This is a genomic window from Thermostilla marina (genome assembly GCF_054657455.1).
Window position 1 is genome coordinate 4,611,469 of sequence record NZ_BAAHYR010000001.1, and the last position, 57,671, is coordinate 4,669,139.

Annotated in this window: 41 protein-coding genes and 1 pseudogene (2 of these 42 only partly in view); 15 read left to right on the plus strand and 27 right to left on the minus strand. The window is 61.3% G+C overall.

From position 1 onward, the window contains the following. The 5 genes from ACYQ2I_RS16690 to ACYQ2I_RS16710 form a co-directional block, all read right to left on the minus strand. Nucleotides 1-964 carry the 5' portion of a PFL family protein gene (locus ACYQ2I_RS16690; RefSeq protein WP_460168168.1) on the minus strand. It extends 410 nt beyond the left edge of the window, so the window shows 964 of its 1,374 coding nt (coding positions 1-964); its start codon is at nt 962-964; its stop codon lies off the left edge, out of view. Nucleotides 965-1,031: 67 nt separating this feature from the next. Beyond that, nucleotides 1,032-1,619 carry a glycine cleavage system transcriptional repressor gene (locus tag ACYQ2I_RS16695; RefSeq protein WP_460168169.1) on the minus strand — a complete coding sequence of 196 codons (588 nt, stop codon included), beginning with the start codon at nt 1,617-1,619 and terminating at the stop codon, nt 1,032-1,034. 38 nt (nt 1,620-1,657) lie between these two features. Beyond that, complete coding sequence (locus tag ACYQ2I_RS16700) at nt 1,658-3,052, minus strand: efflux RND transporter periplasmic adaptor subunit (protein ID WP_460168170.1); 1,395 nt, start codon at nt 3,050-3,052, stop codon at nt 1,658-1,660. A 48-nt stretch (nt 3,053-3,100) separates the two neighbouring features. Further along, nucleotides 3,101-5,479 carry an ABC transporter permease gene (locus ACYQ2I_RS16705; protein ID WP_460168171.1) on the minus strand — a complete coding sequence of 793 codons (2,379 nt, stop codon included), beginning with the start codon at nt 5,477-5,479 and terminating at the stop codon, nt 3,101-3,103. Beyond that, nucleotides 5,476-6,279 carry an ABC transporter ATP-binding protein gene (locus ACYQ2I_RS16710; protein ID WP_460168172.1) on the minus strand — a complete coding sequence of 268 codons (804 nt, stop codon included), beginning with the start codon at nt 6,277-6,279 and terminating at the stop codon, nt 5,476-5,478. Before ACYQ2I_RS16710 ends, ACYQ2I_RS16705 begins: the two co-directional genes overlap by 4 nt. Nucleotides 6,280-6,734: 455 nt before the next feature. Here ACYQ2I_RS16710 and metG point away from each other — a divergent pair, with 455 nt between their 5' ends. After that, complete coding sequence (gene metG / locus ACYQ2I_RS16715; RefSeq protein ID WP_460168173.1) at nt 6,735-8,792, plus strand: methionine--tRNA ligase; 2,058 nt, start codon at nt 6,735-6,737, stop codon at nt 8,790-8,792. A gap of 23 nt (nt 8,793-8,815) precedes the next feature. On the opposite strand, the gene ACYQ2I_RS16720 is transcribed toward metG, so the two are convergent. The 5 genes from ACYQ2I_RS16720 to ACYQ2I_RS16740 all read right to left on the minus strand — a co-directional run bounded on the left by ACYQ2I_RS16720 (nt 8,816) and on the right by ACYQ2I_RS16740 (nt 17,497). Beyond that, a complete protein-coding gene (locus tag ACYQ2I_RS16720; RefSeq protein WP_460168174.1) occupies nt 8,816-11,167 on the minus strand; it encodes a glycosyl hydrolase family 28-related protein in 2,352 nt (783 codons plus the stop codon). A 42-nt stretch (nt 11,168-11,209) separates the two neighbouring features. Further along, on the minus strand, nt 11,210-12,823 hold the full coding sequence (locus ACYQ2I_RS16725; RefSeq protein ID WP_460168175.1) for a glycosyl hydrolase family 28-related protein: 1,614 nt from the start codon (nt 12,821-12,823) through the stop codon (nt 11,210-11,212). A 49-nt stretch (nt 12,824-12,872) separates the two neighbouring features. Next, entirely contained in the window at nt 12,873-14,675 is a 1,803-nt protein-coding gene (locus ACYQ2I_RS16730; protein ID WP_460168176.1) for a glycosyl hydrolase, read from the minus strand. A gap of 170 nt (nt 14,676-14,845) precedes the next feature. After that, nucleotides 14,846-15,922 (minus strand): hypothetical protein, encoded by a 1,077-nt coding sequence (locus tag ACYQ2I_RS16735; protein WP_460168177.1) that lies wholly within the window; start codon nt 15,920-15,922, stop codon nt 14,846-14,848. Between the two features lie 159 nt (nt 15,923-16,081). Next, nucleotides 16,082-17,497, minus strand: a complete 1,416-nt coding sequence (locus ACYQ2I_RS16740) for a hypothetical protein (protein ID WP_460168178.1) — start codon at nt 17,495-17,497, stop codon at nt 16,082-16,084. 247 nt (nt 17,498-17,744) lie between these two features. Here ACYQ2I_RS16740 and ACYQ2I_RS16745 point away from each other — a divergent pair, with 247 nt between their 5' ends. Beyond that, nucleotides 17,745-18,533, plus strand: a complete 789-nt coding sequence (locus ACYQ2I_RS16745) for a biotin--[acetyl-CoA-carboxylase] ligase (RefSeq protein WP_460168179.1) — start codon at nt 17,745-17,747, stop codon at nt 18,531-18,533. A gap of 78 nt (nt 18,534-18,611) precedes the next feature. On the opposite strand, the gene ACYQ2I_RS16750 is transcribed toward ACYQ2I_RS16745, so the two are convergent. The 5 genes and pseudogenes from ACYQ2I_RS16750 to ACYQ2I_RS16770 all read right to left on the minus strand — a co-directional run bounded on the left by ACYQ2I_RS16750 (nt 18,612) and on the right by ACYQ2I_RS16770 (nt 24,835). Next, nucleotides 18,612-20,585, minus strand: coding sequence for a hypothetical protein (locus tag ACYQ2I_RS16750; protein ID WP_460168423.1), 1,974 nt, complete (start codon nt 20,583-20,585; stop codon nt 18,612-18,614). Between the two features lie 20 nt (nt 20,586-20,605). Further along, nucleotides 20,606-20,773, minus strand: a pseudogene (locus tag ACYQ2I_RS16755) (hypothetical protein); the annotation flags it as partial. A gap of 696 nt (nt 20,774-21,469) precedes the next feature. Continuing rightward, complete coding sequence (locus ACYQ2I_RS16760) at nt 21,470-22,633, minus strand: SAM-dependent methyltransferase (protein ID WP_460168180.1); 1,164 nt, start codon at nt 22,631-22,633, stop codon at nt 21,470-21,472. A gap of 223 nt (nt 22,634-22,856) precedes the next feature. After that, entirely contained in the window at nt 22,857-24,314 is a 1,458-nt protein-coding gene (locus ACYQ2I_RS16765; protein ID WP_460168181.1) for a hypothetical protein, read from the minus strand. A gap of 137 nt (nt 24,315-24,451) precedes the next feature. Further along, nucleotides 24,452-24,835, minus strand: a complete 384-nt coding sequence (locus ACYQ2I_RS16770) for a two-CW domain-containing protein (protein WP_460168182.1) — start codon at nt 24,833-24,835, stop codon at nt 24,452-24,454. A gap of 453 nt (nt 24,836-25,288) precedes the next feature. On the opposite strand from ACYQ2I_RS16770, the gene ACYQ2I_RS16775 reads away from it, so the two are divergent. Together ACYQ2I_RS16775 and ACYQ2I_RS16780 are read left to right on the plus strand one after the other, a co-directional pair. Further along, nucleotides 25,289-25,702, plus strand: a complete 414-nt coding sequence (locus tag ACYQ2I_RS16775; protein WP_460168183.1) for a 4Fe-4S binding protein — start codon at nt 25,289-25,291, stop codon at nt 25,700-25,702. After that, nucleotides 25,689-27,467, plus strand: coding sequence for an aldehyde ferredoxin oxidoreductase family protein (locus ACYQ2I_RS16780; RefSeq protein WP_460168184.1), 1,779 nt, complete (start codon nt 25,689-25,691; stop codon nt 27,465-27,467). Before ACYQ2I_RS16775 ends, ACYQ2I_RS16780 begins: the two co-directional genes overlap by 14 nt. A 15-nt stretch (nt 27,468-27,482) precedes the next feature. Here ACYQ2I_RS16780 and ACYQ2I_RS16785 read toward each other — a convergent pair whose 3' ends face one another. After that, nucleotides 27,483-28,328, minus strand: a complete 846-nt coding sequence (locus ACYQ2I_RS16785) for a hypothetical protein (protein ID WP_460168185.1) — start codon at nt 28,326-28,328, stop codon at nt 27,483-27,485. 627 nt (nt 28,329-28,955) lie between these two features. Here ACYQ2I_RS16785 and ACYQ2I_RS16790 point away from each other — a divergent pair. Further along, nucleotides 28,956-30,290, plus strand: coding sequence for an AGE family epimerase/isomerase (locus tag ACYQ2I_RS16790; protein ID WP_460168186.1), 1,335 nt, complete (start codon nt 28,956-28,958; stop codon nt 30,288-30,290). A 209-nt stretch (nt 30,291-30,499) separates the two neighbouring features. After that, nucleotides 30,500-31,684, plus strand: a complete 1,185-nt coding sequence (locus ACYQ2I_RS16795) for a hypothetical protein (protein ID WP_460168187.1) — start codon at nt 30,500-30,502, stop codon at nt 31,682-31,684. Between the two features lie 49 nt (nt 31,685-31,733). Here ACYQ2I_RS16795 and ACYQ2I_RS16800 read toward each other — a convergent pair whose 3' ends face one another. The 3 genes from ACYQ2I_RS16800 to ACYQ2I_RS16810 all read right to left on the minus strand — a co-directional run bounded on the left by ACYQ2I_RS16800 (nt 31,734) and on the right by ACYQ2I_RS16810 (nt 33,477). Continuing rightward, entirely contained in the window at nt 31,734-32,234 is a 501-nt protein-coding gene (locus ACYQ2I_RS16800) for a hypothetical protein (RefSeq protein WP_460168188.1), read from the minus strand. Nucleotides 32,235-32,469: 235 nt separating this feature from the next. Beyond that, nucleotides 32,470-32,748 carry a ferredoxin family protein gene (locus tag ACYQ2I_RS16805; RefSeq protein WP_460168189.1) on the minus strand — a complete coding sequence of 93 codons (279 nt, stop codon included), beginning with the start codon at nt 32,746-32,748 and terminating at the stop codon, nt 32,470-32,472. Between the two features lie 309 nt (nt 32,749-33,057). Continuing rightward, nucleotides 33,058-33,477, minus strand: coding sequence for a type II secretion system protein (locus tag ACYQ2I_RS16810; protein WP_460168190.1), 420 nt, complete (start codon nt 33,475-33,477; stop codon nt 33,058-33,060). 925 nt (nt 33,478-34,402) lie between these two features. On the opposite strand from ACYQ2I_RS16810, the gene ACYQ2I_RS16815 reads away from it, so the two are divergent. After that, nucleotides 34,403-36,499 carry a hypothetical protein gene (locus ACYQ2I_RS16815; RefSeq protein WP_460168191.1) on the plus strand — a complete coding sequence of 699 codons (2,097 nt, stop codon included), beginning with the start codon at nt 34,403-34,405 and terminating at the stop codon, nt 36,497-36,499. 164 nt (nt 36,500-36,663) lie between these two features. Here ACYQ2I_RS16815 and ACYQ2I_RS16820 read toward each other — a convergent pair whose 3' ends face one another. Next, a complete protein-coding gene (locus ACYQ2I_RS16820; protein ID WP_460168192.1) occupies nt 36,664-39,000 on the minus strand; it encodes a sulfatase-like hydrolase/transferase in 2,337 nt (778 codons plus the stop codon). Between the two features lie 67 nt (nt 39,001-39,067). Further along, nucleotides 39,068-39,757 carry a 3-keto-disaccharide hydrolase gene (locus tag ACYQ2I_RS16825; RefSeq protein WP_460168193.1) on the minus strand — a complete coding sequence of 230 codons (690 nt, stop codon included), beginning with the start codon at nt 39,755-39,757 and terminating at the stop codon, nt 39,068-39,070. 447 nt (nt 39,758-40,204) lie between these two features. Between ACYQ2I_RS16825 and galE the strand changes: the two genes are divergently transcribed. Together galE and ACYQ2I_RS16835 are read left to right on the plus strand one after the other, a co-directional pair. After that, a complete protein-coding gene (gene galE, locus ACYQ2I_RS16830; protein ID WP_460168194.1) occupies nt 40,205-41,194 on the plus strand; it encodes a UDP-glucose 4-epimerase GalE in 990 nt (329 codons plus the stop codon). Between the two features lie 31 nt (nt 41,195-41,225). After that, nucleotides 41,226-42,140 carry a hypothetical protein gene (locus ACYQ2I_RS16835; protein ID WP_460168195.1) on the plus strand — a complete coding sequence of 305 codons (915 nt, stop codon included), beginning with the start codon at nt 41,226-41,228 and terminating at the stop codon, nt 42,138-42,140. Between the two features lie 20 nt (nt 42,141-42,160). Here the strand turns inward: ACYQ2I_RS16835 and ACYQ2I_RS16840 are convergent, their stop codons facing one another. Next, nucleotides 42,161-46,150 carry a PKD domain-containing protein gene (locus ACYQ2I_RS16840; RefSeq protein WP_460168196.1) on the minus strand — a complete coding sequence of 1,330 codons (3,990 nt, stop codon included), beginning with the start codon at nt 46,148-46,150 and terminating at the stop codon, nt 42,161-42,163. Nucleotides 46,151-46,531: 381 nt separating this feature from the next. After that, nucleotides 46,532-47,464 carry a lysophospholipid acyltransferase family protein gene (locus ACYQ2I_RS16845; RefSeq protein WP_460168197.1) on the minus strand — a complete coding sequence of 311 codons (933 nt, stop codon included), beginning with the start codon at nt 47,462-47,464 and terminating at the stop codon, nt 46,532-46,534. Nucleotides 47,465-47,812: 348 nt separating this feature from the next. Here ACYQ2I_RS16845 and ACYQ2I_RS16850 point away from each other — a divergent pair, with 348 nt between their 5' ends. From ACYQ2I_RS16850 to ACYQ2I_RS16860, 3 genes are read left to right on the plus strand one after another with little or no spacing between them, the layout of a single operon-like run. Beyond that, nucleotides 47,813-49,585, plus strand: a complete 1,773-nt coding sequence (locus ACYQ2I_RS16850) for an alpha/beta hydrolase family protein (protein WP_460168198.1) — start codon at nt 47,813-47,815, stop codon at nt 49,583-49,585. A gap of 31 nt (nt 49,586-49,616) precedes the next feature. Next, the gene (locus ACYQ2I_RS16855; RefSeq protein WP_460168199.1) at nt 49,617-50,903 is read left to right on the plus strand and encodes a C45 family autoproteolytic acyltransferase/hydrolase; all 1,287 of its coding nucleotides are present in this window, start codon (nt 49,617-49,619) and stop codon (nt 50,901-50,903) included. Nucleotides 50,904-50,963: 60 nt separating this feature from the next. After that, nucleotides 50,964-51,734 (plus strand): 3-keto-disaccharide hydrolase, encoded by a 771-nt coding sequence (locus ACYQ2I_RS16860; protein WP_460168200.1) that lies wholly within the window; start codon nt 50,964-50,966, stop codon nt 51,732-51,734. 21 nt (nt 51,735-51,755) lie between these two features. On the opposite strand, the gene ACYQ2I_RS16865 is transcribed toward ACYQ2I_RS16860, so the two are convergent. The 4 genes from ACYQ2I_RS16865 to ACYQ2I_RS16880 form a co-directional block, all read right to left on the minus strand. Further along, complete coding sequence (locus ACYQ2I_RS16865) at nt 51,756-52,526, minus strand: type III pantothenate kinase (RefSeq protein WP_460168201.1); 771 nt, start codon at nt 52,524-52,526, stop codon at nt 51,756-51,758. A 195-nt stretch (nt 52,527-52,721) separates the two neighbouring features. Further along, a complete protein-coding gene (gene obgE / locus ACYQ2I_RS16870; protein ID WP_460168202.1) occupies nt 52,722-53,774 on the minus strand; it encodes a GTPase ObgE in 1,053 nt (350 codons plus the stop codon). A 108-nt stretch (nt 53,775-53,882) separates the two neighbouring features. Further along, complete coding sequence (gene rpmA / locus ACYQ2I_RS16875) at nt 53,883-54,131, minus strand: 50S ribosomal protein L27 (protein WP_460168203.1); 249 nt, start codon at nt 54,129-54,131, stop codon at nt 53,883-53,885. A gap of 127 nt (nt 54,132-54,258) precedes the next feature. Further along, nucleotides 54,259-55,161: a hypothetical protein gene (locus ACYQ2I_RS16880; protein ID WP_460168204.1), complete on the minus strand. Its 903-nt coding sequence runs from the start codon at nt 55,159-55,161 to the stop codon at nt 54,259-54,261. 729 nt (nt 55,162-55,890) lie between these two features. Here ACYQ2I_RS16880 and ACYQ2I_RS16885 point away from each other — a divergent pair. From ACYQ2I_RS16885 to ACYQ2I_RS16895, 3 genes are all read left to right on the plus strand, one after another. Beyond that, nucleotides 55,891-56,700, plus strand: a complete 810-nt coding sequence (locus ACYQ2I_RS16885) for a tetratricopeptide repeat protein (RefSeq protein WP_460168205.1) — start codon at nt 55,891-55,893, stop codon at nt 56,698-56,700. 360 nt (nt 56,701-57,060) lie between these two features. Beyond that, entirely contained in the window at nt 57,061-57,270 is a 210-nt protein-coding gene (locus tag ACYQ2I_RS16890; protein WP_460168206.1) for a small basic protein, read from the plus strand. Between the two features lie 242 nt (nt 57,271-57,512). After that, nucleotides 57,513-57,671, plus strand: the start of a protein-coding gene (locus ACYQ2I_RS16895; protein WP_460168207.1) for a nickel-dependent lactate racemase family protein. The gene runs 1,116 nt beyond the window's last position; only the first 159 of its 1,275 coding nucleotides appear in the window; its start codon is at nt 57,513-57,515; the stop codon falls past the right edge of the window.

A 57,671-nucleotide genomic window follows, 5' to 3' on the forward strand; every position in this document is an offset into this window, starting at 1 on the left:
CGCCCTTTTTCACAGCATCGTTGAGCATGGCGACGGCGGCCGTCGATCCCGGTGCACCGATGTTCTGGATGCCGAGCGTCTTGAGGATTTCGCCCACGCTGTCCCCGATCTGCGGCGTGGGGGCCAACGACAAATCGACGATGCCGAAAGCCAAGCCCAGTTCCGCGGCGACTTCGCGGCCGATCAACTCACCCACGCGGGTCACACGAAAACTCGTAATCTTGATTTCCTCGGCCAAATCTCCCAGCGTCACCGGCTCGCCGCGTTCAAGACGTCGGCGCAATGCGCTGCACACGACTCCCGGACCCGAAACACCGATATTGACGGTTGCCTCGGGTTCCCCGGCCCCCATGTAGGCCCCGGCCATGAAGGGGTTGTCTTCGGGGATGTTTGCAAAAACGACCAGCTTGGCGCAACCGAACCCTTTTTGATCGGCGGTGGCCGCGGCGGTTTCGATGATGACTTCGCCCATGCGGCGGACGGCGTCCATATTGATGCCCGCGCGACGTGTCGCCACGTTCACCGAGGCGCACACCTTTTTCGTTTGCGCCAGAACTTGCGGCAGGCTGTCGATGACGACCTGATCGCCCTGTGAAATGCCTTTTTGCACCAAGGCGGTGAATCCGCCGACGAAATCGACACCGCACTTTGCAGCCGCCTCGTCGAGCGTTTGCGCAACTTGCAGCGCCGCCGCCTGGCCGTGTCCGGCCAAGATGGTCGAGGCGGGCGAGATCGCCAGCCGCTTGTTGATGACGGGAATCCCGTACTTCGCCCCCACCTGGTCGCACACTTCGACGAGCCGACTGGCCCGGCTGGTGATTTTCGAGTAAAGCTTGCGACACATGTGGTCGGCATTGGGCGCGGCACAATCCTCGATGTTCAAGGCCAACGTCACCGCTCGCACGTCGAGATGTTCGGCGTGCAGCATTTCGATCGTCGATAGAATCTGGTCGGTTCGCAACATGGCTGTTTCGCTGGTGGATAGGCTGATTCGTCAGGAAGCCCCGAAGACGTAATCCCCGAAAATGGGATCACCGCGGTTCGATATTGCTGTGGCTCAATCGTAATTCGTTCGTGGCGACGAACACGTTTTCATGTTGAAGTTTCACGGTGAAGCCGAGTTCCCGCCCCATTTCTTCCAAGTCGGCTTGAAGCAGTCGGATGTCCCATTGACGGGGCACCTCGACCTGACCGATGAGCACGAACTCGTCACCCGACCGATCGCCGTACAGGTCGAGGATATTGATGTCCTTGCCTGCCAGATACTGACTGAACCGCCGGACGATCCCCGACTGGTCTTTTCCGAACGCCGTGATGACGAAGCGATCGACCGGCTTTTTCCCGGCATCGGGCGACTCGGCGTCGGCTTTGCGGACGAGGACCTGGTACTCCGAGCTTCCTCCGGCTTTCCTGACCTGGTCGCCGAGCTCCTCCGGATCGACCGGTTGGGGCAGGCTGGCGATCATAATCAGCGTGAAATACCCGCCCAAAACCGTCTGGCTGCACGAGTCGATGTTCCCTCCCATCGACTCGATGGCTCTGCTGACCGCCGCCACGATCCCGGGCCGGTCATTCGACATGACATCGACGACGTAGACGTGTTCGTAACGTGTCATCATGGGCGTTTCGGCCCTCCCTACGGGAACGAGTCTTCGTTTCAGTATTCCAATTCGACGGCCCGGACTTTCGTGCCGGCCTCGGCCGTCAAATCGGGCGAGCGAAGCACGAGGTCGCCCGCACCGACTCCCTCGACGATCTCGACCAACTCATCGTTGCGAAGCCCCAACTCTACCGGACGCCGAACGAGTCGGCCGTTTTCGACCGCGAACACGTAGGCATCACCGGCCGCATTGCGGATGACGCTCGACCGCGGCAATACGATCGCATCCTGCTTTTCGTCGGTGACGATCCGCACCCGCACTCTGAACCCGACGCCTAGTTGATATTCGGCGCGCAATCGCCGGATTTCTTCCGGTTCCAGGGATACGATCACCTTGACGCGCTGTTCTTCGACCCCCAATGAACTGATCTTGGTAAACGCGGCCGGGTAGATACGCTCTACTTTACCGCGTGCGGCAGGTCGTCGGTAAGTGGACCCCAAGAAAATCTCGACCGGATCCCCGGGCTGGATGCGGGTCACCTCCAACGAGAGAATGTCTGCTTCGATTTCGAGTTCGTCCAGGTTTCCGATTTCCAACAGCGGTGTACCGGCGGCCAAGAATTGCTCGTCGTCGACGTACCGCTTCAAGACGACACCGTCGACCGGACTGGTCATCACGGCCCGCCGCTGGTTTTCGCGTGCAGCGAGCAATTGGACGGTCGCTTCGGCCCGCTGTTTCTCCAACTCGGCCTGGGTGAGCAGCTTGCGGTCGATATATTGGCGAATGAGCTGCGGCATCAAGTCGGTGGCCGCCTGCAAGGCAACCAACGAGGCATACACGAGCCGATCCTGCCGATAGCTGACCGCCGCCTGCACCTTTTGCAGGTATGCGCGGTCGAGGTCGTCCTGCGTTTGCACGTTCGACTGATAGAGCTTCTGAACGCGTCCGAAGTTCGCTTCGGCATAATTGAATTGGGCCTCACCGGCTTCGACGCGCGCCTTTGCCGCGTCGACGGTCGCCTGCATGGACTCGACGAATTTCTGGGCTTGCGCCAACGCCGTCGTCTCGACGGTCGTATCGGCGTTCCGTTTGATGGCGGCTTCCAATCGATCGACCGCGGCCTGCGCCTGCTGGACGGGTAACTGGATGTCGAGATCGACCAGCTTGGCGACGACCTGCCCCTTTTCGACGGGCGTTCCCTCGCGGAGGGCGATTCGCTCCACCCGCCCGCTGATCGGCATCGTGATCTCGTGCGTTTCGGGCAAACGGGTCATCCCGCGCTCTTCGACCACCTCGCGGATCGGACCGCGTCGCGTGCGGACGACTTCGACCTCCGCACCTCCCGTGCCGCCGAAGACCATCCACACGACGACCACGATTGCCGCCACTCCGGCAACGCCCCAAATCAACCGGCGCGACGTCGTTCGCTTGACCTTGATTTCCCCGATCATCGGTGTCTTGCTCCCGCGTGCGTTTTGCCCGAGCTTCCCCGTTTGTGTCTATTCTCTCGTTTTCACCGCTTCAAACCAGTCGAATCGATGAACCGATCGCTGGACGATCGCGTGGGCGGCGAGGGTGAATACAACGGCCCACAGGATCGTTTGCAAAGCCGTCCAGGCCGAAAACACCAACGGCATGCGAAACATTTCGGTTTGATACGAATGGACGGCGTAGATCGTCAACACGTAACCTAAAGGCAAGCCGATCACGGTTCCCGCCAAGGTGACGATCATGCTTTCCCGCAGCAACAACGAGCCGATTTCCCACGGCCCGTAGCCCAGTACCCGCAAAGTCGCCAATTCGCGTTGCCGCTCGGCCAGGCTGACCATCGACGAATTGAGGATATTGCCGAAGAACAACATTCCCCCGAACAGAATCTCGACCGACAAAAACGCCCAAAGGTTCTTGAGAACCGTGGAATACAGGTTGTCGATCATATCGGCCCGGGCCGATATGCCTTCGACTGCGGCCGTTTGCTTCAGTTGCCGATAGACGGCCTCGCGTGAGGCATCGTCGCCGCTGAGCCCGAGTTGGATGCGGCTGACGGCGTCTTCCTCGCCCAGCAAGCGGTTCAAATAGCGCAGATCGGCGTAGACGACGGTTCCCAGGTAGCCGTCGACCAAAGCCTCGATCCGTGCCGTCCGCGTCACCCGATCGCCCTTGACGGGCCGAAACGCAATTTCGTCTCCCGGCTTCACGTGCAAGATGCGGGCGAGCGTTCGACTCATCAGCAACCCCGACTCGGGCAGCGGCACGCGCCGTCCTTGTTTGTCGCGCGGAACGGTCAATTGGGCATCAGGCAGAATCCCGGTAATCGCCCCCTTCTTTTCGATCGGGCCGGAGTAAAACGTGCACGGCACGTCGAGGATCGGCTCGGCCGCACGAACACCGGGCAAACGCCGTGCTTCCAAGAGCACGTCCCAGCCGTGCTCGTCCCGCAGCGTGATATCCAGGTCGCTGCGATACGTCCAACGGAATTGAAAATCGACCAGGCGCTCCACCGAAAGCGCCATCGTGAAGATCATCATCAAGATGGAAGCCCCCAGCGTCGAGACGAAAACGCCGGCCGACGTGCGCAGGCGATTCCGCAACAACTGGCGAAGAACCATCCGCCATGAAGTCGACACACGACTCCACAACCGGGGAAAACGTTCCAGCCACACGCTTCCACCTTTGGCGGGAGGCTTCGGCCGCATCGCTTCGGCCGGTTGCAGCCGCAAGGCCATTCGACTGCCGCGGATTCCGCCGACCACCGCAAACAACAAAGCGACGCCCAACGCCTCAAAATGAATGTCGGGATAGAATCGCGTGATCAATTCGGGAAACTCGAACACCTCGCGGTACATGATCGTCATCAGGTCGGCCAATCGATAGCCCAGAGCACAACCGACGATGCCGCCCGCCAACCCGACCATCACCGAATACTTCAGAAAGTGCAGAAAGATCGCCGCGTCGGAATAACCGAGCGCCTTCAGGGTGCCGGTGACCGCCCGCTGATGATCGACCATCCGCCGCATGAGTACGTTCAATACGACGGCCACCACGACGAGAAAGATCCCCGGAATGACGAAGCCGAAGGTTCGCAGTCCTTCGATCTCTTGACTGACGTAGCGGTTCGACGGTTGTTCGTCCAACGGGGTCGTGCTGAACACGCCGTAATCGTCGAGCATGGCTTCGGCACGGCGGAGTATCTCCCGCACGCGAGGGTGGGCGTCGGGCGAAAGCCGTCCCAACACCTGGTTCGCCGCACCGGCATACTGATAGACGTCTTCGGCATACGAGCGTTTGACGTACAGCACCCCGAAATACTTGCGATCGGGCACAAAACTTCCCGGCCCGACCAGGTAGATGAACTCGCAACTCAGCGCCGTCCCCACTACGTACAATCGCTCGCGACGATCGTTCATGACCACGGTGATCCAATCACCGGGCCCCAAGTCGTGCTCGCGGGCGAAGGCGTCGTTCAAAATGACTTCGTTCCGCCGCCGGTCGGTAAAGTATCCGCCGGTAAGGATGTGAATATCGTTGATCGCCTGTCGTCGCCGATCGGGCAACGACAAAACCATCCCATTCACCGACCGCGACAAATGCGGCAGGTCGATCGTCGTATAGAACCGGATCCGCGAGCGTATCTCAGTAACGCCGGGAATCTCCAACAGGCGTCGAATCTCGGTCTCGGGCGCCTTCTTCAGAGAAATACTGAAGTCGGCCATACGACCTTCGACGTAATAGCGCCGCTTCGTCTCCGACAAGTTCCGGTGCGCCGAGCCCATAGCCACGTACAACGACACCCCCAAGGCCGTGATCCCGATGATCGAAGCCAAAAGGATTCCCGACGATCGCATGTCGCGAAGCAATTTGCGATCGAGCACGCTCACCACTGGATCTCCTCGGGCGGCACCTTGCGTTCGTTCTCGTGGAGTTCGATCACGCGGCCGCTGCGCAGCCGTGCCACGCGGTCGGCCATTTGCGCGATGGCCGTGTTGTGCGTGATGAGGACGATGGTTTTACCCAAGTTCGTTTGTACGTCGGCCAGCAACCGCAATACCCGCTTGCCCGTCTCGAAGTCGAGCGCACCGGTCGGCTCGTCACATAAAACCAGGTCGGGATTCTTGGCCAATGCGCGGGCAATCGCCACGCGCTGCTGCTCTCCTCCTGAAAGCTGCGAAGGAAAATGGTCCTTGCGGTCATCCAAGCCCACCAAACGCAGGGCTTCGACCGGGTCGAGCGGCTCGTCGACGATCTCGGTCGCCACCATCACGTTTTCCAACGCCGTCAGGTTCGCCACCAAGTTGTAGAACTGAAATACGAATCCGACCTTGTCGCGGCGGTACTGCGTCAGTTCGCGGGCGGAAAAGTGGGTGATCGATCGTCCCCGATAGCGGATATCACCGGAAGTCGGCGTGTCGATGCCCCCGATCAAATTCAACAGCGTCGACTTTCCCGATCCGCTGGGCCCCACGATCACCAAAAATTCGCCTTCGAAGACGTTCATCGTCACCTCGGCAAGCGCGGTGACGACGACCTCGCCCATTTGAAACGTACGGGCAACGTCGACCAATTCCAGAATCGTCGGCCGCGGCGCATCATCGTCCTGCGCAACGACCGGCTCGGACGCCTCTGCGCGGACAAGGGCCGAGGTATCGGACACCAACGCGTCGTTCTGATCTTGCGGCATCGGTTTCGTCGATTCCGTGTCTATATCTCTTCCGATATTACCCATTCACCCCAAAACACACCGGGCAATGGAGGAATGAGCCTTGCTTTCGTTGCCGGGTTCGCGCCGCGGACGGGGTTCCCATCCAGCGAGTGCGCGACCGCGAAGCATCGCGCGGCCCCGGCGATCTTTTCGTTGGGGGCTTTGCCGAAGGAAAACGCTGCTTTCGTTTTTTCCACGCTGCGGCGCGTAAAGCGCTATGATGGCACAAATGGGGGACGGATGCCACCACAATCGCGCTCGCGCCATCCGTCCGATGGATGCCGCTTTCGGCGTCACGACATGCCCGGCGCCGCTACCGCACTCCCGCGGACGGGGGCTTCTCGGTAGAATGGGCCTTTTCGGCCGACGGCGCAGCGATGTCTCCGCCGCCTGATCGTCGTTCTTACGGCCCTGAGAAAACTGAGGATGATTTCATGACCGCTCGTCGCATCCTGGTGACCAGTGCCCTACCGTACGCCAACGGTCCGATCCACATCGGCCACCTGGTGGAATACATCCAGACCGACATTTGGGTGCGTTTCCAAAAATTGATGGGCAATCGCTGCATCTACATCTGTGCCGACGACACCCACGGCACGGCGATCATGATCTCGGCGCGGCGCGAAGGCATCTCCGAAGAAGAATTGATCGACCGGATGCACAAGGCCCATCTGGCCGACTTCACCGGGTTCGACATTGTCTTCGACAACTACGGCAGTACGCACAGCGACGAGAGCCGCGAGATCTGTCATCGCGTGTGGGAGGCGCTCCGCAAGGCCGACATGGTCATCGAACGCGACGTGACGCAGCTCTACGACCCGGTCGAGGGAACGTTTCTGGCCGATCGCTTCGTCAAAGGTACGTGTCCGAATCCGAACTGCCGCGCGCCCGACCAGTACGGCGACAGTTGCGATCGTTGCGGCCATACGCACAGCCCCACCGAGCTGATCGACCCGGTCAGCACGCTGTCGGGTGCCAAGCCCGAGTTGCGCACGGCCAAGCACCTGTTCGTGAACATCGAAAAACTGCACGATTTCTTGACTGAATGGACGCAAACGGGCGATCATCTTCAGCCCGAAATCGCCAATTACTTGAAAGGCCACTTCCTCGGCGAACCGCTGCGCGACTGGGACGTCTCGCGGCCGGAGCCCTATTTCGGCTTCCCGATTCCCGACAGTCCCGGCAATTATTGGTACGTGTGGTTCGATGCACCGATCGGATACATCGGTTCGACGTTGCAATGGTGCCGCCGACACGGTGAGAACCTGGCCGACTGGTGGGAAAGCGACGACACCGAAATCCATCACTTCATCGGAAAAGACATCACTTACTTCCATACGCTCTTCTGGCCTGCGATGCTCAAGACGGCCGGCTTCTCGCTGCCCCGCAAGATCCACATTCACGGCTTCTTGACGGTCAACGGCGAGAAGATGTCGAAGTCGAAAGGTACGTTCGTGCGGGCGGCGGTGTATCTGAAACACCTCGATCCCTCGTATTTGCGTTACTATTACGCGTCGAAGCTCACGCCGCGAGTGGAAGACATCGACCTGAACCTTGAGGAGTTTCGCACGCGGGTGAATGCCGACCTGGTCGGCAACGTCGTCAATCTTGCCAGTCGGGCCGCGCGTCTGCTGAGCGGCGGAAAACTGGCCGACACCTATCCCGACGACGGCGGCTTGTTCCGGCAGGCGGCCGAAGACGGCAAAGCCATCGCCGAGGCCTACGAAATCGGTGACTACAACAAGGCCATGCGGCTGATCATGGCCGCGGGAGACCGTGCCAACCGGTACGTCGAACAAATGGCCCCGTGGCAGCTCAAGAAGGATCCGGCCAAGGCCGACGAACTGCGCAACGTTTGTACGGTGGCGTTGAATCTGTTCCGGCAACTGGCCGTCTACTTGGCGCCCGTCTTGCCGCAATTGGCCGAGAAGACCGGAAAACTACTCAACGATCCGATCACGTCGTGGAGCCAATCGCAAACACCGCTGACGGGCACGCCGCTCGCCCCCTTCGAACATATGATGCAACGCGTGAAAAAGGAGGACGTCGAAGCCATGATCGAAGAAAGCCGCGAAGAAGACGCCCAGCGTCAAGCCCAAGCCGCCGGTGCCGATCCGTGGAACGATCCGGCAGAACCGCTCGAACAAGAGCCGTTGGTTCCCGAGACGATCTCGATCGACGACTTCGTCAAGGTGGACCTGCGGGTAGCGCGCATCGTGGCGGCCGAGGACGTCCCCGAAGCGAACAAGCTGCTGAAATTGACACTCAGTCTCGGCGGCGACGTGCGCAAAACCGTCTTCGCCGGGATCAAAAAGGTCTACAAACCGGAAGACCTCGTGGGACGGCTGGTCATTTGTGTTGCGAACCTTGCCCCGCGCAAGATGAAATTCGGTACCAGCGAGGGGATGATCCTCGCGGCAGGCGCCGGCGGAAAAGACATCTTTCTCTTGTCGCCCGACGAAGGCGCTCTGCCCGGCCACCGCGTCCACTGAGCCGCGCGGCACCGCGTCCGGCCTCACAGGTTTCCGCGTCGATACAGAACCGGTCGTTCCAACGGCGGCAGCCGGACGGTCGTGCCGTCGCTGAGTGTTTCTTCGACCATGAACCATTGCTCGGGATCGACGCCGTCGCCGGCAAAAAAGGTGTCCGGTTCGCCCCGCGGAAACCGCACGGAATCGGCCAGGTTCGCCAGCACGTAATCGTGCGAGCGGCGGACGACGAACAAGGCATGTCCCGGCTCGGCGGCCGCATTGCCCCCGTAGCCGAACACACCGACCTTGCGACTGTCGGTGATCATCACGATCGGCCGGTAGTATTCGCCTTTTACACCGTAGAGAAAGACATTCTGCGCGTTGCGGATTTCGAAGTTCGCCTCGCTGCGGGCATGCTCGGGATTGCACTGATAGAAATGCAGCGGCTCCGTGGTGCCCTCGACCAGTAAATGCCGGTAATTCGGCCCGTGTCCGCGAGAGCTCTCTTGGTGGAAGTCGTACCACTTGCCGCCGCCGTGTCCGGTAACGAGCACCAACGGATGATCGAACAGACTTGTCCGATCTTCAGGGTACGCCAACCCCTGCGCCGGGGCCCGCAGATCGAACCGGATGTTCACCTCGCGGAAGATCGAGTTCCTTCCCGCCCGCCAGCGCAGGCAGTAGGCGGCTCGTGAATCTTCGAGCGTGCCGATCCCCAGGAACGCCAGCGTCGTTCGCGCCGAGGCGTCATCGGGCGTATCGACGACCGGTTGCGGATTCGCCGGATCCATGAAATCGCCGCCTTCGACGGCTTTGGGAACCAGCCAACTGAAACACCGATGGGCACCGAGCAAGACGGTGTCTTTCCGCAGGTGGAGCGTACGGCCCAGAGCGTATGTCCCCTTCGGCAGGAACACGACCTGCGCTTCGTCGACGGCCTTTTGGATCGCCGCCCAATCATCGGTGGTACCGTCGCCGGCCGCATTGTACGGCGGCATCCGTACATCGACCACGTCTTCCTGCTGCCAATGCGGAAACTCGTCGGACCACAGGTGTCGCGATTGCAGGTCGCCGGGAGGCACAACGTCCATCGCGATCTCGGCAACGAACGGCCGGTCGACCCGTTTTCCGTCGATGTACACAACCGAAGGATACTCGTATCGCTTGCCGTTCCACGATCGAGCGACCGTATCTTGCGGCATCCCTCCCGCATACTCGCGAATGCAACACCAGTGTTCCGCTGCCTTGCGCTCGCCGGGGGGCGTGAGAGGAGGTTTTCCCGGTTGTTTTACGAGGTTTTCCGCGCCGCGCACGTACACATTGCGCAGGTACACCCCGGCCTCGGCGTGAACGGCCGTGGGTGCGATCGTGCCGCGGTACTCGATACTCGAATCGATCATGCATAGTTGGCCGTTGTGCGCCCCCCAGGGACGAAACGTTGCTACGGCGGGGCCCGGCGTGCGTTTGACGATCTTCGTTCCGACCAACACCGCCGACTGCCGACTGCTCACGACAACGGCGGCCTCTTCCTGGTCGATCAGAGTGAAGCCGGTGACGGTCGGGGCGGGTTGCGTTTCCCGCAGGTCCAGCCCGATGCGCCCCCCGATGATCGTAACGTTCGCATGACTTCCTCCCGATCCGGCCCCGCCTTCCAGCCCGCAGAAAGCACCGCGGGCATCGATCGTGCAATCTTGCACGCCCGACCCTTGGGCCGCGCGATGCCGAATCCCCACCGCGCCGGGATTTCCCGGTTCGATGACGATGTCGATCCCGATCAGCATCTGGTTCATCGAAATATTGGGCTGCCGTTGATCGACGGGGGCTTCGCGTCCTGCGCCGGGGGCCCAAAAATGAATCACGTACTTGCGATGCGTCGGATCGTCAAACCCGGGGCTCCGGCCGGCCAATACGATCTGCGGTCGCGGCCCCGACCGCGAACCGACCAGCACGCACGGAAAGTTGCGATCGCCGTAACGCGAGCGGCCGTCGGGTTTCAGCTTGCGATACTGCTCGCAAACGATGGTATCGCTCACGCGGTAACGCCCCGGGGGGAAGAAACACACAAGCCTGTTTTCGCGGGCGAAGTCGACCGCCTGTTGAATCGCCTGCGTCGAATCGCGTTGCCCCGTCGCATCGGCGGAAAACGGCGGTGCCGTCACGTCCAGGAATCCCTTTTCCGCCCACGGCTTGTTCCCCAACTCGTCGAGTGAATGCGCGGACGGCGGTCGCAGCGCGGGCACCGGCAAGTCGCCGGGATTGCCGAAGCTCAACGGCGACAAGCCCGGCGGCACCTCGACGGCGAATATCGCCCCGCCGACAAGCCCCGCCGCAAAGATCGCCAATCCGCCGATCGTCTCAACGATTCCGATTCTCAAACGCGCGTATCGCTCGATCATGATTGCCTCGTTATCGAATGGCACATCGGCCGCACGACGTGCTCAGTGCGTCTCGGCGGCCGCCGAGGTGGACCGTCGCGCCCTCATCGCCTCGTACAGGTTGCGCGGAACGATTTGATCCGCGGGACACGATTCCAGCCAACGGCCGAACAGGTCGGTAGGTTTCGGATTTTCGGGAACGGCGCGTTCGGCATCGGCCACCTCGATCCCCACGATGTTGATAGCGTCGATTCCCAGATTCGTCGGCCAACGGACGGGCTTCGCCGTGCGGATCCCCCAAAACGTTTCACCTCCGGCGGTGTGATTGCCGCGCATGCCCCCGCCGCTCGACGCGAACAGTCGATTCCCCTTGCCGGCGTCGATGTCGGTGTACAGGTTTTCGTACGGTGCCCAGCGATGATGATCCATCGAAAGATCGACCGCCTTTCCGTGAGCGTAGACGCAGCCGATCGCACTTTGCACGGTCAAGTCGTGAATGAACGGGGCTTCGACGGCGAAGTCGGTACACAGCAAGTCGTGACCGTACAGCGAAATACCGTGATGTCCCACGACACCCTGCGACGAGTACCGCTCGGGATCGGCCTGCAAGATGATTTTTTCGAGCGTACAGAACGCGCCTTTCACGTACGGGCCGCTGTCGGCGTTGCGGATGAGCAGGTCGCGCAGCACGCAGTGTGCCGCGTTGCGACCGATCTCCACGGGGTTGTAGCCCTTCTCTTTGAAATGGCCCTTGTACGGCTCGGGTGGAAACTCGAATCGAAAGCCTTCGACGGCGACGTCGGTCACCGCCGGAACGAAGCGTGTAATCGTGGGTCGCCATTCCGAGCGAACATCGAATCGCAACGGGCGATCCAAGACGATCCGTTCGCCCTCGACCTTTCGCACGCGAAAGATCTGCTTGACTCGCCAATCGTTGAGTCCCGAGATATTTCCCGGCTGTCCGCGATACAGGTATTCGAGCAACGACTTCTCCGCGTCGTCGAACAACGTCAACTCGATTTCATCGCCTGCGACGAAGGAAGACCGTTGCAAGACGAGTTCGGTATCGCCGCGTTTTGCCTCCTCGGCAACGCGGACGGTCACGTCCGACGTGCGCACAGGGGCGTCGATCTCGATCAATCCCAACGCCCAAGACCAACCGGTGGTGGGTGAGTTGCCGTCCGTTTTCGACGGGCGCGGTTCGATCGCGTCACCCGGCCGCAGCCAGACAAGCGTCGTCCTATCGGAACCCGCCCCGCGCAACACCGTATTCGAATGCGTAATCCGCAGAATGTCGTTCAGCACGAAGCGACCCGGCGGCACGAGAACCACCTTGTTCTCACCGGCGGCGATCGCCTTTTGAAAGGCGGCGGTGTCGTCTTTTCCGTCGTTCGGTACGGCACCGAAATCGACGACCGAAATCGACTCGGCAGGCTCGCGGAAAGGTTCTTCTCCCCGGCGATATCCCGCCATCGAGAAGTCGGGCAGGCGACTTTGCGGCGTCCACAACTCACCGTGTTCGCCCCACAAGGCGGAATGGATCGCTCCGTCGGCGAATGCCGGCTTGCGTCCCGCGCCCACAGCGAGCATTCCGATCACCGTAGCGATCAAGACGAAACGGACAGAGAAAACGGTCTGCGAAACGATGGAATTCGGCGCACAAGGGGGGCGATGCATGGGCGGGTTCTCCGATATGCAGGGAGGAAAAACCGACCGGGCCGGTCGATCATTCGGGGAGCTTTTCAAACACCGAAAGGTTATACAAGGTGTAGCCGCCCCAACTGGTTCCCGGCTCGCGGCACACCAGCCGCACGTAGCGGGCGGTCTGCGGCTCGAAACGGAAAATATCGCTATCGCCTTCGTATCCGCGTTTGTCGGCGACTTCGGCGACGGGCGTCCACGTATTACCGTCGGTCGATAGTTCGACGCGATACGCTTTCGCATACGCCTTCCACCAGGTGGCGACGACGGCCCCCACCTGCTGCGGTTGTTGCAGATCGACGGCGATCCACTGTTCGCCTTCTTTGGCCCCGGACCACGGCGTGTACATGTTGCCGTCGACTGCGGCGGCGGCCGTTTCCGGGCGCGAAGATGCCTCGGCCGGTTTCCCGCGCGCAAGGTCTTGTAGCCCCACGATCACCCGCACGACATTCGATTGACCGACCATGCCCGCACTATCGCGGGCCATTACCATCAGGTCGTACAGTCCCGGTTCGAGCTGGGCCGACATTCCGATCCATTCGCGGCTGGTCGCCCGTTCCGAAAGCAAACGTGATTGGGGAACGAGATCGAGGATGTCTTGTTCCGACCGCATCGCCCAATCCTTCCAGGTTCCGGGTAAGGCGTACAACGAAGCCGAGATCAAGTTGCCGTCGCGATCCTTCAAGTTGACGGCCAAGGTGAACTCGGTGGGAACTTGGGCGCCGTCGGCAGGCGAGGCAATTCGGGCCGTCGGTGAAATGTTGTGCGGCACGAACTGCGGCATCTCGTCGAGCGTGATGATCTGCTCGTGCGAATACGTCTTCGCGATCCATTCCGGCGGATTCTGACCGCCCACGAACCAGGGCAGCGCGTACAACCAGCCCGGTCCTTTTTCGGCGAGCAGGTCGGGATTGGGAATCGCCGCACATTCACACAAGGCGATCATTTTGCCCGGCGCGACCTTCTCCATGATTTCGAATGCCTTGCGGTAGGTGTCTTCAGTCGGTTTTCCCCATCCATAGTAGTCGTTGGGGTAGATGTCGATTCCGATGAAGTCGACGTATTCGTCGCCGGGATAGTAACGTTTGCGGAAGGCGATTTCGTCTTCGAGACTCGCATCCTTGGGCAAGCCGCCGGGCCGCAAGGCCGAACTATACACCCAAATCAAGTTGTGCAGCTTGCGTTCCTTGACCAGATAGTCGTACATCATCCGCCACAAGGCGGCGGTATTCTCGGGCGTTTCCTTGTCGGTCCACCAGAACCATCCGCCTTCGATCTCGTGGAAGGGACGCCACAAGATGGGCACCTGGGCCTCGTGCAAACGTTGGAGGTAATCGGCCGTGCGCCGCAGATCTTCCATTGCGGCCTCGTGCTCGGGCGTGCCCGGCGTGATCGTGGCTTTGATATCGACGGGGCCGGTCCCTTTGTTGCCGCTTACCCAGGCCGATCCGTTGGGATCCCCCGGCTTTCCCCAGTGAAACTGCATTTGCGGGATACCGCCGTGGATGTGCCACCAGTCATGGATGTCTTGGAAGTTGCGTTCCATGACGCTGGTGTAGCTGTCGCCCCATTTCGGCTTGTTCCAGCCGAACGCATCTTCGCCGTAGACGGCGGGCAAGCGACCGCAGATCTCTTGCACCGGCCGTCTTCCGCCGTAGCTGGCGATTCCGGCGAGCGTCTTTTGCCCGTAGATTTCGTGAAGATACTCAAGCACCTTCCTTCCTTCGGGAATCAATTCGGGATCGACCGGCTCGACCGCCGAGACGATTCCGCTCGCACTCGCCAAGAGCACCATCCACACGACCGGTGCATATCTTCCGCAACGCATGCCCAACCCTCTCTCTGCTCGGATCGTTTCGACAGTACCAGCTTGCGCGCAGCCGCACCGCCGGCGCGACCGCATCCATTACGCTAGTTCGCCGTCGAAACGAGTGCAATCGGCGCAAGGATTTTGCGAACGACGGAATCAACAGCGATCGGCGGCGCAACGACGGCCGCTCAGTAGTGGACGATCGCCCTCAGCATGACGGTGTCGTCCAGCTCGCGTTCGATGTCGTCCGCGCGATAGTGCAAGCGGCGAGAGAAGACGTACCCCAGTTCGAGCTTGTAATCGATACCGGGGATGTTCCGGCGTTCCAAGCCGACGATGAGCATGACGTCGCGGTAGGTGAGTTCGTCGGCGAATCCGCCCACACGTTCGACCGCCCACACGTGCGGATTGTAATCTCCGGCCACGTAAAACCAATCTTGCTTGTCGTCCGACAGCGCCCCGTGCCAGAGAATCCGCCGGGCGATCTTCGGCTTGGGAAACAGCAGGTTGAACTCCCACAGGTCGTTCGGTTTCCAGATGATTCCGCCGACCGGCAAGACGTCGATGTCGTACCGATCCAGGTAGGCGACACCGCCGACCAGTTTCACACCGGGCCTCCAATCCCAAATACCCAAGCCGCGGCCGGTGATGCGGAAAGCCTCGTCGCTGGATTGCTCGAAATCGCTGAAAGCCCCGATCTGCAAGGCCGTCTCGATACGAAAATTCGGCCCCAATCGCGGCAACCAACGAAACTCGGTGTAGGCATCGTACAGTCGCGGAGGCACGTCGATCGACTTGGGACCGGTCAGGTAGTACACCGTGAAATCGGGGGTGATCAAAAGCGGCCAATCACGCGACGGCGCCGGAACGGCGAAGGTCGCCGAGCCGTCCAGCGCCGTGACGCCCAGTCCGTCTCGCTTGCCCGAAGCCAACCAAACGGCTTTGAAATCGATCCCCTGGAAGAAGCCCGTGCGGGCATCGGCGGGACGGTCGTCGGCTGCCAACGGCCTTCCCCGCTCGAACAAAGGCGACCCGGCTTCGGGATATCGGCGCGAGACGATCGAACCGGCCTCGGGTGTTCCTTCGATCAACCAGTCGTTTTGGGCAGGCGGAATCGTCCCGATCGTGCCGCCGGGCGTCAGCGGAGTCGACTCCGAGAAAAACGACACGGCCGGTGAATCACCGTCGGCACTTCCGTACGTCATCGGGCGAGAAGGCGGCAACGCCTGCGGCAAACTCCAGCCCTGCGCGAAGACGCCGGACATTGCCGACAATACCAAGAATGCACTGCAAACCGTCGCGACTGCCCGCCCCCTTCGCCGTGTGGACGTGCGTTCGTTTCGTTCCTTGACCCGGTCCATACGAGATTCCGTCACTGTTGGGTTCGATCTTTTTGTGCACCGGCGCGTTCGGCGGGGCGATCGTCAAAACGCCAAGGTGGCGCCCACCAATAACTGCGTGTTGGGTTTCACGTTGTCGGTCAATCCGCGTTCATAGACCAGTTCGCGGGCAGTGGCCACGCCGATCTCCATACTCCCTTGCAGGCCCCGCCATCCCTCGAATTCGAAACCGGTGGCGATGCGGATATCGTTGTAATCGACGCGCTCATGTTCTCCGGCAAGAATGCCCGTCGTCCGCTCGATGTACCACGATCCGCCGCCGTAATCGCCCCGGACATACCACCACCAATGCGTGTTTCCGCGATCGGCCAGGCGGATCGTCAACCGCGGATTCGGAAACAAAAGGTCGAGCTGAATTTTCGGGTCGATCGCCGAGCTGACCCACGTGGCACCACCCGCCGGCAGCAACGACACGCGCACGCGATCCAAGTAGATGATGCCGCCTTTGACCCGCCAATTCGGCGAGAGAGCCAACGTCAAATACCCGTGACCGGTGTAGCGAAAGCTGTCGGCGGTGAGCTTCTTGAAGTCGGAATGCACGCCCACGGCGAAGGCCAGTTCACCGCCCACGATCTGATTCAACTGCGGATTCCATGCGGCTTGAATGTAACCGTCGAAGGTCGTCGGCGGCATGTCGGGCGAATCGTCGGCGGCCGTCGAGATCGGCCCCGACCAAAGCTGCAATCCGAACCCCGGCGTCACCAGCAGCGGTGTTTCGGGATTGTACAAAAACGGGAACGCAAACGTGCCGTAGAACTGGAAATCGTTGATTCCCAGCTCGTCACCGCCGTTCCCGGCGATGAAGGTGTAGTCGACACCTACCGCCTGACGGAACTTGACGATTTTCGAGGCCCAACTGTCGTCGCCGGGCGTAGGAAACACGGGATTCTGTGGAAACAACGTCGACTGCTCGCCCGGCGTCGCGTACGGATCCCACGAGTTCGGCGGCGGCCCCATCCCCTGGTATACGGCCCCCGGCGCCGGAGGCGTCGTCGGCCCGGCCGGTCCGTAGTAGGGCGTCGATCCCGGCGGATAATTCATCGCAGGAACACCCGGTGAAGGCGAACTCGGTGCAATCGCCGGATTCGGCGGCAACCAGGGGCTCGGTGTCGTCGAAGCCGAAGGAGTCGCAGCTGCGGGCGCGCCCGGCACCGCCGGGGCGCTCACCCCGGTTCCCACGCCCGCCGAAGGTGCCCCCGGCGAGCTCGGCGTACTCGGCAACGTGCCCGCGGGCGCCCACGGTGACGTCGTCGATGCGGCCGCGCCGCCGGTCGTGCCCGGTTGCTGGTAGACGCTTTGCGCCGTCTGCGAGGCGGTCAGCGGCTTTGCCTGCACGCCGCCGGGAAACCGCACACGCTGCCCCGATGCCTCGCTGGTCGCGAAGATCCAGCCGGCCAACGCCAGGCCGAGCCACACCCCTCGCCCGTATCGGTCGATCATGGTACGATCCGTTCACACGATGATTTTCGGTTCGAAACCGCCTTGTTTCGGCCCGCAACGCGGCACCCCGCGTCCTTGAAGGCTGCAAAGATAGACCGCCTGTCGGCCGAAATGCCGGGAACCGATACCAGTCCGACACGGTCTCGTCAAGACAAACCCGCCAGCTTGCACAACAGGGGCAATATTCGCAACCTGGAAAAGCAAGTCAAAGAAAGACTCTCCCGACTTTGTCCGCACGTGATTGAAGATGTCCGACCGCCTCGACCTCGACCGACTCGCCGAATCATGCCCCGGTGTGCATGTCGAGTTTCACCACGAAATCGGCTCGACAAACGACCGGGCGAAAGAACCCGACGTTCGTCTGTCGGACGATCGCCCGTGGTTGATCACGGCCGAACGCCAGACCGCGGGTCGAGGACGCGGCTCGAACCGCTGGTGGACCGGTGAGGGAAGTCTTGCGTTCACGATCGTGCTGCCGTCTCCCCGGCAATGGCCTACGCAGCAATTCGGGCTGTTTGCCCTGGCAACCGGTGCGGCCGTTTGCGAAGTCGTCACGGGTGTGTTGCAAGCCGAGAACGCTTTGCATTCGGTCGACGTCGGCATGCGGTGGCCGAACGACATCTACCTGGTCGAACGCAAGGTGAGCGGGATACTCGTCGAGGTTGCCGACGGCAAATTGATCGTCGGCATCGGCGTGAACGTCAACAACTCGGTGAACGAGGCGCCTGCCGAACTACAATCCCGCGTCGTCTCGCTCCGCGACGTCGTCGGCCGCCCCCTCGATCGCACCGAGCTATTGGCGAGACTGACGCAGAACGTCGTCTCGCATCTTTCCTTTGAGCGCCTGCACGCGACGGACATCGCCCGCCGAGCCAACCGCTGGTGCTGCGACAAAGGACGCGTTCTGACCGCCTCGACGGCGAATCGCGTCGTGCGCGGCGTGTGTCGCGGGATTTCCTCCGACGGCGGTTTGCTGCTGGAGGTGGACGGCCACCTGGAAGAGATCATCTCGGGCACGGTTCTCGACGCTTCCTGAGCGATACGAAGCGAACCGGCCGGCGTATGCCGACCGGTTCCCGCAGATGTTCCGTCGCGCATATCGGCGAAGATTGCGTTATTTTTCTGCGGCAGTGGTGGTGGCTTCGAGTTCGCCCGGGGCGGGCCGATCAACGATGAACCCGCCCGACGTTCCGCGCCGGCTGATCCGGTTGTTTGCCGCGCGACAACCGTAGGTATCGGTGTTGCCGTAGTCGATCACGAAACTAAAGTTTCCGCCGCAGGCCGACGGATTGTGATACGTGATGTTCGACGAGGCATAACCTTGCCCGTAGCCTTTGTAGATATCGGCGCCGCGGTAGTCGAACAAGATGCCGAGGCTTCCCTGAGCCCCGCTGCCTTGCGAACCGCTGCCGGTCGCCAGGTATTGGTCGTCGCCGGCGAACTCCATCAACACGCCGATCGAAGCATCCCAGGCAAACCCGATGTTCATGATCGTGCCGCCGTAGGCATCGTTGCCGGCATCGTCGATCAAAAATCCGAGGGCGTAGTGACAGCCGAATCCATTGGCAAAGCGTTGGAACCGGCGTTCCGTCCGAGACGATCCCGTGTAGGCTTTCAAGGTCGCCCCGAGTCGGTTGTCGTTCCCCTCGAAGTCGCGGGCGAATCCCATGCCGAGCCAATATCCGCCGCCTTGAGCGAAGTAGTCGTACTCGTAGGTGTCGTCACCGGAACCTTCCAGGAGCACGCCCAATCCGCCGTCGGCGACGCCGCGCAGCCCCGAGCCGACGCCTTGCCCCCAACCTTCGTAACCGGGCGTTTCGGGATATGAGTCGTAATAGCGACCACCCGTGTAGTAGTGATCGTTCCCGGAGATGTCTTCAAGGACGCCGAAACCGAGCGGGCCGGCAAATCCCTGGTCCCACATCGCGGCGTGGTAGTCGTCGGTTCCGGCCCCTTCGATCAACAGGCCGACGCCGCCGAGCGCCTGGCCTTGGACACGTCGCAGACCGACGTATCGGTCATTACCGTTCAGATCGGCCAAGATTCCGACACCGGCCAATGTCGAACCTTGGGCCACGCTTTGCGCCTGGTAGACATCGTCGCCCGACGCATCGATGAGGATCGATCCGGCCAAGAGCGATCCGCCCTGGATACCGGGCTGTTTACCTTGATAGCGGTCGTCGCCCGCCAGGTCGATCACGATGAGTACGGGTCGCGAGACATTTGCGGTACCTTCGAGATAGACGTCGTTCCCGCCCAGATCGATCACGGCGCGAACCTGCTTCGCCGTCTCGAGATCGTATTGATTCGACGCCGAGCCGCCGATGACGATCGTGCCGGTTTCGGTTTCGATGACGCGAACGATCGGCCCGGTGATCCCTTCCACGCTCAACGAGGCATCGCCGGTGCCGTCGAGCTTCGCCAATTCGGTCAACAAATCGGTCGCGAGCAACTGGGCCAGGGTTTCGGCCAAATCGAATTGGGCCGACCGGTTCATCTTCAACATCAGCTTGCATAAACGCCGTGCGTAACTGCGACTGTTCACCGTGTGCCCCACGCTGGCGTTGGTCGTAAGGGTCGAATAGAGGTTCCGCGCCATGTCGGCGACTTCTTTTTCTTCCAGCGGCTCGATCATCGCCGCGTAGTTCCGGTGCGCCTGAAGCAACACCGACTGGACCGAAAGGACGGCTTCCTCCGGCGAAGCGGGTTTCGGCAAGACGAACCGCTCGGTCGCCGCGGGCACGTCCATCTTCGGCCGTGCTACCGCCAGCGCCGCGGTCGTGCCGACGGCATCGGCCCGTTTCAATCCGGCATGGAGCTTGCGGGTAAATTCTTCGGCGGCCGCCGGTGCCGAAAGCGGATCGAGATACAACTGCTCGTACCACGAAAGACGGCACAATCCGTTGACCTCCGAGCCGGTATACTCGCGATCCGTCGCCCGCAACCGACCGGCCAAGTACGATCGAAACGTGCGGAACCGCGAATCGATACGCCGACTTTCAAGCTGCGTTTCGATTTCGGGGCGAAGCAACGCCGCAATCCCGGCCGCCTCGGGGTGGCCGACTTTCGCATCCAACGCATCGGCCATTGCTTGCCCGAATTCGCGAAGCACTTTCTCTCGCTGCTTTTCCCGATCGGCTCCGACCGGTTCCGGTTTTTCTTCGTTCGGCGTTTCTTCTTTTGCTTCTTGCGATTGCGAATCGGGTTCGGTCGCTTCGCGTTGATCCGCCGCCGGGGCCCCGCCTTCGGGGGCGTCCGATTTCGAGTGATCGACAGATTCTTCGGCCTTTTCGTCCGTCATCGGAACGCCCAGTTCCGGTCCGTCGGAAGCGGCATCTTCGCCGGCCGCCTCATCGACAACGTCTTCATCGAAGCGCACAGCGAAGTCGTCGAGCGGTTCTCCGTAGGGCATGACATCGACCAAGGCGGGAAAGAGATCGACCGACTCGAACCATTCACCGACACGGGTTTCGGGCTCCGCTTCGTCGAGAGGCAGCGGATCGAACGTATCGTCGCCCGGCACGACTTCCACATGAAATCGAACCGCTCCGCTTTCGGTGGAGGCAACCTCCGTTTCGGCCGGCGAGATTCCGCCTGCCGAGAATCCGATGCCCAAGGCAACCAAGACCACTGCGCCGTGAATGTGAGTCCTCATAGTCGTTTATCACCCAAAAATTGCTGCGGGCAGCTCACCGAGTCGTGCGACCGCACCCGACCGGTCCCCACGGCCCCTCTGCCTGAGCAGCCCAGGTGCTACATTTTGCGCCGCTTAAACCGGCAACTCAGATTGACCAGATAACGCACACGATATCAATCGGTCCCTGTCGCCGTTTTCATAGCAGTATCGTGCAACTTACTTGTGACACCGAACATATGCAACGCGCGTGTCCCCCGACTTCGTCAGGATGTGCCTAACGAACGAATAAATCCGTCTACATCGATTGCAGTGACTGTGCGCCCTTGAAATTGATTTCAGTCACGACGATGCACACCCGATCGGTAGGCCGCGACACATATTTCTTGTCGATTGTGCCAAAGTTGTCGCAAACGGATCGTCTCATACCCCCAAGAGGCAATCCGATCGACGGCGGCGGGCAACGCGTCGACGAGCTTCCAATCCGTCAGTTTCAGCGTGAGGATCAAGCCCCGAACGCGGCATTCCGGATAGGTCACGATGCCTTCCACGGCGTTGAGGGTGTAGCCGGGCGCGACGTTCATGTCGGCCGCCAACCATCGAACTTTGCGGAATTCGCGTCGCCGCGCTTGCGGAACGCGCCGCCGCAGATGTCGAAACCGTGGGTGAGACGCAACCGCAGGATGCATTTCGGCGGGATCGACACCGAGGACCTCATACCCTCGATCGAGCAGCGCCTGGGAAGCACCGCCGGGGGCACTTCCCAACTCGGCCCAGCGGGCACCCGGCGGGATCGGAAACGCCGACCACCGCAAGGCCTCTTCCATCTTCAAATAGGCCCTGGAGACGGCATGTTTCGGTAGGGCGATCGGCGGCCGCCCCCCGATCCAGTGGGATTGAATGTCGTCCGTCACCAGATGACAGCCGAACCAATATTCTCCCGGATCGACGACGACACAATCAAGCACCCAATCCCCCGCGGCAAGGGATGTCTTGTGGGCATCCAAATGCCAAAAGGCGTCCTGGTCGTTCGATTGCGTATCATCGACCGAACCCTGCGGCAATTCCGGCAATTGCGAGCTCACTTCCGTCAGTCGTGGGCGGAGGTCGGCCGGTGCCGCTTCCAAGAGTCTGCGTTCAACGGCGCGCACTTCTTCCGGCCAAGGCGCACTCGTCTCATCCGGATCGCCTCCGCTTGGATCGCGCGGCCAAACGTGCACCGCCCGAACCCGTGCTCCTTCGACGGCAGCCCAAATCCGCTGCGGCCAATCGGGCTCGTCGATCGGTACTTTGCCCAGCGACAAGCCCCAGCGACGTGCGAAAGGGCATTCCAACCGATATCCCTCGGCCACGTGCGAATCGTCGGCCGTCTTGAACGTCAAGAACCCCGGCCGTGAAAACGCGAACCGCAAATTCGGGTATTCGCGCGCGACGAGCGTCTTGACCACCCGTTCGGCGCCAATCCGACAGGTGAGAAACACGAATCGCGAAGCCAATTCCATGGTTGCCTACCGTACCGGTGTACCGGGGCGACGATGCGCCGTCTCGACCACACGACCGCGCCCGACATTTCGGCGTCGAGCATCGAATCGTCCTGAAGCCCGCTCGCAAGAGGAAGGGAAGGCCTATCTTCGCCCGCGATCGCCGGGCGTGCAAGTCGGGAAATATCCGAAACACGTCCGGTGCGGCAAAGCCGCATGCGTCCCGAACCGCGTCGCCGGAACTTCAACGAGGCGTACTCGGCTCGCCGGTCTTCAACAGCGTCAGAAGGGAATCGAAACGGCTCTTGATTTCGGGCGAGTCGTACCGATCGCGTTCCGATTCGAGAAGTTCGATCAAGAGATCCTTCGGATAGTACGCCTTCCCTTGTGTCCGCAAGATACTGATCACGTAATTCGAAAACGGCTGATCTTCGTCGCCGACCAGTTTCACGGTGCGTTCGAGAACACTGCGATCACGATACGAGAAAAGCGTGCGAACCGCCGCCTGCCGCGTCGCATTGTTGTCGACGGCCAGCAGCTCATCGACGATCGCGGCGATCTTCTCCGGGGGCGGACCTTCGCCGTAAGTGGGCGGCCGATTCAGCCCGTACATCAGCGAAGCCGGCGGATTGCCCTGATACGACTCGATACGTTCGATCAGGTAGTCGACGGCCTCTTCGTCGCGAAACAACTTCCACAATCCGCTCGCGGCACACTCCGCAATCGAGGCATCTTCCGAGCGAAACTGTTTCTTCAAGATTCCCTTGATCTTCTCTTCCCGGTCGGGAGGGACGGCCGACAGCATCGCCAACGCCATGTTCAGCACTTGGGGATCATCCGACGCCAACACGGCCTCGGCCAACGGCGTCGATACTCCCCGCATCATGGCGTAGCGGGCGACGTTCGTGCGAATCTGCACACTGGGCGCCGTGACCAGCGGAATCAACTCCGTCGAATACTTTTGCGGATCGACCGCCATCGCACGATCGATCGCCATGGCGACGAACTGTTGCCGATATTGATCGGGGGCGGGCTGGACTCCGATCTCCTTTGCCCGTCGAATCAGCTCTTCAACCTCGGCCGGGGCATGCAACATGCGAATGTACCCGAACAGTTGATGGTAGAACTGGCCTTTGTTGATCTCGTCGTTGGTTTCCCACTGCTCGATGATCAAACTCGCCCGGTAGGCGATTTCGGGATCGCCTGATGTAAGTTCTCGCCGCAGCCGTCCGATGACGACCGGCCCTCGTTCGAGCAGTTGCCGAAACGCCCGCTCGCGCACGACGGAACGGGCATCGCCCATCTGGGCAATCAACCGATCGATTTCGGGATCGTCGATCTCTAACGGTCCGGCGATCGCCGTCTCGGGAAAGGCCTTGTCCAACAGGTAGACCAAGCCCGCAAGCCCCTCGGCCTGCAAGCGAGGAAACACTGCCGCGGCATTCCCTTGCCGAAACGCCGACAAGACCGGCGTCATCTTTTGCTGAAAATCGACCGAGCGCAGTTTGTCGAAAACGTCGGCCGGCAACGCCGGTGTCGCATCGTCGCCGCTCTCCGCGGCTCCAGGGAGATCGTTCGTCTCCTCCGCGAAACTCCATTTCGAACCAGGCGAGCCAAGGAAGACGGTAGCGGCCAACAGCATCGCTCCGACTATCCTTGCGGCCGATTCGATGTGCCGCCGGTATCCTCGACTTGCCGCCATGATGTTCCTCGACTCCAAATTCCGCTCGCCGCCGGGCGATCAGGAAACTTCTAAAGAAAGGCGTCTGCCATACCACTCCTCTCAATGGTAGCAGGCCGAAAGCGAAAAGTTCCAGAAATTCGGCGGTTTACGGCGGATCACCGCGAGCGGCGCACAAACGATACGACCGGCGGCGGTAGCGACAAATCGTCGTGACAACCGAATTCATGCGAATTGCGGCGCTTGTCGATCACTTCGGGCATTTCTTCGCATGCAACGAGCTGATAGAACGGACACACGGCACACTCGGCAGATCGCAACGCAGGCCCCGCGATGTTGCCTGCGCGTGCCTTCGGCACCGCCCAGCAAGCCCGGCCGCCGTTTGTCCCACCGTTGATCCCGTCAAATTCGACGGCATCGCGTACGGGACACGCATCGCACTTTCGGGAGTCCGACTCCTGCGTGAAGAATTCCCAGCAGTTCAGTTTATGGGCCGGTCGACGGGCCGGCGTCGGATCCTTAGGGTACTCGGAATTCGACATCAATGGGGCACCTTGAGAAGATACTTGGGTCAAAGAAGCACAACCTGGTGGGCGAAGTTTCGCTCTCGATACGTAAACCTACCCCACGATTTGCGACGGTACGGTCCCCAAGGGGGGCAAAGCGTGTGGAACGCAGCCGCGATCATCCTTCGAAACTGCGTTTTCGGTACACCCCTCACCCCCGTCGAGGGAGACATTTTGTTTCCCGACAAATGCCGGCTTTCATCACTTTCGAGGGTCTCCCTGCCGTGGGGAAAAGGCGATGCCGCCCAAACGCTCCGTCCATTTGCTTGTGGTTGCCGCCGGGATGTGTGACGATGGGATCGATTACGCAAGGGCTCGACTATTTCGTACCGGCAAAAGGTTTTCCACCCGAGAACGAAGAAATAAGGTCGCGGCTGCGTCGGCGCTACCGACGTACCGGCTTGCCGATTCGCCTGCTGGAGGTCCCTCATGCGACTATCCGTCGTCGATACGGAACGCTGCGTCGGTTGTCAGCTTTGCATGTTCGCCTGTGCCCGTCGCCACGGGACCGGGCTGGCCGAAACGTGTATCGGCATTCGATCGACCGGCGGCATGGAGCGAGGTTTTTCGGTCATCGTATGTCGGGCATGTGTCGATCCGCCCTGTGCCCGCGTTTGCCCCACCGAAGCCCTCGAACTGCGCGAGGGGGGCGGAGTCAAGTTCGTCGCCGAACGTTGCATCGGCTGCGGGCATTGCCGCACCGCTTGCATCCTGGACGCGGTCTTTTGGGACGACGAGGCCGAGAAACCGATGATCTGCATCCATTGCGGCTACTGCGCCAAGTTCTGTCCGCACGGGGTACTCTTGCTCGAAAAACGCGAGGTCGCCCATGCTTCCGAATGATCCGGTTGCGAATGTCCTGCATATCGACCTGACGCGCAAGACATCCTATGTCGAACGGCGGGAAGATCTCGTCGACGAGGTGCTCGGCGGGGCGGGAACGGCCGTCCGATTGTTGACCGAACTCGCGCCGGAAGGATGCGATCCGCTCGGGCCCGACAATCCGATCGTCCTGGCCGTCGGTCCGCTGACGGGCCACTTTCCCCTGGCTTCGAAGACGGTCGCCGCGTTCAAGTCGCCGCACACCGGCAATCTGGGTGAAAGCCATTGCGGCGGGCGCAGCGCCGTCGCCATCCGCATGGCCGGTTACGGGGCGATCGTCATCCGCGGAGCGAGCGACCTGCCGGTGTACGTCTCCGTCCACGGCGACAAGGTTCGCTTTCGCGACGCAACCACGCTGTGGGGCATGGGCTCGGCCTTCACGGCAGGAAAAATCATCCGCGAAAACGAAACCGGCGCCGGATTGCGCACGATCATGCGGATCGGCAAAGCGGGCGAGAACCTGGTCACCTATTCGGCCGTTACCTGCGAAACCTACCGCCACTTCGGACGGCTCGGCCTAGGGGCCGTGTTCGGCTCCAAGAAGCTCAAGGCCTTGGTCGTCGCCGGAAAACGATCGTTACCCGTCGCCGACCGCAAGCTGTATCGGCGGCTCTATGACCGCATTTACGACGAGGCGACCGAGTCGGCCGTGATGAAGAAATATCACGATCTGGGCACGGCCGAAAACGTCGCCCCGCTCAACGCGATGAGCGGCCTTCCCACGCGAAACCTCACGGCTTCACGGTTCGAACACGCCGAGGCGATCTCGGGAGAAGCGATGGCCGAAAACTACCTTGGGCGGCGCATCGCCTGTTCGCATTGCCCGGTCGCCTGCATTCACATCGCGGCACTGCGTGAACCCTGCGAGGACGAGCCGTACTTCTACAAGACGTCGATGATCTCGTACGACTACGAAACGTTGTACGCCCTCGGCTCGATGCTGGGGATCGGTGATCCTGCCGGCTACTTGCGACTGGTCGACACCATCGAGCATTCGGCGCTCGACGCCATGACGGCGGGCGTCGCCTTGGCGTGGACCACCGAGGCGTTCGAGAAGAAATTGATCTCGACCGCCGAGACGGACGGTCTTACGCCGGCCTGGGGCGATGCCGATACCTATTGCGAGATCGCTCGGCGAATCGTATCGCAGCCGACCGAGTTCTATCGTCTGCTCGCCCGCGGGGTCGATGCCGTTGCCGAAAAGTACGGCGGCACCGATTTCGCCTTGACGTACGGGCGCAACGAGATGCCCGGCTATCACACCGGTCCGGCCTCCCATTTGGGTTTTCTGGTCGGCGCGCGGCACAGCCATCTCGACAACGCCGGGTACAGCCTGGACCAAAAGGTCTTGGTCAAGGAACTGTTGTCGCCGTCCGAAACCGCCCGGCGCATCGTCGACGAAGAAGTACGTCGGCAGATTCTGTCCAGCCTGGTGATGTGCTTTTTCGCTCGCGGCATCTATGACGACGATCTCGTTCAACAATGTTTGGCGAGCGTGGGCATCGACCTCGACGCCCATGCACTGGAATCGATCGGACGCCGCATCTACGCCGAAAAATACGCCTACAAGTTCCGCGAAGGCTTTTCACTCGACCGCTTGCACATTCCCAAGCGCATCCTCGAAACGGTTTCGCCCGTCAAGAACTGGGACGAAGCCTACCTGCGTTCGACCATCGCCGAGGTCGGCAAGCTGATCGACGAGGCCCTTGCCGCCGCGGGAACGTAGCCGCTCCTCGGGTGCTTACAGGCCGAACCGCCGCAGTCGCTTCCAACGACGGTTCTCTTCGAGCGTTCCTTCGTCGCGGAGAAAGGACGTCATCGCTTCGTCGAGGATCATCTGGGCATCGTGGGTCAGCGTGAGCAATCGGGCCAACCAGTACGGGCGGGGAACTCCCGACTCGCTGAAGATCTCGGCCTTGAAACACGACACCACCGCCGCGGCTACACGATCGTTCAATTCGGTGTGCGGTTGGAGAGGACACAACGATCGCCGATATCCCGCCCGCAACGACGACAACAGCAACGGCCAAATCAGTCGGCTGCCCGGATCTTCCTTTCGGCGCGACAGATCGTCGCAGAAGTCGCGGGCGCGGCCTGCGTCGAACGCGAAGACGGAAACGTCGGCCAGTGTCATGATGCGGCCTACGAGCAGATCGGTCCAGCGCTCCGTCTTTTCGACCAGGCGGTTGAGCCGAACCGCGTCGTACAGCGGCACTTTTCCATCAACCAGGTGCCGGAGCGCCCGATTTCGGATCTCCACGTGCCCCAACATGATCGTTTTGCCGATCGGTCCGGCCAGGGCGTCTTCCCGCAATTCGTCGTGGGCGGTCAACACGGCCCCCCAAACGCGCGTAAGCATCTCGCTGACGATGATTTCTTCGATCGTGCCCGCCAGATGATTTCGCAGCTTCTTGTACGAGTCGTCGCCGACACGTTTGAGAAACGACGCCCAGGCATCCAATCGCGTCTTCGAAGCAATCCAATAATCTTCGAGACCGTCGCGCGGAATTTCACCGGGCAATCGGACAAGCGACGGGCCGTGGGTGGCGACAAGGGTGGCAAGTTCAGCAAATTCGTGAGCCTGCATGAGATGCCGACAGTCTCCAGATGCAGTTCCTTGGTGCCGATCGTCGGAAGCCGGCGTTGCCTTTTCGCGTACAGCGCCGGCGTTTCCGGTTGTCCGGAAGCGTTTGCCCCGTTGAGCCCCCACACGCAAGCCGGAAGGGATGCGGCCATGTGTGTCTCCTCTGGAGAGGGAGCAACCCGCATGCCGTTTCTCACCCTAATGCCCACGTAGACCGCGAGAATCGGTCGCCGCCTCATGCCAGAACGCTGTTTTGCCTCGAAATACGACGTTTACAGGTTGCCGCATCGACATTCAACGTGGACAATTTCCCCCGCTGCCGCGACCGGCCACACGGTCGAAAGGGATAGTTTGTTGCCGAAAAGCAACACCGCCGAGTATCCTGTGTTGCCGGACGGCGCTCCGACGTTGTGCGAAAACCGGTTCTTCCCGCAGCCGATGCCGGAGCCACCGTGCACAGCTCGCCGCGGCACGGCGCAGCGGCTTCCCCACCAAATTGCCGTCCCATACTCGCGGAGGAATCGTACCATGACCCGACGATCGGCATTCCTGCATTCGCGATACTCGCGTTTTTCGATGACAACGACGCTACCGTGCCTTGCCGGGCTTGTTCTAACATTCACGACATGCGTGGAAAGGCCGTCCGCATCCGCCGCCGAAGCCCCCATTCCGCAACCCACCGCCCGGGAATATGCCGAACTTGCCGACCATCTCGAAACGTATTGCTTCGAGCGTCTGCTGCCGTTCTGGTATCCGCGGTGCGTCGATCGGGAGTACGGCGGTTTTCTGCCGCACGTTCGGCACGACAACACGCCGGGAGAAAACAACGACAAGACGATCGTCTTTCAGGCCCGCATGACCTGGACGGCGGCGGCCGTCATGCTCCACTCGTCCGAGCGAGCGGACGAATTTCGTCCGTTCGTCGAGCACGGCATTCGGTTCTTGCAACAAACGATGTGGGACGATCGCGACGGCGGATTCTATTGGGGACTCGACCGCCGGGGAAATCCGATCCCGCGTTACGGCACCGAGAAGCATCTCTACGGAACGTCGTTCGGCATGTATGCCGCCGCGACAGCCTATCGCGCCGCCCAATCGCCCGAGGCGTTGCAACTGGCCCAAGACACCTTCCGCTGGCTCGAGGCGCACGCACACGATCCGTCGTACGGCGGCTACTTCGAGGCCTTCCATCGCTCCGGACGGCCGATCCTCGAAAGCCCCAAGCCCGGCACGAACGGCAGGCAGAACACCGAACGCGACTTGCTCGGAACGCCCTACGGTTACAAGTCGATGAACAGCCACATTCATTTGCTCGAAGCTTTGACCGAACTCTATCGCGTATGGCCCGATCCGGGCGTGCGGCGACGACTCGACGAAGTCTTCCGCATCGTGCGGGACAAGATCGTCGTCGAACCGGGATGCATGAATTTGTATTTCACGCGAGACTGGCGCGCCGTGCCCGACCATGACTCGTTCGGTCACGATGTCGAGACGGCTTATCTGCTCCTCGAGGCCGCCGAAGTCATGGGGCTGGCCCACGATCCCAAAACGCTTACCGTCGCCCGCAGCCTCGTCGATCACGCGCTGCAATACGGCTGGGACGAAAAACAAGGCGGTTTCTACGATCGCGGATTCGCTTTTCAACCGGCCTACGCCCTCGACAAAGTTTGGTGGACGCAGGCCGAAGGTTTGAACGCCCTGCTATTGATGCACGAGCGATTCCCCGCCCCCGACGCCGTGTACTGGAATGCCTTCTACCGTCAATGGCGTTTCATCGAAGCCCACCAAATTCATCCGCTGTACGGCGAATGGTACGCCACTGTCACCGAAGACGGACCGGACGAATCGGCCGACTTGGCCCAAGTGTGGAAAGGCCCTTACCACAACACGCGGGCGATCCTGAACACGATCGAACGTCTCCGCCGACTGGCCGCCGCAAACGAGACCTCGGACGATTCGCATTAACGCTGCCGACTGCCCGCCCGTACAACACACCTTCTCTATTTCACGCATCTTGCGCGATCTCTCTTGCGTTACTGCGTGCGGGATCGGTAAAGAGTCGCGTTCGCCGGACTGTCGGCCGTTCTCTCGGTGTGATGCGTCGGAACGACCGTCGACCGGACGATGCGTCTCGATACGAAACCTTGCCGCGCGTTTGCAGGAACCTCCCTCCCATGAGATCGACTTGGTGGATCGTGTGCGTCGCGATTGTGCTCGGCACGGCGGGGTGCCGCGCGCGTCCCGAGATCACGGCGTTGGAACAAGAAAACTTCGCCCTGGAAAACCGCATCTACCAATTGGCCGATCACCTCGAGCAGGCCCACGCCGCTCTGGAGGCCTGCAAGGCCGAAAACGCGAAGCTGCGGGCACAGCAGGGGCTACCCGTCGGCGATGCGCCTGCCGTCGAGGTTCCTTCGATGCCCGATGCCCCGACCGTGCCGGATGTCTCGCTGCCGAAGGTCGAGCTTCCCGATCACGAAACACCGCCGGAAGAAGCGTTGAAGAGTCTGGGCGCCGCGCCCGATTCGGACGACGGAGCCTCCGTCGCGCGTCCGAGCGAGGTCGCACGCACCGAGTACCGAACTCCCGTCACCCCCGGCAGCACAAAGGTCACTGCGGTGGCGATCGACCCTCGCAAGACCTCCGGTTTCGAAGAGGATGGACGCCCCGGCGACGACGGTATCACGTTCGTGTTGCGTCCGTTCGACGCGGACGGCAATCTGCTTTTTGCGCCCGCCGAGATTTCCGTGGTGGTGCTTGATCCCGCCTTACCGGGACTATCGTCGCGAATCGCTCGCTGGGACTTGAGCCGAGACGAAGTTCGCCGCCTGTTGGTCGATGCCTCGAAGTCCGGCGGTATCCCGTTGCGGTTGCATTGGCCTGCCGAGCCGCCGGTCCATCGGAACCTTCGGTTGTATGTCCGATATACGACCGACGACGGCCGTCGTCTTCAAGCCGAAAGCCCGCTGGAATTGGACGTCGTGGAATACGTGGACCCGCCGGGCATGCCGCCCGCACCGTTGGCGGCCGGTCCGGCAAAACCGCTCCCGCAAGAGCCGCGTCGCTTGCCGGAAGAAAAGACGACCGGAACGACCTCATCACCCGGCGAATCGGCGGTTATCCCGAGCGAGGGTTCCGCGGCGGCCTCCGAATCGAGCGTGCCTCCGGCTCCCCTCTTGTTCGATCCGCAAGCGGCAGTTCCCAACGCGGCTGGCCGGTCGACCGAACAGCCTACCTTGCCGACGACGCGAGCCGCGGCCCCTGCCGACACGGCCGTGCCGACCGCCTTTCACGAAGCGCCCGCCGCTCCGCATATACCGAACGACACGGCGACAGGTTGGCATCGCGCAGTCCGCTGAACGCCTTTTCGTCGTTCGTCGCAGCAACAAGATTTTATCCAACGGCCGATCATTCTCCGGACTCATGATCCGGCGACTCGGCGGCGTCGGCTTCGGCATCGGCCGATTCGGCACGCGACGGGCCGCTTTCCTCTTGCGCTCGCTTCTCGGCAAGCCGGGCCTGGTAACGCAACTTGAGTTCTTCCAGTTGCACGCGGTCACGTTGTTTACCGTAGAAATGCCAGGCGGCAAGCATGTCGGCGGCAGCCAACAGCCCCAACCACAAACAAGCCAAGCCGGCTAAAAACCAGTAGCCGATGAGCCACCACGCCGAGATGGCCAAGAGTTCCAGATACGCGCCGGCAAAGAACATCACGCCGAGCCCGGCGACGATCATGCCGACCACGTTGCGACGGCGAAGCTTGCGACGGAGAAAATCACGTTCGGCCGCGCTGATGCGGGCTTTTCGCTCGGCCCGTTCCCAGGCCGCCTTTTGTACCCACATCATCCCACCGCCGATCAGCAGCAAACTCAAACCGATGATTTGTCCGATCGCATCCACCGCAGGCATGACACTTTCGCTTCGTTGGCTTGGCTTCCGATTCCGTCACGGCCCCATTATGGTCATCGGCTGCGAGCCTGACGAGCCCGAAACGTCCCGTGCCCGATCGAAAGACGGGCCGCCTTGCGGTGTTTCAATTCGTTAGCGCATGAAGACGGGGATCACCTGCGCTGTTTCCTGCGGCGATCCCCGATTCGATCCGCGGCACCGTCGGCCTAAGCGATTCCGCCGGTAGGCCGTGTGATCACTGCTCGCAAAGGGGCGTTTTCTTTTCGGTGATCACAGGACACTGCGGCGCCATTTCGGCGTTGATTTGGATGTATTCCTGCCACTCTTCAGGGACGTTTTCGTCCAAGAAAATGGCATCTACCGGGCATTCCGGCACGCAGGCCTCGCAGTCGATGCACTCGTCGGGGTGGATGTAGACCATCTTTTCCCCTTCGTAGAAGCATTCGACCGGGCAGACCACCACACAATCGGTGTACTTGCACTCGTAGCAGGGCTTGCAAACCACATGAGCCATGGCCGTGGAATCCTCCAATCGTGCTTAGGGGACCACCGGTCCCGATCGGTCGACACGCAAAAAATCACCGTGTTGATCATCGATTTCCCATCGGTAGGAAATCGTTCGTCATCTTATGGAGTTGCCTGCCGAGGGTCAAGAAACGGCCTCGCACGGCGGGTTACGCCGAGTTTTCCCTCGATCGGGCAGTGAGCCTGCCGGACAAGAAACGACCGCGGAGGACACCTCGAATCGACGTGTCCCCCGCGGGCCTCTTCTGCCGGAATTCGCTTGGGACGGTCGGCCGGTCAGTCGGCCGAACCGATCACCTCATTGAAGGCCTTCAACCGTATTCGGGTAGATCTCACCGGTCGTCGGAACGTACACCCAACCGGCACCACCCGCCACCGGAGCCGCAGGCTTGGAAGGCTGCGTGGCGACGGTGTTGCTGCCGGTACTCGGTTCGACGGGAATCTGGTCGATGTACGGGCCGTAATCGCCGCCCGGGTTTCCGTCCTTGTCGGTGGCAATCGTGAGCAGGTTGAGATCGGCCGGATACGAACCGTGGTTGATCTTGTACAGCTCCAACTGCGACCGCAACACGTGGGTGTTGAAAGCAGTGGAGCTTTCCTTGGCATCATCGGTGGAGGCCGTGAACTGCGGGATGATGACCGCCGCAAGAATGGCCATGATGACGACGACGATCAGAACCTCGATCAGTGTAAAGGCGTTGCGATGTTTCTTGGTCATGTGTGACGACCCCTCATTCTGTGTTGTCGATGCTTGCACGCTTCGCAGCCGTGGGGCACTTCATAAAAGCGGCACCGAACGGCGTGCAGAACCGATTTGTTCGCCCCGAATACCGATCCGTCCCCAGCCGGCCCGCCGCCGAAATCGATCACGGCTTGATGTGACCTCGGCGAGCCTCTTTTGGTGATACAACTCACCCGCGACGCGCTTCCGACCAACGTCACCGTCTGCCCCCGCGACCCTGCGGCGGCAACCTTCTCTGTTCCGCCTCCGCAGATGGCCGTTTGTAAATTACCTAGGTCACGCGATCGAGAGGGTCAAATTATTTTCGGGGGGTCCGTTATCCGCCCACAGCGAAGGGCATACACCTTCAGCACAACCCGCACGTCCCGACCCTGAAAACCCGTCAAGCGGATCGATCGGGGTCGCCGTCGGCCTCGGTACTCCCCGAATTGGAGGGGCCACGGAACCTTCAGAATCGACGCTCCTTCCGCGAGTCGCACGACCCACACCGATCGCTTTCGCGAGGCCCGAATTCCGAGCATCGAGGGCCCCCCTTGGGCCTTACCGTGTGGCATGATTCACGGCGAGAGCGTATCTCCCGCACGGGCACAACACTCTCTCGCGGCGCACGCCCGTCAACCCATATTTTCCGTGCTACGCAAACAATGCATTACACCGACTCTTTCCAGCCTGATTACCAGTTTTAATTTAGCCGCACACCCCAAATCGCCGATGTCAACATATGTAGTGCCGTGTGCTTGCAGCGCAGGCAAGCCACAAAACGACTCGCGATCCCGCAATGTTTGCGAGTTCAACAGTATTGTTAACGTGGGCAATCCGGGGTAGTCGAATAAGCTACTGATGGAACCCGCCCATCGGACCAGGCCCTACTCGTACCAGGTGATTCGAAGGAGGCATTCAGATGAGAGCACTGTTGGGGGTGTCGATGGTCGCTGTCCTGCTGACGGCGATCACGGCAGGGACCGCCGACGCCGGCTATTGCGGCGCGGCACGCATCGCACGTGCTTGCGACCCGTGTACCACCGTGCACACGGTCATGAAGCCGGTTCGCAAGGTCGTGTATGAGAAACAAGAGATCACTTGCTACAAGACGTGCTACCAACGCGTCGTCGAACCGCGGCAGGTGACCTACACGAAGTACGTACCCGAGACCCGCTATAAAGACGTGACCTACACGGTCTGCAAGCCGGTCTGGGAAACCCGCACCAAGGAAATCCCCTACACTGTCTGCAAGCCGGTTTGGGAAACCCGCCAGCGGACTTACACCGTCTGCAAGCCGGTCTGGGAAACCCGCCAGCGAACCTACACCGTTTGCAAGCCGGTTTGGGAAACCCGCACCAAGGAAATCCCCTACACTGTCTGCAAGCCGGTCTGGGAAACCCGCCAGCGGACCTACACCGTCTGCAAGCCCGTGTGGGAAACCCGCACCAAGGAAATCCCCTACACTGTCTGCAAGCCGGTCTGGGAAACCCGCCAGCGGACCTACACCGTCTGCAAGCCCGTGTGGGAAACCCGCACCAAGGAAATCCCCTACACCGTCTACAAGCCGGTTTGGGAAACCCGCGAACGCACCTACACGGTCTGCAAGCCGGTCTGGGAAACCCGCCAGCGAACCTACACCGTCTGCAAGCCCGTGTGGGAAACCCGCACCAAGGAAATCCCCTACACGGTCTGCAAGCCGGTCTGGGAAACGCGTCAGCGGACGTACACCGTCTGCAAGCCGGTCTGGGAAACCCGCACCAAGGAAGTGTGCTACACGACGTATCGTCGCGTCGTCGAGACCTGCTACCGTGAGGTGTGCTATACGGTCTGCAAGCCGGTCAAGTACACGAAGACGGTCAAAGTGTGCTCGGGCCATTGGGAAACGCAGGTTTGCGAGAAGCCCGGCCCGGTCGTGACGAAGTGCATCCAAGAGCCCGGCAAGTGGGTCTGGGATCCCTGCACCTGCCGCTGCGTCTACTGCCCCGGCGAGGTGAAGAAGGTCCAGGTCCAGTGCCCGCCGGTCAAGGTCTGCAAGCGGGTTTGGGTGCCCGAAGTCAAGGAATGCGAGGTCGAGTGCGTCAAGTACGTCCGCGAGACCTGCGTCAAGAAGGTGCCGTACAAGGTCTGCAAGCTGGTGCCTGAAAAGTGCGTCCGCACCTGCACCTACAAGGTGTGCAAGTGGGTGCCCGAGCAACGGACCTGCACCTACAAGGTCTGCAAGATGGTGCCCGAGCAACGCGTCCGTACCTGCACCTACAAGGTGTGCAAGATGGTGCCCGAAGAACGCACCTGCACCTACAAGGTGTGCAAGTGGGTGCCCGAACAACGGACCTGCACCTACAAGGTCTGCAAGATGGTGCCCGAGCAACGCGTCCGCACCTGCACCTACAAGGTGTGCAAGTGGGTGCCCGAACAACGGACCTGCACCTACAAGGTCTGCAAGATGGTGCCCGAGCAACGTGTTCGCACCTGCACCTACAAAGTGTGCAAGATGGTGCCCGAAGAACGGACCTGCACCTACAAGGTCTGCAAGTGGGTGCCCGAGCAACGCGTCCGCACCTGCACCTACAAAGTGTGCAAGATGGTGCCCGAAGAACGGACCTGCACCTACAAGGTCTGCAAGTGGGTGCCCGAACAACGGACCTGCACCTACAAGGTCTGCAAGATGGTGCCCGAGCAACGTGTCCGCACCTGCACCTACAAAGTGTGCAAGATGGTGCCGACGACCTGCACGAAGCGTGTGTGCTACACGGTCTGCAAGCCGGTTCAATGCACGAAGACGGTCAACTGCGTCCGCTGGGAATGCAAGAAGGTCCCCTACACGGTGACCCGCTGCGTGCCCAAGGTGGTCTGCGAGATGGTGCCCGTCCAAGTGCGGTGCCGCGTCCCGCGTTGCTGCAAGTGCTGCGAACCCTGTGAAACCGGTTGCAGCGCCTGCGATGCTCCGGTCGAAGAGGCGGTTCCCGCCGAACCGACGGAAGCGGCTCCGGCCCCGGCCGAAGGCACGACCACGTGATCGCAATCGGCTGATGCCCGGCGATTCGTCGCCGGGCGAAGTGCCGACCCCGATAATCACCTCCCTCACTTCTGTCCCACAGAAGTAAGGTCTGGTCAACCGTGACGAGCGGCTCGATCGAACCCCCGGTCGAGCCGCTTTTCCTTTGGGTTCGAGGCGAACCGCTATTTTGTCGTCTTCACGGTACGAAGCGGAAAATTGGGATTCTCACTTCGCGCGCCGTCCATGAAGGCGGCCAACTTCTCGGCGATCTGCGGGAAATCTTCCGCCAGATCGTGTTCTTCGCCGACATCGTCGATCAGGTCGTAGACGGCGGTCGGGCCGCCGGCCGTCCACACGCCCTTCCACTGTCCCCATCGGGCCGCCTGCTTCGAGGCCTTCCCTTCGTGGAACTCCCAGTAGAACGGCGGATGCTCCGGTTGCGCACCGCGTCCCAGAATTGTCGGCAGCACGCTGATTCCGTCGATCCCTTCAGGCGGCTCGACACCGGCCAGTTCGGCCGCCGTCGGCAAAAAGTCCCAGAATGCCCACGGATACGTGTTTACGCTTCCGGCCTGCACGTATTGCGGCCACCAAACGATCATCGGCACGCGAATTCCGCCGTCGTGCAGCGAACGTTTGTAACCGTTGAGCGGTCCCATGCTGCGGAAGAAATACGGATCGGAACCGCCCTCTTTGTGCGGACCGTTATCCGAGGTGAAAAACACGATCGTATTTCGGTCGAGCCCGAGATCGCGTAACTTTTCGATCAGTCGCCCGACGTCGGCATCCAATCGCGCGATCATCGCGGCGCGGCCTTTTTCGGGCTCGGGCCAATCTTTGTCGGCGTACGGACCGTAATCGGGCACCTCCATTCCCTTGTTCCCGGCCTCGTTGTTCGCGTGCGGAATCGTGTAGGCCAGGTATAGGAAGAACGGCCCTTCCTTGTTCTTTTCAACGAACTGCAACGCTTCTTCGGTGAACAGGTCGTGGCTGTACACCTTCTTTTCGACGGCCACGCCGCCGGGCGTTCGATCCTGTCCGTTGATCACGTGCTCGACGACGTTCGGAAGCGAGACCTTCTCCTCGTTTCGCCACAAGTATTCGGGATAGTAATTGTGGGCGTGCCGCTGATTCAGATATCCGAACCAGTAATCGAACCCCTGGCGGTTGGGAATCCCGGTCGTGTCCGGTTCACCCAGTCCCCACTTTCCGATGATGCCGGTACGATACCCGGCCTGCTTGAGGATCTCGGCGACGGTGACATCTTCGGGCAACAACGGAACGCGGGCATTTCCCCGCACGCGCGCATGTCCGGTGTGCAGTCCGGTCATCAAGCAACAGCGCGACGGTGCGCACACCGTCGAGCCGGCGTAAGCGTCGGTGAACCGCATTCCTTCGGCAGCCAGCCGATCCACGTTCGGCGTGGTAAACTGTCGTTGCCCGTAGCAGCCCAAGTCACCGTAACCCAAATCGTCGGCCAAAATGAAGATGATGTTCGGCCTCGCGGGCAACCGCCGAGCGGTTCGTTCGGCCTCTTCGGCTTTTGCCTGCGCGACTTCGTCCTTCCACTGTTGCAACTTTGTTTCGATCGCCTGCCGATCGAAATTCGCGGGAACCGGGTTGTCCTGATTCTCCAACAATTCGTCCAAAGTCGGCGTCGGCGTCTCGATTCCCCCTTCGGGGATGTCGATTTTCGCGATCCAGGCGATCCCGTTGAGGACCGTCTTGCGGAACATGTCGTGGCCCCAGTTCCAATGGAAGTGGCCGCCCGTAAAGCCGAATCCGCGTCCGCCGTCGGGACGCTCGTACACCCAACACACGTGTTCGGGCATGTCGCGTCGCGCCCGCACGACCGGGTTATTACTGTGCGGTCCGTCGGGTCGCGACCGGGCCGAGTCGGGAGGAACCGCCGTCAAGATCGGCGTGACGCCCTCGAGACCGGGACGAAACCGCATGTGGTAGTACCACTCGTCGGCGATTGTGAACGGCACCAGCCCTTTCGCAACAGGATGATCGGGGAATACGGTGAATTTCGCTTCCCAATGCGGATTCACCGACCACCACTGTTCGTAGCAACCGCCGATCCAGCTCCGCAGACGCTCCCCGGCCGTCTCTTTCGGTACTTCGACTGCGTAATGAATGCAGGCGAAGCCCACGCCGCGATCGATCAGTTTTTGAATGTCGTCGAGGTGGGACAACATGGGGTTACCACCGCCGCCGTCCGAAAACTGAACGACCGCATCGGCATCGTCGAAAACGCTGAAATCTTCCGGCCATCCGCCGCTGATGACGACGGTCTCGACACCATCGACGCCCTTTTTCAGCCACTCAGCCAACAACTTGCATCCGGCATTGTGTTCGTGCGAAGCAAATCCGTGGCTGGGTCTGCCCGCGACGAACACGATCTTCTTACCCGCCCCGTCGGCTTTTTCAGCGGCAAAAGCGCTGCTCACGGCAACCGTCGCCAGCGTCAAACACATCGACACACACCAAAACGCAACCATTCGACGCGATGGCATCGCGAGACTCTCCCGTTCGCTGTCAATTGGGGTTGGGGGAAAAGCAAACGTCGGCCGACCGCTACGACTACTTGGCGGGTTTCGCCTTTCGAGGGGGAACGTCGGGCAGCTCTTTGATGCGAATATTGCGGAACTCCACCCGCATCGCAGGACCTTGGTGTAGCTGCAACGCAATGATGCCCTTGGCGGCGCCGCGTTCGGGATCTTTCTCGACGTAGTCGACCGTCTGGTAACCGTTGAGATACTGCTGAATGTGCGGCCCTTTGCAGACGATGACGTACTCGTTCCAGTCGCCCCAGTTGACGTGCGGTGCGACTTCTTCGGGATTTACGTCGGCGAGGATGCCGCGGCCTTTTTCTTCGTACAAGATGCCCATATAACGCTTCTCGGCGATGTCGGCCTGATAGCCGGTAACGACGAAGTCGTCCAACCGCTTACTGCGGACCTGCACGCCCGAGTTGTGATTGCGCAGCTTGAACTCGATCTTCAGCACGAAGTTCGAATACTCTTTGGTCGAGCAGAGGAACGTATTGTGGTCAGTGGGCGTCTTGTCGGTGGTGCCCACGATGACGCCGTTTTCGACCGACCAAAACCGCGGGTCGCCCTCCCAACCGTTGAGCGTCTTCCCGTCGAACAGCGAAACGAATCCGGCTTCGTCGCCGCCGGGTTTCGCTGCCGGTTTGCCTTTTTCTGCCGCCAATCCGGACAACGCCGTGACCGACATTACGACCGCCGCAAGAATTGTGGACTTCCGCATTGATTGGACCCTCTAAGCCGTTGGAATGATTCACACGGTCAAAAACCCGCCGCACACCCCCGCAATCACCGGCCATTCGAGACGACTTGCCTAGAATAAACAGGCCCCCGGCCACATACAAGAAAAACCCGCCTACGACGGCTCGCCGTGCGCCCTTCGGGTGGAAAACGCCGGAACAGGCGAACTACCTCCGATCCAACAGGGAAACCTTCCGAAACAAGGCAAAATGTAGTAAACAGTAAAGTTTTGTGCAGGTTTTCCCGGTTCGTCTGCGTCTCCCATCACCTTTGCGTACGGCGATTTCGAGCCGATCTCGTCCTCGGCGACCGCGCACGCTCGGAGGAACGACGCGCGCCGATTGGCGCATGCGACGCGACCTCACCGATGTGAGCCTCGCCGTACGTCAAGGGGTGTGTATCGAGCCAATCAAGTCGTAAGGAAATCCACATGAATGTCTTGGTCGCCGGTGGTGCCGGCTATATCGGTTCGCATGCCGTCAAGCTGCTCAAGTCGACCGGTCACACGCCGGTCGTGATCGACAATCTTTTCCGGGGACACCGACAGGCCGTTCCTGCCGACGTGCCTTTTTACCAAGTTTCCCTCGCCGCAACCGATCGCCTGGCCGAGATCCTCTCGCAACACGCGATCGACTGCGTCATGCACTTCGCGGCGCTGGCCTACGTGGGCGAATCGGTCACGCAGCCGTTGACCTACTACGAAAACAACACCGCCGGAACGGTGAGCATGCTTCAGGCGATGCAAAAGGCCGGCGTGCACAAGATGGTCTTCAGCTCGACCTGTGCCACCTACGGCGAGCCGGAGGAAATCCCCATCGTCGAAACCACGCCGCAATCGCCGATCAACCCCTACGGTTGGTCGAAATGGTGTGTCGAGCGCGTGCTGAAAGACTATCTCGCCTCGGAACCGAAGTTCTCCTTCGTCGCGTTGCGCTACTTCAACGTCGCCGGTTGTGCCGCCGACGGCACGCTGGGCGAAGACCACGATCCCGAAACACACCTGATCCCGTCGATCTTGTTGACCGCCTTGGGCAAGCGCGACACGTTCACGATCTTCGGCACCGATTACGCCACTCCCGACGGTACGTGCATCCGCGACTACATTCACGTCGACGATTTGTGCGCAGCGCACATCACGGCCATGGAAGCCCTCGGGCCGGGAGAAGGTCGCTTCTACAACCTGGGCATCGGACGCGGTTATTCGGTGAAAGAGGTGCTCGACGCCGCGAAGCGCGTCACGGGCCGCGACATCCCCGTGGCTTACGGCGACCGCCGCCAGGGCGATCCCGCGATCCTGTTCGCCAACTCGGAGAAGATCCAGCGGGAACTGGGCTGGAAACCGAACTACATCGATATCGATGAGATCGTCGCCACGGCGTGGAACTGGTTCGAGAAACATCCCGACGGCTACGCCGACTGAAAGCCGCCGCGGAAACGAAGGACGACACGCGATGGATGCGGTGGGGCTGCGAATCCTGATGATCGGCGACGTGCGACGCCGCGAATTCGCGCACGTACCGTCGGCCTTTTCTGCCTGCGATCGCGTGGTGTGGCTGGCCCCCGAGGACTTTCAGGCCGATGACGGCGTACCGAACCGCGTGATCGTAATCCTCCAGCAGCACCGGGCCGAGTTGCCCGCCGGCGTGTTCCAAGACGGCGATCCCGACCTGATCGTGTGGCTGCAATCGCGTCCCGGCGAATTTGCGGGCGCGTTCCAGCACGAAATCCGCACGATGTTCCCGCTGTCGCCGTGGGTCGCCGTGCTGGGCACACTGTGCGAAGGCGAAGAGCGATCAGGCACGCCGATGCCGGGAGCCGCTCGCGTGTGGTGGCACCAGTGGCGGTTGTGTGCCGCCGAGCAACTCGACCGACGGCGTGCGGGAGAAAGGTGCTCGTGGACGCTTCCGCCGACGGCTCAGTCGGCCGATTACCTGGCAGCCGAACCCTGCCCGCGCATCAGGCTCGTGCGCCCGCGGCACCTGCGCGACGATCGATTGCCGGTAGTCGTGATCGCCCGCCGTCGCGACGGTTTCGAGGGGCTTTCGGCAGCGGTGGAGATGGCGGGCGGCCGGGCCGTGTGGCTGTCGCCGTCGAGCTACGGCCAATGGCCGACCAATCCGGTTCCGGCGGTCGTGTTCGTCGATGCCGAAGGCGACCTCAACGAAGACGGCCGCCTGGTCGCCCAAGCGGCCGTCCATTTCCCCTCGGTTCCGCGAGTTCTGTTCTTGGGTTATCCCCGGCTCGAAGATATCCGCACGGCCGGCCGCCTGGGCGCCTCGCTCGTCATCGGGAAGCCGTTTCCGTGGTATCAGCTTGCCCGCGGACTGCTCGATCTAGGCGTCGCCCGACGGGTCGATTCGCCGTAAACGGTCGCTTCACGCGGTCGTCACCAACCGGTTGCCGTCAGGAAGGCCGAAGACGACGGGTCGAGCGAACTGGTATCGTTTCCGGTACTCGACTTCGCATCGACCTTGTCGAAGTTGTACACGGCGAACAGGAAGTCGACGGCGGCCTGGTTGTCACGCAGTCGGACCCAGTTACTGCCGGCTTCAAGGATGTCGTCACCCGCCGAGTCTTTCATATCGGCTTTGTCGTTCCCACCGGAGGCATACGCATACACCTTGGCGAAACCTTTCGCCCGGTTGTAGTAGCCCGATCCGCTGAGGATGCTGAACAACGGATTGCCGGAGAAGAGATCGTTTCCCGCGGTATCGTACAGGCGGGCCACGTCTTCTCCCGCTGTGCTGTACGCGTGAACGTACTCGAAGAACTTCGCCCGAGCGACGTACCCGGTTCCGCGAAGCCGACCGTAGACACTGGTCGCTTCGAACGTGTCGTTACCGGCGGTGTCGTACAAGTGAGCCACATCCGTTCCGCCGTTCGTGCCGTAGGCATGCACGTAGTCGAAGTTGCGGGCCTGGAAATCGAATCCGCCGCCGACGAGCGAAGCCTGACGGGTGCTCGCGGTAAACACGTCGTCGCCGGTAGTATCGTACAGGTGGGCGATGTCGTTACCGCTACCGGCGACGCCGACGACCGTTTCGAACGCAACGGCGGTGTTGCGGTATCCGCTGCCGGTCATCGAGGCCGTGTCGGGCCCCACCGTGTACACGTCGTCGCCGCTGGAACCGTACAGCCAGGCGGTATCGTTACCGCTCTTCCCCGAGGCGGTAACGCTCTCGAACCCTTTCGCCCGCACCATCGCTCCGGGCATCGTCAACCGGGCCCATTCGGGCGTTGCGACAAAGGTGTCGTCGCTTGCGGTACCGGTCATCACGGCCGAGTCGTTTCCACCCGCGGTCGAGTAGCCGTGGACGTATTCGAAACCTTTCGCCCGGGCGAGGTATCCGCCGCCGGTCAACCTCGTCCAATCGGCGGTGGCGGTGAGCACATCCTTGGCCGCCGAGTCGAACAGGTGAGCGACGTCGGTTCCGCCGGCGGTCGCGTAGCCATGCAGGTACTCGACGTTCTGGACCGACACGCTCAGCCCGCCGCCGACCAGCGACCCCGCACCCTGTTTGGCGGTAAACACGTCGTCGCCGGCAGTGTCGTACAGATGAACGACGTCGGCACCCCCGGCTGCATCGTAGACGATCGTCTCGAACGAATCGCCGACGAAGCTGACCGGCCCGGCCGCCACCGACACGTGGCCGTCGCGAACGATCGCGGTTTCGGCGTCGTTGCCGCCGTGCAGTGTAATCGTGTCGTTTCCGTCGAAACCGAGAATCTCGAGATCGACGATCGCCGCATCGAGGTGAACGGTTTCCCCGTTGATCGTGACGATGAATCCACCGCTATACGACACGTCGATCACATCGTCACCGTTGGTCCCGAACAGCGTCTGCTGCGAGGCCGCCAAGGGCAACGTCGCGGGATTGTCCAGTTGCACGTTCACGTCATCGGTCAGGCCGCTGATCGCCACGTAATAGGTGGTTCCCGCGGTGACGCCCGAGACGCCTACGCTCGTCGTTCCCGATCCCAGCAGCGAATAGAGACCTTGCGAATCGACGGTGACGAACGAAATCGCCGTGTCGGGCGACACACCCGCCCCCGAAACGGCCACGGTGAAGGCACCGTCGGCATTCGGCGACAACTGATACCACAAGACACCGTCGGTCGGCGACTGACTCGCCAAGATGGTGGATGAAACCGTTCCCAGATCGGTCGGCGTATCACTCGGTACGACGGCGATCTTCGTCGTCGAGGTATCCGACCCGCCGGGGCCGGTCACCGTTTGGACGACCTGGTACACGCCCACATCGGCGAACGCGTGGGTCGTACTGCGATACTGCGATTGATATCCGTCACCAAAATCCCACTGCCAGTCGGTCGCTCCCAGCGACATGTCGGAAAACCGAATCGCCCGTTTGGCCGTGACGGCCGTCGGTTCGACGACGAACACCGATTGCGGAACGGCCTCGTCGGTGAACCACACCTGGTTCGTGGCATCGAATGCCCGCACGTAGGTCGTTCCGCCGCGGGAATACTGAACCGAGACGTCCCGAATGACGAGCCACTCGATGATGTCGTCCGCCAGGTAGGTATCGACGGTCTGATTCCACGCCTGCGCGGCGGGATCGTAGATCGCATATCCCACGTCGCGCGGTTTCGGATCGGCGCTGACCGACGTGTCGACGTAGGCCAACGTCCACGCCGCCAGTCCCGATTCGGCTTCGAGTTCGTACACGCGGACCAACGGTGAGTTTGTGCTGTCGTACGACTTCCAAGCGTCTTGCAGGCGATCGTAGGTCAACAGATGGATGTCGTTGACCGTCGCCCAGGCGGCGATGCCGTCGGCCACGACCATGTGTGTGATCTGCGCCGAGGCGTCGTAGTTGGTGAAATTCCGCTGCCATCGGCCCAGACCGTAATCGTAAGCGACGACGACGACATCACGGGCCACATCACCGGCGCTTCCCGTGTAGGTGACTTTCCAGCCCACCAAACCGCCGGCGTTTTGCAAGTCGGCGACTTTGCTGATGGACGTACTTCCTTCGAGGAAATGTTTCCATTCGCCGCGGCCCGGGTCGAACACGGCCGCCCCGACCGAACGTTGAATGCCCGTGGAAGGCTCGCGATAAATCCAGGCGACGATCCCGTCGACGTTCGTGAGTTCGGCCACGTCCATCATCGAGGGATTTTCGGCCGTACCGAAAACCCAACGACGCGAAGCGGTGTCGAAGGTCGTGAAGGCGACATCGGCCTGCGTTCCGCTGCCGGTACTCCGCACGAGCGACCAGGCAACGACGCCGTCGCCGTTGGTCAATTCTCCGACGGTCCGGCCGTCGGCATACGAGACACTGTCGCTTTGCCACCCGCCGCGGACGACGTCGTAGATTGCGACGCCGACGCCGGTCCTCGACGACGCGCCCGACGCGCCGAAGGTCCACGCGATGGTGCCCTCGGCCACACTCACATCGTACACGCGGGTCGATGCGCCGGTGTGCGAGGCGAACGCCCGCCATTTTTGTAAGGCGGTATCGTACAGCAGTGCCCCGACGTCGCCGGCCGACGAACCGTAGTTGATCTTCCACACGACCGCGTCTTTCGAAGCGTCGAGGCCGGAAACCGTCGTTCCCGCCTGCGCGTTCACCTGGTAGCGCTGCCACGCCTGGGCCGTGTAGTCGTAAGTCGCAGCGGCCACGGCCGATTCGTCGTACCCACCGGAGCCGTCCGGCGTGCCGATCGTCCAGGCCAGCATACCGTTTTCGTTCACCAAGGTCTCGATGCTCTTGAGCCCTTGAGAACCGATCGTTTGGAACTTCTGCCACGCGCCCAAGGCTTGATCGTAAACGGCACCGCCCACCTCGCGGGCCTTGTAGCCGCCCGTTCCGGTCGGATACCCGACCGTCCACGCCACGACGCCGTCCTTCGTCGAAAGCGATTCGACGCTCAACACGCCGAGGTTGTCCGACTCGCCGGTCACCCATGCGCCCGCGTCGGTATCGTAGACCGCAAAGCCGACCAGATGCGGAATCGTCCCGTTGCCTTCGTACTTGCGGGCAACGGTCCACGCCACCACGCCGTCTTCATGCACCAGATCGACGATTACCTGGTTCGACGTGTAGGTCGTGGAGCCCGATTTCCACGTGGAGGTGGTCGGATCGAACACTTGGTAGTGGACGGTCGAGCCGTCGCGCCACGCCTGTGTGTCGGAAGGCGCCGTGTATTTCTGCGACGCCGCAGCAGTCGATTGGACCGAGGTGTCTTGATCTCCCGAAATCGCCTGCGATTCGACGGCCGGTCCCGGTCCGCCCGTCGTCAAGGGGACGATCGGCACCTGGAGGCCGATCCCGCTCAGCAGGTGCCGAGCCTCCAGATTCTCCAGACGCAATCGCCGAGATCGGGAACGCTGTCGCTCTTTCCGTGCTTTCATGCCCAATCGCTTCATGCCTCGGGTCATCGTTCGTTTGCCCTGTCTTCGCAAGGAATCGATTCGGGGTGGTGGAGCGGCTCCAACAACGGGCGAGGCGTACGTGTCGGTCTTGCCGTCGCCCCCTCTGTTCAGGGGATACTTCACGGTATCCGCGCATGGTCGGCATCCACCCGACTAGCCTTGTAATCGGCAAATCTTGCCCCAATCGCCTAACAGTTTCTTTTGCTACAGCCGGAATTTTCCGTAATTCGAAAGAACCCCCGGCGATCGCGCGACAAACAAGACAAAATAGCGAAACTGGAAAGAATTAAATCACAAGATTGCGCGCCGAATCGCGAGAAGGTTGTCGGCCCTGTTTCCCCAAGAGGGCGAACCGGCGAATCAGGCGGCTTTGGGAAGCGTGTCGGCCTTCTTCGCTTTTTTGCGGCGGGTGTCTTTCCACCGGCGATGAACCCACCAGTATTGGTCCGGATCACGCCGGATCATATCTTCCAGCCGTTTCGTGTACCACTGCGTAATGTCACGAACCGCAGCGATCGGATCGGTCACCGTCCGCGGGTCTAGGACGTCTTCACAAAACAGCTCGAACCGCATGGGACCGTCGAGCCGCCGGGCGCCTGCCACGATGATCGGTGCATCGTACTGCATGGCGAACAAGGCGATCGCCTTGTATGTCGAAGCCGGTCGTCCGAAGAAATCGACCCAGCACCCCTTGGGGCCGGCGCTCTGGTCGGCCAGTACCGAAAGCGTCTGCTTCGAGGCGAGAACCTCCAAGATTTGATCGTAGCCGCCGACCTTGGGTATCAATTTCTGTCCGGTCGCACCGCGAAAGCGCTCGACGAAGCGATGCAGGAAGGGATTGTCCAACGTGCGGGCGACGGCGCTGGTATACAGCCCGAATACGCCCAAGAGATATCCCCCCATTTCGAAATTGCCGAAATGGCCGGTCACCAAGATCAACGGCCGATCGTCCAAGAAGGCATTTACCAACGATTCGACGTTCGTCAAGCGGATGTGCCGCTGCCAGTTCTCTTTGTGAATCTTGCGCGGGGCGTGGGCCGCTTCGAACGCCAACAAGAAAAGGTGCCGCCACATGCGTCGGGCGAGCTTATGCCGCGCCGCGTCCGACAACGCGGGAAATGCATGGCGGAGATTCTCCTCGACCACGCGACGGCGGACGTGGAGCACGTCGTTGAATACGAACGCGACCGCATCACACACCACGGCCGCCATTTCGATGGGGATCATCTGGGCCGCGCAAATGGCCGTCCGCACGACCAGATAGACCGCATAGTCGATTGCCGTTCGCCACATGAGCCCTACATTCCTTCCTTGGAATCGAGTCGAGGCGTCCTGCCTTCGCCGGGGATCCAAGCCGTCCCACGACCGGGCGCCGCTATTCTCGCACCCTCAGCCTGTCCCTCCAAGACCAGTTTCCTTCGCCTCGGAACATGCGCAAACAACACAAAATACACAATACACGACAGATGTGTTCGACTGCGGTCACACCGACCTTCCCGATTCGCCTTCTTTCCTACAGGTGCCAACTGATACAATGCACGCAATCTGGGAGAGGTTTGCGGGCACGTCGCCGCTCCAAGGAGAAAACCGATCCCGAACGATCATCCCTTTCGCATACTTGTCCAGCGACAACGCACCATCATGCCGCTCACGTTTCATCTGCCGTCCTTGCGGTCACGTCGTCTGCTCGTTTGGCTCGTCGTCTCGGCATGTCTGCCGCTGCTTCGTGCCGAGTCGTTTGCCGCCCAACCTCGCGCGGTCACGCTCGAACCGGGGCAAGAATTCACCGTCTCCTCGACGCACGACGGTCGCCCCTTCACCTGCCGCGTCGTGTCGATCGACGATCAACAACTGTATCGGGTCGTGAAACTGGCGTATCCTTCGCCGGTCCGCACGGCCTACGAGCCGAACAATACGATCCCGGCGACGCTCTTTTTGCCTGCCGATCTGACCGCCGAATCGAAACCGCGGCCCGGGGTCATCTGCCTGCACATCCTGTCGGGACAAATGGAGCTGGTCGAGATCATGGCTTCGAACCTGGCCCGGCGAGGCATCCCCGCGATCACGTTCAACCTGCCCTATTACGGAAGCCGCGGCTATGCCGACGGTCCGCGGGCGTTCGGCCGCAACCCTCAGCTTTTGGTCGACGCCGTGCGACAAACGGCAGAAGACGTCCGCCGGACAATCGATCTGTTGGCCTGCTTCCCCGAAATCGACGACGACAAAGTCGGTATCGCGGGAATCAGCCTTGGGGGGATCGTCTCGGCCTCGGCCGCCGAGCGTGAACCGCGGTTGTACAAGGCCGCCTTGATCCTCTCCGGCGGCGATCTGCGCACCATCATCGCCTCGGCCCCCGAAACCGAGCTGTTACGCCGCGGTTTGGCGGAACTCTCCCCCGAGGAACAAACGGCTTTGTGGGCGATGATCGACGAGGTCGATCCCTTGCGGATGGCCGACCGACTGCGGGAGCGTGCCGCGGCAGGACGTGTGTTGATGATCAATGCCGCAGAAGACGAAGTCATCCCTCGCGAATGTACGGAAAAGCTCGCCCGCGCCGTAGGCATGGAAGATCGCGTCCATTGGCTCGAAAAACTGGGGCACTACACGACGATGGCGGCGTTGCCGCAGGTGCTCGACGAAACGATCGCCTTCTTTGCCGCCGATCTGCCCGACGATGTCCATCCGCCCGAATCGATCGTCGCCGAAACGCCGGCCGCGCGCATTGCGCAACTCGTCCAACAAGTCACGCGCTTTTTCCTTACGCCGCCGAAAGCGAATCGTTGCCACATGATTCAACTTTCGGTCGAAGGCTCGGTCGATCCGATGCGAGCGGGCGAGGCGGCGCAACCGTTTCGCGGTACGTTGACGGTGATCCGCGGAAACGGGGAGCGGTTCCGCCTTGAAGGCGACATTCCCGAGTTGGGCAAAATCGCTCTCGGGCAATCGGATCGTCCGTGGCTGCTGTCCCGGACCGGCACCGTTTTCGAAGGACGTGAGACGCCCGCCAAGTCTCCGTTGGTGTACGTCGACGAACGGCTTGTCCTGCAAGCGAAGATGGTCCTCGGCGCGGCGGCAGGGGCAACGATGACCCCGCAGTTGCTTACCCGCTACGCCGAGTACAAAGACGGCGTCGATCCGCAGGGCCGTCCCGTCGTGATCGCGCAGGCGGTCGACAATCCGCAAATCGTCTTTCGCTTTACGTTCGCACCCGACGGTTCGCGACCGGCCGCGATCGAATTCCATGTCGGCAATGTGCACGGTACGACTACCGTCGGCGTGTTTCAACTCGATGCCCCGGCGGTCGACCCGTTGTTCCAGCCGCCGGAAGGTGAACGGCATCCGGTGAATTCCGACGATCTGTATCGGATGATCGCCGCCGTCGTCCATTTTGCCGTCGAACAGACTCTCCCCTGATCGCCCGAAGCTTCCAGAAGCGACAACCGCCATGCAACGAAGCCGACCTTTCGCAAACCAAACGCTGAACGTCGCAAACGGCCTCGTAGTTGCCGTGCTGTGCGTCGTTTTCTCGGTGCCGACGACGCTTGCCCAACAACCGCTTTCGTCCGCCGATGTCGCAACCGATGCCGAAACGGCACCGCGGGTCGAGGTGCCGCCGACAATGCCGCTTCCGCGGGCGGTCCGCTCGTTTCGCGTTGCCGGCCGGGATCCCGACGGTCACGGCGTCCTGTTTCACGTCGACGGTCGGCGAGTGATGGTCGTCGAAGGATCGCCTGAACAAATGGGCCGTGCCCATGCACGATTGCTGACACGCGAATGTCACTACCTTGTCGAGCGAGTCTTGTACGGCGTGGGAGCGTTCGACAGCGTGGCCGAGGGCAAGTGGTTTTTCGACACGATGGACGAGATCCGGCGCCGCACGCTTCCGTTCATTCCCGCGCGATTCCTGGAAGAAATCGACGCCATGGCGGACGAGTTGAACATACCGCATCGCGATGCACGGTTGGCGAACTTGTTTCCCGAGCGATTCCATTGCAGCGGCGTCGCCGTCCGCGGCAAGGCCACTGCCGACGGCCGTGTGATCCACGCCCGCGTACTCGATTATATGCGAGACATCGGCCTGCAAAACGCATCGGTGGTCACCGTCTTTCGTCCCGACGGTTATCACACGTGGATGTCGGTCGGCTATGCCGGCTTCGTCGGCACGGTCACGGCGATGAACGAAAAAGGCCTTGCCGTAGGCGAAATGGGGGGCCGCGGCGAGGGCCTTTGGGACGGCACGCCGATGAGTTTACTGTTGCGCGATGTGATGGAACGGGCGGAAAACGTCGATCAGGCCGTCGACATCCTGCGACGGGCAAAGCGCACCTGCGAATACTACTACGTGCTTTCCGATCGCACCGGCGCGATGGTCGGCATCCGTGCGACACCCGATGAATTTCTCGTCCTGCACCCCGGCGAGCAGCATCCTTTGTTGCCGCGCGTTCCGGACGATTGCATCCTCATTTCGGCCGATCGGCGAGCGGAAGTTCTCAGCGAGCGTCTTCACGCGAGGTACGGTCGCATTACCGTGGGCGACATGATCGAAATCATCAAGCGCCCGGTCGCCATGGAGTCCAACCTGCACGATGCGATCATGCTGCCCGAGTCGCTCGACCTGTACGCGGCGGAAGCCGGAAGATTCACACCGGCTTGCGATGAGCCCTACCTGCACGTTAATCTCAAAGAAGTACTCCGGTGGTACGAAACGGCCCGCCGAAGTCGTACCGATTGAGAACCAACGCCGTTTTCTTCCCTCCCGCTCGAAGACCCGATACAACGAGGAGCCGATCCGATGCGCAGCCGAATCCAGTCTTCCGTCTTGCTCGCCTGGGGAACGGCGGTGTTGCTCGTGTGTGCAGGCCCGGTCGCATCATCGTCGGCCGACGAAAAGGCGCCTGCGAAACCGGCCGCCGAATCGGAAAAGGCCGGGGCTTCCCAAAAACAAGAAAAGCCGTCGCCCTATGCGTGGCGGAACCTGTTCGACGGCAAGACGCTCAAAGGCTGGAAGGCCCCCGAATTCGGCGGTGAAGGCAAGGTCGAAGTCAAAGACGGCCAAATCGTCATGCATTACGGCGACCCGATGACGGGCATCGTCTACACCGGCAAAGACTTCCCCAAGAACAACTACGAGTTCGAATACGAGGCCTGTCGGCTCGACGGCAGCGACTTCTTCGCGACGGTCACGTTTCCCGTGGGCGATGAGTTCTGCTCGTTCGTCAACGGCGGCTGGGGCGGCACGACGATCGGCATTTCGTCGGTCGACTTCTACGACGCCTCCGACAACATCACCACGGGCTTTTTCGACTTCAAAGACAAGCAGTGGTACAAATTCCGCGTTCGCGTGTCGGACGCCAAGGTCGAAGTGTGGATCGACAAAGAGAAAGTCGTCGATCTCGTTCGTAAGGGGCACCAGTTCTCGACCCGATTCGAGGTCGACTTGTGCAAGCCGTTCGGTTTTTCGACGTGGATGACGACCGGTGCGATCCGATCGATTCGCGTGCGGATGCTCAAGCCGGAGGAAGTCGAAGACATCGCTCTCGAAGCGAAAGAACGCCCGTTTTGAAGCGGCGACCACGCAACGCCCTTAGCACAGCGACTCCAAGCGGGCGGCGGTCCACGCCGTGCCGGCCAACGTCAAGTCGGGCACCAGCCGCGCCCGCTCGCCCAACGCTTCGACGACCTGCGACGCATTGCCGCCGGTCACAAAGATCTCCGCCTTCGCGGCTAGGCGTTCTTCGTGTCGCGCCACCAGTTCCCGCACACCGCCGACCGGCCCCCAGAACAACCCGGCCGACATCGCGGCCTCGGTTGAAGTTCCCAGCGGGTCGGGCGGTGCATCGAATTCCGCGACGTCGATCAACGGCAAGAGATCGGTGTACTCGTGCAGCGCCCGCGCGGCCATCGCCAAACCGGGCAAGATCGCCCCACCCAAGAAGCCGCCGTCGGCCGAAACCAGATCCACCGTAATCGCCGTCCCCAAGTCGACGACGACCGCGGGCACGCCCTTGCTGCGCAGGCGATCGGCAGCCGCGGCATCGAGCAAACGATCAATCCCGACCATATCGGGATCGGGTATCCGCACGTCGATCGGCACATCTTCATACGTCAACAACACGACGCGATCCTGCGGCCGGTGCGTGCGCTGCCACTCCAACAGTCGCGTCGTGCCGGCCCGGTTCACGCTGCCGATGTACCATGAAACCGCCGAATCGATCCCGGCCAACCACTCGCCGAGCGCATCGGTCGGATCTTCGTGCCGCAAAAAGAAGACGCGATCGGGGCCGAGGCAATCAACCGGCGGAACGCAGCGATACATCCCCAATTTGGCGCGACGATTGCCAATATCGACAGCCACAATTGGCCGCGGAAATACGGTTTCCATCGGATTGCTTCACTATCGGGATTCCACGCAGCCGTCGCCGCGTGATCGTCCGTGCAGATCGAGATTAGTGTTACCGGAATCGAATTATAGTCTTCCGACGCGTCTACGCAGCCGAAACGTCCGGAGTTCGGCTGTTATTCCGGGATAACTTTCATTTCGCGCCGCGCATCAATCCGCGGATCCGTCATCGCCGGAACCCGCGGCTGCCTGCTGCTTGCGTCGCCGTGCCCGATCGCGAGCCTCCAGAACGGCCGAAATCTTGCCCAACAGTCGATTGAGTCCTTCGCCGGTGACGGCAGAAATGAGCAACACCGGCTTACCGGTCTCTTGTGCCAGACGATCGCGAACCGGGGCGGCCTCAGGCAAATCACATTTGGTCACGACGACGATCTCGCGGCGTTTCGCCAGTTTGGCGTCGAATTGCTCCAACTCGCGGCGGATCGCACGATAGTTTTCGATCGGATCGGTACCGTCGTCGGGACACGGCTCGACCAGGTGGACGAGGATGCCCGCCCGCTGAATATGTCGCAAGAACTCGTGCCCCAGCCCAGCCCCTTCGTGGGCGCCCTCGATCAATCCCGGAATGTCGGCCATCACGAAGCGACGATCCATGTCGACCTGCACCAGGCCGAGATTCGGATGGATCGTGGTGAACGGGTAGGAGGCGATTTTCGGCCGTGCCCGCGAAAGCCGACTCAACAACGTGCTCTTGCCCGCATTCGGCTTGCCCACCAGGCCTACGTCCGCAATGAGCTTCAACTCCAGGCGGATTTTTCGGCTTTCTCCCGGCGCCCCCGGCGTCGCTTCGCGCGGTGCGCGGTTCGTAGCCGACTTGAAATGCGCGTTTCCTTTTCCGCCTTTGCCGCCGTGCGCGACGATCACCCGGTCCCCTGCCTTCTTCAGATCCTTGAACACCAGGTTCGTTTGGGCGTCGAACACGATCGTGCCGGGAGGCACCCGAATGATCAAATCGCTTCCCGAGGCCCCTTGCCTGCAACCGCCGCTGCCGTGCTTGCCGCGTTCCGCCCGCCAGTGTTTGCGGTGCGCCAGGGCGGCCAGATTGTTGACGCCCTCTTCGGCAACGATGATCACGCTACCGCCGTCACCGCCGTCGCCGCCGTCGGGACCGCCCTTGGGAACGTACTTTTCGCGCCGGAAACTGACGCACCCGTTTCCGCCGCGTCCTCCCTCGACCAGGATTTCGACTTCATCGACGAACAACGGTTTCTCTCCCGTTGGAGACCAGCGGCCGGTACTCGGCTCGGCGCACGAAAAACGGGGATAACGCAGTGTTTATCCCCGGTGACGGTTCGCTTGTCGGTCGATCAATCAGTTCGCCGAAACGACGTTCACACGGCGTCCCGACTTGTCGAACTGGACGACCCCGTCGATCAACGCATAGATCGTGTAGTCGTTTCCCATGCCTACGCCGCGACCGGGGTGAAACTTGGTGCCGACCTGCCGGACGATGATGCTGCCGGCCCGCACGTGCTCACCGGCGTACTTCTTCACACCGCGATATTGCGGATTGGAATCGCGACCGTTGCGGCTCGAGCCTTGACCTTTCTTATGTGCCATCGCAAAACACTCCCGTGTGCTTGACGTCTCGATCTGCGAGCGTACGCCGGAAGGCGTGTCGCCAAGACGACCGACGCGAAGAACCGGCGACTGAGAACATTCCCCAGCTTGAGTGGAAACCTATTTTTTAGCGATAGATCCACTCGTAGTCAACCTGGTCGGGCCCGCCGATTCGGATTTCTTCCTCGTGCTCGAACAGATCGTCACCGGGACGCCAGAAATTGAGCTTCAGTTCCTTCCGAACGAACTGACGCCCCTGCCCGATCGGATCGCCCACTTTATAAGCCCCGGGCGGATCGGTCCAGCGGTAAGCGTTCGTCAGACCCGTTACGTAAATCGAGAACCGATCGATATTTGGATCGACATCTTCCCACGTGACGACGCCCCAGAGCGTTTCGCCCGGTGCGATTTCGCGGGCCATTTCGGCGGTATTGTAGAAGCGAATATTCGGGTCTTCACGCTGCTGGATCGCCATCACCGCCAACGGGATGATCCGGTCGGGATAACGCTTGTTGACCTCGTCGCTTTCCAGCACGAAATGCGGCACGAAACGAATCGGCTTTTCGATCTCTTCAATCGCGTACGTACCGTCGGCCTGCGCAACCGGATGCAGCACCTTCATATTGTTCGTCACCCGGTACACCATGTACCAGATCAACTTGCGCTGCATTAAACCGCTGGGCTGGGGGAGATCGACGTAAATCATGCGGACCGGCTTGAAAGCGAACTCCAGCCCCCAAATATCCCGCCGAAAATCGACGTTTTCGGCAAACGTAAACGAAGGATCGAGCGTCGTCAGCTCGACGATGGAATGCGTGTCGTGCGTTTCGCTGTACTCCAGCTCGGGCTTGACGACCGTCAACACGCCCGGTGCCAACTTGCGAGGCGGCCCCAAAAGCTGCGATTGCGCTACCGGCGGTTGCGTTCCGTCTGCTGCGGGCTGCTGTGCCTGCGATCGGGCGACCGAGGTGAACCATGCGCCTGTCACGATCGCCGCCACCGCCAACCACCGGAAGATCGATTCTCTCATCAGACGATATCCCTTGTAGACAAGCCCGCTCCACCGCGGTCGGAAGAGTCGTCACGACACGGCCCACCACCGATTTCCGATGGGATAGGCGTCTCCGTCCTCGCTTGCCCAATTCCCCGCAACCGACCACGGCCCAGGAATTTGGGAATTCTGCGCAAGATTAGTTCAGTCAAGCTAGTATAGCCAGCCGGTTTCTCCCCAGTCAAGCACATCACCCCCCCAATGGGAGTGAAGCAACCGAGGATTTCCGGCGACCGTCATCTCCTTGTCAATCATAGTTCACCCAATCGAGATATTCGGACCGGATTTGGGATGCGGCAACGCTTTTTCAGGCGGTCAACCTAACCCTTTGCCGCGCGAACGAGCGCAACGTCACCGACCGGCCCACACGTGAAACGGCAAAACTGCAAAACTATCGGGAACGGGCAAGTCGGGTGGGCCGAACACCCCACTTTTCCCTAAATTATTCGCTCTTTTTTGCTTGCTTGAAATTCCCACACCCCCTAGTTAACATGTGTCATGTCACCGGAGCAGGTACGAGGCTCCTTTCTTGGCCCCGCGTTTCGGTGATGGGCTCTTGCGGAACGGACCTCCCACGCCCCAGCCGTCTTCAGAAGCTAGTCTATTCGTGGTAACGCAGAGAATCGGTCGGACGGGACCGAGCGTGCAGGATGCATCCGTCCAGCCGATCCCATTTCACCGTAACACTCGCTCGTGGGAGTTGATTCGATGCTTCGGAAGGTGCTTCTGCTGGTTGCAGCGTGTGCCGTGATCGGAACGGGAACCATTTGGGCGCAGAGCGCCGTGTTGTCGCACTATTACGGCTTGGGCGTTCACGCATATTTTTCGGGCGATTACGCCAAGGCGTTCCAACACCTGACCACGGCCATCGACAACGGCAGCGAAGACCCGCGATGCTATTACTATCGCGGCCTGACCTACCTGCGGCTCGGCCGTGAAGACGAAGCAAAACTCGATTTCGAACAGGGCGCAAAGCTCGAGGCCGCCGACGTGAGCGGCTTTTACGCCGTAGGGCGGTCATTGGAACGGGTTCAAGGCCCCGATCGCCGACTCCTTCAGAAATATCGTCTCGAAGCCCGCCTGGCGGCTCTTCAAGAAGCCGAACGCATCCGCCGCGAGCGTTACGAACAACTGCGTCGTGAAGAAGAACGTGTGTTGCAACCGGCCCAACCGGCCGTCGGTATCCCCGGTGCCGAGGCGGCTCCGGCCCAACCGGCAGTCCCGGCGCAACCGCCTGCACAACCCGCTGCTCCGGCCCAACCGCCGATGCCTCCGGTGCAACCGGCCCCGCCGGCGCAACCGCCCGCCCCGGCCGGCAACCCGTTCGCCCCCGAGTCGGCGTCGAATGACGCGGAAGGCGACGTCAATCTCGGTCGCGTCCTCGGCGTGTTCGGCCAAGCCGCCAAAGACACGGCCGAAGCAGCCGCCGACACAGCCGGAAACGTGCCCGCTGCGGTGCCCGGCGGTGCCGCCCCCGAAGGCGAACCCGCTCAACCGGCAAACCCGTTCGCCTTCTGAGACACAACTCTCCACACGAACGATCACTCGACCGCGTCGCCTATACGTCGACGCGGTTTTTTCTTCCCCCGATAAACGAAAACAGCCGGGCAAACCGGGAAGAGCGGGGGGATTTGCAAAACGCCCTAAACGACCGATTGAAAGGCCGGGACGGTCCCGCTATACTGAAGCGTTTTCCGCGAAAGTCGTCGTCTCGATCGGGGCCCCTGCCTCCGTTCGGCCGTGCGATTGATCGCAACACAAGCCGAATCAGACCGAGGAACGCCCTTCCGGCGGCGCACCGTCCCTTTGTGGGGATGCCCTCCGGTCGCGACGGAAATCCGAAATACACTCGACTATTTTTTCGAGGAGCGTCCAGCCATGACCATGGACCGAAGTCTCCGCATTCGTCGGGCCTTGGTAAAGGTCCGCAGTGTTCTTACGCGAGCCGAGCGTCTTCAGCGATTGAAAGACGCCGACCGTTGGAGCGAAGGCGACGATCCGCTGCACTTGCCCAAGGTTCGCGTGCAAAAGATCTCAATGAAGAAGAAGAAAAAGAAGAAGGGCCCCGAAAGCGACGAGGAGAAGTGATCGTCGCCGTCGCCGGACACCACCGTTTACAAACTACGAAACGAGCCTCGCTTGTCCGAGGCTCGTTTTTTCGTTCTTGCTCGCGGCATCGCCCGTTGATGCGCAGGAAAACGCGGCGTTGTCTTATTGGCGCAAATTGCGAAAAAATCACGACTTCCGGATGAATTCCAGACGGTCGCCGTTACAATGTCGAGTTTCGAGCCCGGCAATGCTTGTGGATCGTTCAAATGCGGAGCAAGGCGATGCAAGTTCACCTGGAATACGGTCGCAACGGGATGACGGTCGATCTGCCCGAGGAAAACGTGCTCAAGGTCCTCCAGTATCGTCCCGCCCCGGCCTTGGCCGATCCGAAAGCGGCTCTGCGCGAGCGTCTGAACGCGCCGATCGGCACGCCTCCGCTG

Bases quoted from the DNA above. Each gene is read 5' to 3' on its own strand.
- ACYQ2I_RS16695 (WP_460168169.1), bottom strand. From the start codon at position 1,619: ATGATGACACGTTACGAACACGTCTACGTCGTCGATGTCATGTCGAAT.
- ACYQ2I_RS16860 (WP_460168200.1), top strand. From the start codon at position 50,964: ATGCGCAGCCGAATCCAGTCTTCCGTCTTGCTCGCCTGGGGAACGGCG.
- ACYQ2I_RS16750 (WP_460168423.1), bottom strand. From the start codon at position 20,585: ATGGCCGATGCGTTGGATGCGAAAGTCGGCCACCCCGAGGCGGCCGGG.
- ACYQ2I_RS16710 (WP_460168172.1), bottom strand. From the start codon at position 6,279: ATGCCGCAAGATCAGAACGACGCGTTGGTGTCCGATACCTCGGCCCTT.
- ACYQ2I_RS16835 (WP_460168195.1), top strand. From the start codon at position 41,226: ATGGATGCGGTGGGGCTGCGAATCCTGATGATCGGCGACGTGCGACGC.
- ACYQ2I_RS16735 (WP_460168177.1), bottom strand. From the start codon at position 15,922: ATGTCCGGCGTCTTCGCGCAGGGCTGGAGTTTGCCGCAGGCGTTGCCG.
- rpmA (WP_460168203.1), bottom strand. From the start codon at position 54,131: ATGGCACATAAGAAAGGTCAAGGCTCGAGCCGCAACGGTCGCGATTCC.
- ACYQ2I_RS16815 (WP_460168191.1), top strand. From the start codon at position 34,403: ATGAGAGCACTGTTGGGGGTGTCGATGGTCGCTGTCCTGCTGACGGCG.
- ACYQ2I_RS16795 (WP_460168187.1), top strand. From the start codon at position 30,500: ATGAGATCGACTTGGTGGATCGTGTGCGTCGCGATTGTGCTCGGCACG.
- ACYQ2I_RS16850 (WP_460168198.1), top strand. From the start codon at position 47,813: ATGCCGCTCACGTTTCATCTGCCGTCCTTGCGGTCACGTCGTCTGCTC.
- ACYQ2I_RS16740 (WP_460168178.1), bottom strand. From the start codon at position 17,497: ATGATCGACCGATACGGGCGAGGGGTGTGGCTCGGCCTGGCGTTGGCC.
- metG (WP_460168173.1), top strand. From the start codon at position 6,735: ATGACCGCTCGTCGCATCCTGGTGACCAGTGCCCTACCGTACGCCAAC.
- ACYQ2I_RS16825 (WP_460168193.1), bottom strand. From the start codon at position 39,757: ATGCGGAAGTCCACAATTCTTGCGGCGGTCGTAATGTCGGTCACGGCG.
- ACYQ2I_RS16810 (WP_460168190.1), bottom strand. From the start codon at position 33,477: ATGACCAAGAAACATCGCAACGCCTTTACACTGATCGAGGTTCTGATC.
- ACYQ2I_RS16765 (WP_460168181.1), bottom strand. From the start codon at position 24,314: ATGGCGGCAAGTCGAGGATACCGGCGGCACATCGAATCGGCCGCAAGG.
- ACYQ2I_RS16890 (WP_460168206.1), top strand. From the start codon at position 57,061: ATGACCATGGACCGAAGTCTCCGCATTCGTCGGGCCTTGGTAAAGGTC.
- ACYQ2I_RS16840 (WP_460168196.1), bottom strand. From the start codon at position 46,150: ATGAAAGCACGGAAAGAGCGACAGCGTTCCCGATCTCGGCGATTGCGT.
- ACYQ2I_RS16845 (WP_460168197.1), bottom strand. From the start codon at position 47,464: ATGTGGCGAACGGCAATCGACTATGCGGTCTATCTGGTCGTGCGGACG.
- ACYQ2I_RS16855 (WP_460168199.1), top strand. From the start codon at position 49,617: ATGCAACGAAGCCGACCTTTCGCAAACCAAACGCTGAACGTCGCAAAC.
- ACYQ2I_RS16880 (WP_460168204.1), bottom strand. From the start codon at position 55,161: ATGAGAGAATCGATCTTCCGGTGGTTGGCGGTGGCGGCGATCGTGACA.
- ACYQ2I_RS16820 (WP_460168192.1), bottom strand. From the start codon at position 39,000: ATGCCATCGCGTCGAATGGTTGCGTTTTGGTGTGTGTCGATGTGTTTG.
- ACYQ2I_RS16745 (WP_460168179.1), top strand. From the start codon at position 17,745: ATGTCCGACCGCCTCGACCTCGACCGACTCGCCGAATCATGCCCCGGT.
- ACYQ2I_RS16885 (WP_460168205.1), top strand. From the start codon at position 55,891: ATGCTTCGGAAGGTGCTTCTGCTGGTTGCAGCGTGTGCCGTGATCGGA.
- ACYQ2I_RS16775 (WP_460168183.1), top strand. From the start codon at position 25,289: ATGCGACTATCCGTCGTCGATACGGAACGCTGCGTCGGTTGTCAGCTT.
- ACYQ2I_RS16730 (WP_460168176.1), bottom strand. From the start codon at position 14,675: ATGCGTTGCGGAAGATATGCACCGGTCGTGTGGATGGTGCTCTTGGCG.
- ACYQ2I_RS16805 (WP_460168189.1), bottom strand. From the start codon at position 32,748: ATGGCTCATGTGGTTTGCAAGCCCTGCTACGAGTGCAAGTACACCGAT.
- galE (WP_460168194.1), top strand. From the start codon at position 40,205: ATGAATGTCTTGGTCGCCGGTGGTGCCGGCTATATCGGTTCGCATGCC.
- ACYQ2I_RS16785 (WP_460168185.1), bottom strand. From the start codon at position 28,328: ATGCAGGCTCACGAATTTGCTGAACTTGCCACCCTTGTCGCCACCCAC.
- ACYQ2I_RS16725 (WP_460168175.1), bottom strand. From the start codon at position 12,823: ATGCATCGCCCCCCTTGTGCGCCGAATTCCATCGTTTCGCAGACCGTT.
- ACYQ2I_RS16720 (WP_460168174.1), bottom strand. From the start codon at position 11,167: ATGATCGAGCGATACGCGCGTTTGAGAATCGGAATCGTTGAGACGATC.
- ACYQ2I_RS16760 (WP_460168180.1), bottom strand. From the start codon at position 22,633: ATGGAATTGGCTTCGCGATTCGTGTTTCTCACCTGTCGGATTGGCGCC.
- ACYQ2I_RS16700 (WP_460168170.1), bottom strand. From the start codon at position 3,052: ATGATCGGGGAAATCAAGGTCAAGCGAACGACGTCGCGCCGGTTGATT.
- ACYQ2I_RS16780 (WP_460168184.1), top strand. From the start codon at position 25,689: ATGCTTCCGAATGATCCGGTTGCGAATGTCCTGCATATCGACCTGACG.
- ACYQ2I_RS16800 (WP_460168188.1), bottom strand. From the start codon at position 32,234: ATGCCTGCGGTGGATGCGATCGGACAAATCATCGGTTTGAGTTTGCTG.
- ACYQ2I_RS16770 (WP_460168182.1), bottom strand. From the start codon at position 24,835: ATGTCGAATTCCGAGTACCCTAAGGATCCGACGCCGGCCCGTCGACCG.